Origin of the sequence: Phenylobacterium deserti, from assembly GCF_003254705.1 — a bacterium.
Taxonomy (GTDB): domain Bacteria; phylum Pseudomonadota; class Alphaproteobacteria; order Caulobacterales; family Caulobacteraceae; genus Phenylobacterium; species Phenylobacterium deserti.
The window spans coordinates 112,465-165,733 of record NZ_QFYR01000005.1 but is presented as its reverse complement, the minus strand read 5'-3'; the positions used below and the strand labels follow the sequence as shown (position 1 = coordinate 165,733).

The 53,269-nt window shown below is 68.8% G+C and carries 60 protein-coding genes (2 of these 60 running past the window's edge); 38 read left to right on the top strand and 22 right to left on the bottom strand.

All coding sequences use genetic code 11. From position 1 onward, the window contains the following. Positions 1–2,108 carry the 3' portion of a glycoside hydrolase family 31 protein gene (locus tag DJ018_RS17505; protein ID WP_111516406.1) on the top strand. The gene continues 211 nt to the left of window position 1, outside the view, so 2,108 of the gene's 2,319 nt are visible here — the last part of the coding sequence; its start codon lies off the left edge, out of view; its stop codon occupies positions 2,106–2,108. Between the two features lie 62 nt (positions 2,109–2,170). Beyond that, a complete protein-coding gene (locus DJ018_RS17500; protein ID WP_111516267.1) occupies positions 2,171–2,722 on the top strand; it encodes a DUF1353 domain-containing protein in 552 nt (183 codons plus the stop codon). A 15-nt stretch (positions 2,723–2,737) separates the two neighbouring features. On the opposite strand, the gene DJ018_RS17495 is transcribed toward DJ018_RS17500, so the two are convergent. Next, entirely contained in the window at positions 2,738–3,457 is a 720-nt protein-coding gene (locus tag DJ018_RS17495) for a hypothetical protein (protein WP_111516266.1), read from the bottom strand. Positions 3,458–3,623: 166 nt separating this feature from the next. On the opposite strand from DJ018_RS17495, the gene rpoZ reads away from it, so the two are divergent. Both rpoZ and DJ018_RS17485 read left to right on the top strand, forming a co-directional pair. After that, entirely contained in the window at positions 3,624–3,983 is a 360-nt protein-coding gene (gene rpoZ, locus DJ018_RS17490) for a DNA-directed RNA polymerase subunit omega (RefSeq protein WP_111516265.1), read from the top strand. Positions 3,984–4,135: 152 nt separating this feature from the next. After that, positions 4,136–6,316, top strand: a complete 2,181-nt coding sequence (locus tag DJ018_RS17485) for a RelA/SpoT family protein (protein ID WP_111516264.1) — start codon at positions 4,136–4,138, stop codon at positions 6,314–6,316. Between the two features lie 7 nt (positions 6,317–6,323). Here DJ018_RS17485 and DJ018_RS17480 read toward each other — a convergent pair whose 3' ends face one another. After that, on the bottom strand, positions 6,324–6,761 hold the full coding sequence (locus DJ018_RS17480) for a hypothetical protein (RefSeq protein ID WP_133254325.1): 438 nt from the start codon (positions 6,759–6,761) through the stop codon (positions 6,324–6,326). 422 nt (positions 6,762–7,183) lie between these two features. On the opposite strand from DJ018_RS17480, the gene DJ018_RS19275 reads away from it, so the two are divergent. The 9 genes from DJ018_RS19275 to DJ018_RS17435 all read left to right on the top strand — a co-directional run bounded on the left by DJ018_RS19275 (position 7,184) and on the right by DJ018_RS17435 (position 13,542). Then, positions 7,184–7,519, top strand: coding sequence for a UrcA family protein (locus DJ018_RS19275; protein WP_165842964.1), 336 nt, complete (start codon positions 7,184–7,186; stop codon positions 7,517–7,519). A 195-nt stretch (positions 7,520–7,714) separates the two neighbouring features. Further along, positions 7,715–9,367, top strand: coding sequence for a carboxylesterase/lipase family protein (locus tag DJ018_RS17470; protein WP_111516261.1), 1,653 nt, complete (start codon positions 7,715–7,717; stop codon positions 9,365–9,367). Between the two features lie 56 nt (positions 9,368–9,423). Continuing rightward, positions 9,424–10,008: an orotate phosphoribosyltransferase gene (gene pyrE, locus DJ018_RS17465; RefSeq protein ID WP_111516260.1), complete on the top strand. Its 585-nt coding sequence runs from the start codon at positions 9,424–9,426 to the stop codon at positions 10,006–10,008. Between the two features lie 76 nt (positions 10,009–10,084). Continuing rightward, a complete protein-coding gene (locus tag DJ018_RS17460; protein WP_111516259.1) occupies positions 10,085–10,843 on the top strand; it encodes a pyridoxine 5'-phosphate synthase in 759 nt (252 codons plus the stop codon). Further along, entirely contained in the window at positions 10,840–11,250 is a 411-nt protein-coding gene (gene acpS, locus DJ018_RS17455) for a holo-ACP synthase (protein ID WP_111516258.1), read from the top strand. The genes DJ018_RS17460 and acpS overlap by 4 nt, the downstream gene beginning before the upstream one ends. A gap of 84 nt (positions 11,251–11,334) precedes the next feature. Beyond that, positions 11,335–11,730 carry a cupin domain-containing protein gene (locus tag DJ018_RS17450; protein WP_111516257.1) on the top strand — a complete coding sequence of 132 codons (396 nt, stop codon included), beginning with the start codon at positions 11,335–11,337 and terminating at the stop codon, positions 11,728–11,730. Positions 11,731–11,793: 63 nt separating this feature from the next. Then, positions 11,794–12,642: an oxygenase MpaB family protein gene (locus tag DJ018_RS17445; RefSeq protein ID WP_111516405.1), complete on the top strand. Its 849-nt coding sequence runs from the start codon at positions 11,794–11,796 to the stop codon at positions 12,640–12,642. After that, the gene (locus tag DJ018_RS17440) at positions 12,642–13,268 is read left to right on the top strand and encodes an SGNH/GDSL hydrolase family protein (protein WP_111516256.1); all 627 of its coding nucleotides are present in this window, start codon (positions 12,642–12,644) and stop codon (positions 13,266–13,268) included. The genes DJ018_RS17445 and DJ018_RS17440 overlap by 1 nt, the downstream gene beginning before the upstream one ends. A 55-nt stretch (positions 13,269–13,323) precedes the next feature. After that, on the top strand, positions 13,324–13,542 hold the full coding sequence (locus DJ018_RS17435; protein WP_111516255.1) for a hypothetical protein: 219 nt from the start codon (positions 13,324–13,326) through the stop codon (positions 13,540–13,542). Between the two features lie 9 nt (positions 13,543–13,551). On the opposite strand, the gene DJ018_RS17430 is transcribed toward DJ018_RS17435, so the two are convergent. Further along, positions 13,552–14,463 (bottom strand): EamA family transporter, encoded by a 912-nt coding sequence (locus tag DJ018_RS17430; protein ID WP_111516404.1) that lies wholly within the window; start codon positions 14,461–14,463, stop codon positions 13,552–13,554. Positions 14,464–14,600: 137 nt separating this feature from the next. On the opposite strand from DJ018_RS17430, the gene lepB (DJ018_RS17425) reads away from it, so the two are divergent. Continuing rightward, positions 14,601–15,353 (top strand): signal peptidase I, encoded by a 753-nt coding sequence (gene lepB, locus DJ018_RS17425; protein WP_111516254.1) that lies wholly within the window; start codon positions 14,601–14,603, stop codon positions 15,351–15,353. On the opposite strand, the gene DJ018_RS17420 is transcribed toward lepB (DJ018_RS17425), so the two are convergent. Beyond that, positions 15,350–17,311, bottom strand: coding sequence for a glycoside hydrolase family 97 protein (locus tag DJ018_RS17420; protein ID WP_111516253.1), 1,962 nt, complete (start codon positions 17,309–17,311; stop codon positions 15,350–15,352). The genes lepB (DJ018_RS17425) and DJ018_RS17420 overlap by 4 nt on opposite strands. On the opposite strand from DJ018_RS17420, the gene pqqA reads away from it, so the two are divergent. From pqqA to DJ018_RS17375, 9 genes are all read left to right on the top strand, one after another. Further along, positions 17,249–17,500 carry a pyrroloquinoline quinone precursor peptide PqqA gene (gene pqqA / locus DJ018_RS19685; protein WP_420849546.1) on the top strand — a complete coding sequence of 84 codons (252 nt, stop codon included), beginning with the start codon at positions 17,249–17,251 and terminating at the stop codon, positions 17,498–17,500. The genes DJ018_RS17420 and pqqA overlap by 63 nt on opposite strands. A gap of 4 nt (positions 17,501–17,504) precedes the next feature. Further along, positions 17,505–18,410: a pyrroloquinoline quinone biosynthesis protein PqqB gene (pqqB, locus tag DJ018_RS17410; protein WP_205853809.1), complete on the top strand. Its 906-nt coding sequence runs from the start codon at positions 17,505–17,507 to the stop codon at positions 18,408–18,410. Then, positions 18,407–19,165 carry a pyrroloquinoline-quinone synthase PqqC gene (gene pqqC, locus DJ018_RS17405; RefSeq protein ID WP_111516251.1) on the top strand — a complete coding sequence of 253 codons (759 nt, stop codon included), beginning with the start codon at positions 18,407–18,409 and terminating at the stop codon, positions 19,163–19,165. The genes pqqB and pqqC overlap by 4 nt, the downstream gene beginning before the upstream one ends. Next, positions 19,162–19,434, top strand: coding sequence for a pyrroloquinoline quinone biosynthesis peptide chaperone PqqD (pqqD, locus tag DJ018_RS17400; RefSeq protein WP_111516250.1), 273 nt, complete (start codon positions 19,162–19,164; stop codon positions 19,432–19,434). Before pqqC ends, pqqD begins: the two co-directional genes overlap by 4 nt. Continuing rightward, positions 19,431–20,516, top strand: a complete 1,086-nt coding sequence (gene pqqE / locus DJ018_RS17395; protein WP_205853808.1) for a pyrroloquinoline quinone biosynthesis protein PqqE — start codon at positions 19,431–19,433, stop codon at positions 20,514–20,516. The genes pqqD and pqqE overlap by 4 nt, the downstream gene beginning before the upstream one ends. Before the next feature lie 65 nt (positions 20,517–20,581). Next, on the top strand, positions 20,582–21,556 hold the full coding sequence (locus DJ018_RS17390; RefSeq protein WP_111516249.1) for a S1C family serine protease: 975 nt from the start codon (positions 20,582–20,584) through the stop codon (positions 21,554–21,556). Positions 21,557–21,668: 112 nt separating this feature from the next. Further along, positions 21,669–21,908, top strand: coding sequence for a hypothetical protein (locus tag DJ018_RS17385; RefSeq protein WP_111516248.1), 240 nt, complete (start codon positions 21,669–21,671; stop codon positions 21,906–21,908). Positions 21,909–22,010: 102 nt separating this feature from the next. Next, complete coding sequence (locus DJ018_RS17380; protein WP_111516247.1) at positions 22,011–22,730, top strand: hypothetical protein; 720 nt, start codon at positions 22,011–22,013, stop codon at positions 22,728–22,730. Between the two features lie 4 nt (positions 22,731–22,734). After that, positions 22,735–23,544: a metallophosphoesterase family protein gene (locus tag DJ018_RS17375; RefSeq protein ID WP_111516246.1), complete on the top strand. Its 810-nt coding sequence runs from the start codon at positions 22,735–22,737 to the stop codon at positions 23,542–23,544. Here DJ018_RS17375 and DJ018_RS17370 read toward each other — a convergent pair. The 3 genes from DJ018_RS17370 to DJ018_RS17360 form a co-directional block, all read right to left on the bottom strand. After that, entirely contained in the window at positions 23,541–23,753 is a 213-nt protein-coding gene (locus tag DJ018_RS17370; protein ID WP_111516245.1) for a hypothetical protein, read from the bottom strand. The two genes, DJ018_RS17375 and DJ018_RS17370, sit on opposite strands and share 4 nt — an antisense overlap. Positions 23,754–23,851: 98 nt before the next feature. Then, entirely contained in the window at positions 23,852–24,415 is a 564-nt protein-coding gene (locus DJ018_RS17365) for a hypothetical protein (protein ID WP_111516244.1), read from the bottom strand. Position 24,416: 1 nt separating this feature from the next. Then, positions 24,417–24,635, bottom strand: a complete 219-nt coding sequence (locus DJ018_RS17360) for a hypothetical protein (protein WP_111516243.1) — start codon at positions 24,633–24,635, stop codon at positions 24,417–24,419. 128 nt (positions 24,636–24,763) lie between these two features. Here DJ018_RS17360 and DJ018_RS17355 point away from each other — a divergent pair, with 128 nt between their 5' ends. Further along, complete coding sequence (locus DJ018_RS17355; protein ID WP_111516242.1) at positions 24,764–25,492, top strand: DUF6624 domain-containing protein; 729 nt, start codon at positions 24,764–24,766, stop codon at positions 25,490–25,492. Between the two features lie 25 nt (positions 25,493–25,517). Here DJ018_RS17355 and DJ018_RS17350 read toward each other — a convergent pair whose 3' ends face one another. Beyond that, entirely contained in the window at positions 25,518–25,922 is a 405-nt protein-coding gene (locus DJ018_RS17350) for a helix-turn-helix domain-containing protein (RefSeq protein WP_111516241.1), read from the bottom strand. A 353-nt stretch (positions 25,923–26,275) separates the two neighbouring features. On the opposite strand from DJ018_RS17350, the gene lepB (DJ018_RS17345) reads away from it, so the two are divergent. From lepB (DJ018_RS17345) to recO, 4 genes are read left to right on the top strand one after another with little or no spacing between them, the layout of a single operon-like run. Further along, a complete protein-coding gene (gene lepB / locus DJ018_RS17345) occupies positions 26,276–27,058 on the top strand; it encodes a signal peptidase I (protein WP_111516240.1) in 783 nt (260 codons plus the stop codon). Further along, a complete protein-coding gene (gene rnc, locus DJ018_RS17340; RefSeq protein ID WP_111516239.1) occupies positions 27,055–27,756 on the top strand; it encodes a ribonuclease III in 702 nt (233 codons plus the stop codon). Before lepB (DJ018_RS17345) ends, rnc begins: the two co-directional genes overlap by 4 nt. Next, on the top strand, positions 27,753–28,688 hold the full coding sequence (gene era / locus DJ018_RS17335; RefSeq protein WP_111516238.1) for a GTPase Era: 936 nt from the start codon (positions 27,753–27,755) through the stop codon (positions 28,686–28,688). Before rnc ends, era begins: the two co-directional genes overlap by 4 nt. 15 nt (positions 28,689–28,703) lie before the next feature. Next, on the top strand, positions 28,704–29,435 hold the full coding sequence (gene recO / locus DJ018_RS17330) for a DNA repair protein RecO (protein WP_111516237.1): 732 nt from the start codon (positions 28,704–28,706) through the stop codon (positions 29,433–29,435). Here recO and DJ018_RS17325 read toward each other — a convergent pair. After that, a complete protein-coding gene (locus tag DJ018_RS17325) occupies positions 29,432–30,127 on the bottom strand; it encodes a hypothetical protein (RefSeq protein WP_133254324.1) in 696 nt (231 codons plus the stop codon). The genes recO and DJ018_RS17325 overlap by 4 nt on opposite strands. 233 nt (positions 30,128–30,360) lie before the next feature. On the opposite strand from DJ018_RS17325, the gene parC reads away from it, so the two are divergent. Continuing rightward, the gene (parC, locus tag DJ018_RS17320) at positions 30,361–32,592 is read left to right on the top strand and encodes a DNA topoisomerase IV subunit A (protein ID WP_111516235.1); all 2,232 of its coding nucleotides are present in this window, start codon (positions 30,361–30,363) and stop codon (positions 32,590–32,592) included. Positions 32,593–32,618: 26 nt separating this feature from the next. On the opposite strand, the gene DJ018_RS17315 is transcribed toward parC, so the two are convergent. Next, positions 32,619–33,845, bottom strand: coding sequence for an alpha/beta fold hydrolase (locus DJ018_RS17315; RefSeq protein WP_111516234.1), 1,227 nt, complete (start codon positions 33,843–33,845; stop codon positions 32,619–32,621). Positions 33,846–34,070: 225 nt separating this feature from the next. Between DJ018_RS17315 and DJ018_RS17310 the strand changes: the two genes are divergently transcribed. Next, the gene (locus DJ018_RS17310) at positions 34,071–34,325 is read left to right on the top strand and encodes a DUF378 domain-containing protein (protein WP_111516233.1); all 255 of its coding nucleotides are present in this window, start codon (positions 34,071–34,073) and stop codon (positions 34,323–34,325) included. 161 nt (positions 34,326–34,486) lie between these two features. Next, entirely contained in the window at positions 34,487–35,506 is a 1,020-nt protein-coding gene (locus tag DJ018_RS17305; RefSeq protein WP_111516232.1) for an SDR family oxidoreductase, read from the top strand. Between the two features lie 6 nt (positions 35,507–35,512). On the opposite strand, the gene DJ018_RS17300 is transcribed toward DJ018_RS17305, so the two are convergent. Continuing rightward, positions 35,513–36,811 (bottom strand): serine hydrolase domain-containing protein, encoded by a 1,299-nt coding sequence (locus tag DJ018_RS17300; protein ID WP_205853807.1) that lies wholly within the window; start codon positions 36,809–36,811, stop codon positions 35,513–35,515. Between the two features lie 119 nt (positions 36,812–36,930). Between DJ018_RS17300 and DJ018_RS17295 the strand changes: the two genes are divergently transcribed. Next, a complete protein-coding gene (locus DJ018_RS17295; protein ID WP_111516231.1) occupies positions 36,931–37,161 on the top strand; it encodes a hypothetical protein in 231 nt (76 codons plus the stop codon). Here the strand turns inward: DJ018_RS17295 and DJ018_RS17290 are convergent. Both DJ018_RS17290 and DJ018_RS17285 read right to left on the bottom strand, forming a co-directional pair. Continuing rightward, complete coding sequence (locus tag DJ018_RS17290) at positions 37,131–37,418, bottom strand: DUF6894 family protein (RefSeq protein ID WP_111516230.1); 288 nt, start codon at positions 37,416–37,418, stop codon at positions 37,131–37,133. The two genes, DJ018_RS17295 and DJ018_RS17290, sit on opposite strands and share 31 nt — an antisense overlap. Positions 37,419–37,536: 118 nt before the next feature. After that, complete coding sequence (locus DJ018_RS17285; RefSeq protein ID WP_205853806.1) at positions 37,537–40,188, bottom strand: PAS domain S-box protein; 2,652 nt, start codon at positions 40,186–40,188, stop codon at positions 37,537–37,539. A 342-nt stretch (positions 40,189–40,530) separates the two neighbouring features. Here DJ018_RS17285 and DJ018_RS17280 point away from each other — a divergent pair, with 342 nt between their 5' ends. Next, positions 40,531–41,145 carry a hypothetical protein gene (locus DJ018_RS17280; RefSeq protein ID WP_133254323.1) on the top strand — a complete coding sequence of 205 codons (615 nt, stop codon included), beginning with the start codon at positions 40,531–40,533 and terminating at the stop codon, positions 41,143–41,145. Positions 41,146–41,202: 57 nt separating this feature from the next. Here the strand turns inward: DJ018_RS17280 and DJ018_RS17275 are convergent, their stop codons facing one another. Then, the gene (locus DJ018_RS17275) at positions 41,203–41,478 is read right to left on the bottom strand and encodes a hypothetical protein (protein WP_111516228.1); all 276 of its coding nucleotides are present in this window, start codon (positions 41,476–41,478) and stop codon (positions 41,203–41,205) included. Positions 41,479–41,572: 94 nt separating this feature from the next. Between DJ018_RS17275 and aspS the strand changes: the two genes are divergently transcribed. After that, positions 41,573–43,360: an aspartate--tRNA ligase gene (gene aspS, locus DJ018_RS17270; protein WP_165842972.1), complete on the top strand. Its 1,788-nt coding sequence runs from the start codon at positions 41,573–41,575 to the stop codon at positions 43,358–43,360. A 31-nt stretch (positions 43,361–43,391) separates the two neighbouring features. Here the strand turns inward: aspS and DJ018_RS17265 are convergent, their stop codons facing one another. Together DJ018_RS17265 and DJ018_RS17260 are read right to left on the bottom strand one after the other, a co-directional pair. Beyond that, on the bottom strand, positions 43,392–44,264 hold the full coding sequence (locus tag DJ018_RS17265) for a pentapeptide repeat-containing protein (RefSeq protein WP_111516399.1): 873 nt from the start codon (positions 44,262–44,264) through the stop codon (positions 43,392–43,394). Positions 44,265–44,344: 80 nt separating this feature from the next. Continuing rightward, positions 44,345–46,693: a TSCPD domain-containing protein gene (locus tag DJ018_RS17260; protein WP_240609598.1), complete on the bottom strand. Its 2,349-nt coding sequence runs from the start codon at positions 46,691–46,693 to the stop codon at positions 44,345–44,347. A 331-nt stretch (positions 46,694–47,024) separates the two neighbouring features. Here DJ018_RS17260 and DJ018_RS17255 point away from each other — a divergent pair, with 331 nt between their 5' ends. Together DJ018_RS17255 and DJ018_RS17250 are read left to right on the top strand one after the other, a co-directional pair. Continuing rightward, the gene (locus DJ018_RS17255; RefSeq protein ID WP_111516225.1) at positions 47,025–47,426 is read left to right on the top strand and encodes an NADH:ubiquinone oxidoreductase subunit NDUFA12; all 402 of its coding nucleotides are present in this window, start codon (positions 47,025–47,027) and stop codon (positions 47,424–47,426) included. A gap of 11 nt (positions 47,427–47,437) precedes the next feature. Continuing rightward, positions 47,438–48,130, top strand: a complete 693-nt coding sequence (locus tag DJ018_RS17250) for a DUF2155 domain-containing protein (protein WP_240609597.1) — start codon at positions 47,438–47,440, stop codon at positions 48,128–48,130. Here DJ018_RS17250 and aat read toward each other — a convergent pair. From aat to aroQ, 4 genes are read right to left on the bottom strand one after another with little or no spacing between them, the layout of a single operon-like run. Continuing rightward, complete coding sequence (gene aat / locus DJ018_RS17245) at positions 48,049–48,720, bottom strand: leucyl/phenylalanyl-tRNA--protein transferase (RefSeq protein WP_111516224.1); 672 nt, start codon at positions 48,718–48,720, stop codon at positions 48,049–48,051. The genes DJ018_RS17250 and aat overlap by 82 nt on opposite strands. Positions 48,721–48,733: 13 nt before the next feature. Further along, positions 48,734–50,092 carry an acetyl-CoA carboxylase biotin carboxylase subunit gene (gene accC / locus DJ018_RS17240; protein WP_111516223.1) on the bottom strand — a complete coding sequence of 453 codons (1,359 nt, stop codon included), beginning with the start codon at positions 50,090–50,092 and terminating at the stop codon, positions 48,734–48,736. An 8-nt stretch (positions 50,093–50,100) separates the two neighbouring features. Further along, positions 50,101–50,589: an acetyl-CoA carboxylase biotin carboxyl carrier protein gene (gene accB / locus DJ018_RS17235; protein WP_111516222.1), complete on the bottom strand. Its 489-nt coding sequence runs from the start codon at positions 50,587–50,589 to the stop codon at positions 50,101–50,103. Between the two features lie 27 nt (positions 50,590–50,616). Further along, entirely contained in the window at positions 50,617–51,054 is a 438-nt protein-coding gene (aroQ, locus tag DJ018_RS17230) for a type II 3-dehydroquinate dehydratase (RefSeq protein ID WP_111516221.1), read from the bottom strand. An 80-nt stretch (positions 51,055–51,134) separates the two neighbouring features. Here aroQ and thiS point away from each other — a divergent pair, with 80 nt between their 5' ends. Beyond that, on the top strand, positions 51,135–51,335 hold the full coding sequence (thiS, locus tag DJ018_RS17225; protein WP_111516220.1) for a sulfur carrier protein ThiS: 201 nt from the start codon (positions 51,135–51,137) through the stop codon (positions 51,333–51,335). Between the two features lie 2 nt (positions 51,336–51,337). Further along, positions 51,338–52,126 (top strand): thiazole synthase, encoded by a 789-nt coding sequence (locus tag DJ018_RS17220; RefSeq protein ID WP_111516219.1) that lies wholly within the window; start codon positions 51,338–51,340, stop codon positions 52,124–52,126. A 44-nt stretch (positions 52,127–52,170) separates the two neighbouring features. Here DJ018_RS17220 and DJ018_RS17215 read toward each other — a convergent pair whose 3' ends face one another. Beyond that, complete coding sequence (locus tag DJ018_RS17215; protein ID WP_111516218.1) at positions 52,171–52,458, bottom strand: DUF2061 domain-containing protein; 288 nt, start codon at positions 52,456–52,458, stop codon at positions 52,171–52,173. Positions 52,459–52,471: 13 nt separating this feature from the next. Then, positions 52,472–53,269 carry the 3' portion of a manganese catalase family protein gene (locus DJ018_RS17210; RefSeq protein ID WP_111516217.1) on the bottom strand. 72 nt of this gene lie beyond the right edge of the window, so only the last 798 of its 870 coding nucleotides appear in the window; its start codon lies off the right edge, out of view; it ends in the stop codon at positions 52,472–52,474.

Below are 53,269 nucleotides of genomic sequence, written 5' to 3'. Positions count from 1 at the left end.
GGACGCACCAGGCCGGCGCCTCTGGCGACGTGTTCCGCTCAGGCGCCCTTTCAGTGGAAGTCTCGCCCCAGCCCCGCCGCGGCCCGCCGAGCCAGATGGAGCGCTACTTCGCCTCCGCCCTGCCGCCGGTGTCGGTCACCTTCCGGCGAGGCGACGGTGAAGTGCTGACCCGCATGAACGGCTGGGATCTCGCGCCCCACACCGTCAACGGCGAAAAGACCTTCAAGGCCGGCGCCAGCTTCAGCGTTGCCCCGAACGAGCACTTCTACGGCCTGGGTCAGAACCAGGAAGGCATCCTCGACCACCGCGGCCGGACCATCGACTGCCGGCACAACTACGACGCCCCTGCGGGCGAGACCGTCTGCGTGCCCTTCCTGGTGACCAATCGCGGCTATGGCGTGCTTTGGGACAACCCGTCCCAGACCACCATCTCGGCGGCGGTGAACGGCTCCACTCGTTGGACCTCGAACGTGGGCGAGCGGGTCTCCTTCTTCGTGATCGCCGGCGCCACCTCGGACGAGATCTACGCCGGCTACCGCAAGCTGACGGGCGTCACGCCCCTGCCGCCCAAGGCCGCCTTCGGCCTGATCCAGAGCCGGGCCCGCTACGAGAACCAGCAACAGGTGCTCGACGTGGCCGAAGGCTACCGCAGCCGCGGCTACCCCCTCGATGTGATGGTGGTGGACTGGTTCCACTGGACCCGCATGGGCCAGATGGACATCAACCCGGTGGACTGGCCCGACCCGGCCGGCATGAACCGCCAGCTGCACGCCAACGGCCTGCACAGCATCATCAGCGTCTGGCCGCGGTATGAGCCGGAAGGCCGCTACTTCAACTATCTCGCTTCCAAGGGCTGGTTCCTGAAGGACGCCGACGGCAAGCCGGTGGATGGCCTGCCGGTGCGCAACGATCGCGCCGGCGCGCTGCTCGACACTACCAACCCTGAGGCCCGCGCCTGGTTCTGGGAAAAGATCCGCGACAACATTGCGTCCCAGGGCTTCGACTGGTTCTGGCTGGACGAGACCGAACCGGACCTGGTGCCCTCCGGCTACTTCTACAGCGTCGGCTCGGGCGACCGGTTCTACAACCTCTATCCCCTGGTCCATCCGCAAAGCGTGGCTGAAGGCTCGCGCCGCGACCGGCCGAACTTCCGCAACCTGATCCTGGCCCGCGCCGCCTACACCGGCGCCCAGCGCCACGGCTCGCTGTTCTGGTCCTCGGACATTCAGTCCACTTGGGAAGCCCTTCGCCGGCAGGTGCCCACCGGCCTCAACTTCACCGCCTCGGGCTTCGCCTACTGGGGCAACGACATCGGCGGCTGGCAAAGCCTGCCCGCCGAACACAAGGCCGAGCGTCCGCTGCTGGTCGACCCGTCCGACGCCCGCGAGTCGGTCGGCGGCTACGAGGACTATCCCGAGCTGTTCGTCCGCTGGTTCCAGTACGGGACTTTCACGCCCACCCTGCGCATCCACGGCCTGCGCAAGCACTCGGAGGTTTGGTCCTACGGCAAGGACGCCGAGGCCCATCTCGCGCGCTTCCTGAAGCTCCGCTACGAGCTGATCCCCTACCTCTATTCCCTCGGCAAGCAGACCTACGACACCGGCGCGCCCTTCATGCGCGCGCTTTGGATGGACTTCCCCAACGATCCGACGGTGGCGAACATCGGCGACGCCTACATGCTGGGCCCGGCCTTTCTGGTGGCGCCGGTGACGGAGCAGGGGGTCACCAGCCGCAAGGTCTATCTGCCCGCCGGAACCGACTGGTACGACTTCTGGACCGGGACCAAGGCGGCCGGCGGCCAGTGGATCGACGCCGCCGCGCCCATCGACCGGATTCCGGTCTTCGTACGCGCCGGCTCGATCCTGCCGATCGGCGCGCCCGTGCCCAACACCATGACCCCGCAGAAGATCGCGGCGATCCGCGTCTACCCGGGCCGGAACGCCCGGTTCGCGCTCTACGACGATGACGGCGTGACCAACGACTACGAGAAGGGCCGTGGCCGCACCGCCGTCCTGTCCTGGGACGACGCCGCCGGCCGGCTCAGCGTGTCCGGCGACAAGGCGCTCGCCGGCGATCCCGCCCGGCTGCTTCAGGTCGTCGGCAGGTAGTCCGCGCCCCAAGCGCAACCAGAGGACGTCGCCGCGCGCTTCCATTTCAGGAGGCCGCGGCGATGGCGGTGAGACCAGCAAAGACGACGGCCCGCGCGCTTGACGGGCGGCTGGCCGGCGCTCCGCCCGGATGGGTGAACCGCTTCGGCGGCAAGCTCGTGCTCGTCCTGCTCGATAACAAATACACCCCCTCCATCAAGAAGGGCCGCAGCCTCTGGGGACTGCACGACCCGCTGACCTATCGGCCGAGCGACGCCGAGCACACCATCACCGTGCCCAAAGGTTTCGTCACCGACCTGGCTTCGATCCCACGCTGGGCCTGGACGCTGGTGCCGCCGGACGGGCCCTGGGTGAAAGGCGCCGTGATCCACGACTTCCTCTACGCCACCCGCGGGACCGGAGCCTGGAAGCGCCAGCCGGCCGGCAACACACGCGAGGCGCCCTACACCCGCGCGGAAGCCGACTGGATCTTGCGCGACGCGCTGGAGAACCGTGGCGTCGACGTCCTGCGCCGCAACGTCATCTGGCTCGCCGTGCGCCTCGGCGGCGGCCGCGGCTGGGGCCACGACGACAGCCGTCAGCCTCGACAGAAACCCGCCGCCGGGCGAGCCTGAGCACCGTCCTGTTGATCAGCTTTCGGGCGACTGCAGCCCGCGCAGGTCGAAGCTGTCGACGAACGCCGCCAACGCCACGGCGCTCGGCCCGCACTGGGCGTCCACGCAGCGCCGACTGAACCTGACGAAGCTTGCGCCGCGGCCATAGGCGACCGTGGCCGCGCCGTAGCTGCGGTGCGCCGGATCGCGCGGATCATCCCAGCGGATGCCGCATTGCGTCGCGGTCAGGCCGGCCTGCATCGGGTTCGGACTTGTGAAGGCCGGCACGCACTGGCTTCGGTCCACCTGCGCCAGGCTCTGGTTGATCTGGCTGGCGATGCGGGTGAGCGCCTGGGGATCCTTCTTGCGGAGCTGCGGCGCGTTCACCTCCAGCGAGATCTCCACCTGCGTCAGGTCGGCTGATGGCGTGCAGTCGTATTCCGCCATCAGCCCCCGGGCGAAGCTGTCCGGCCGGCCCGACTTGTCCGTGAGCGGTGCAACGAAGCTGAGGCGGCAGCCCTTGTGGACGCGAGGCAGGCGGACGCCGCTTCGCGGGTGGAAGACGGCGTCCGGCTCTTCCAGGATCTGGGTCTCGCTGGACCCCTTGCCGGCGACCACCGCCTTGCCGCCTTCCGGCAAGCTGAAGGTGGGCGCGGTCACCAGCGCTCCACCGGGGCCCTGCACGGTCGGAAAGGGCGCCGGCTTGGGCTGCGACGACGCGGCAAGCATCAGCATCAGGGCGAGGGCGGCAGGCATCACATCAACTCGGGGCAGGGGAGGCAGCCCGGTCCATGACAGGCTTTTTGAGCGCCCGCTCGACGACACAACGCCGCAAACGGAAGGCGCCTCAAGCGTTTGCGGCGTTGCACAAAGAGGGCCGAACCTCTATTTTCCCCGGTTCTATCTCCCGTCCGAGGACTCCATGGCTCGCGTCACCGTCGAAGATTGCATCGAAAAAGTCCCCAACCGCTTCGGCCTCGTGCTGCTGGCGGCGCATCGCGCTCGCGCGATTTCGGCGGGCTCCGCGCTCCTCGTCGACCGTGACAACGACAAGAACCCCGTCGTCTCCCTGCGCGAAATCGCCGACGACGTGGTGGATCCGGAAGAACTGCGCGAGAACCTGATCGGCACCCTGCAGCGCGTCGACGAGCGCTCGGAAGCCGAGGAAGAGGCCGAGACCCTGGCCCTGCTGGCCGACCCGACTCACATGCAGATGAGCGAGCTCGAGCTGGTTCGCGCGCTGCAAAGCGACCGCGATGGCGGTCAGGAGGAGCGGTACTGAGCCCGGAAGGCGCAGAACCCCTCACGATCCCGGCGCCGTCCGAACCCGTCGCCGCCCCGCAGGACGCCTCGAATCCGGCGGCCCCCGAGACCTCGGGGGCGCAGCCGCCTCCAGCCCCTTCGCCGCCCGTTTCCGCCCAAAGCGCAGCGGCGGTGAAGCGGCCGCGCTTCCTGCGCCAGTTCGAACTCATCGACAAAGTCCGGTCGTACGATCCGACCGCGGACGAGGCGTTGCTGAACCGCGCCTACGTCTACGCCATGCGCATGCACGGGGCCCAGAAGCGGGCCTCCGGCGACCCATACTTCGCCCACCCCATCGAGGTGGCGGGCATCCTCACCGACTACCGCCTCGACACGGCCACCATCGTCACCGCGCTGCTGCATGACGTCATCGAGGACACGCCGGTCAGCCGCGCCGACATCGACGAGCTGTTCGGCCCCGAGATCGGCGAACTCGTCGAGGGCGTCACCAAGCTCTCCAAACTCGAGCTTTCCTCCGAGCACCTCCGCCAGGCCGAAAACCTGCGTAAGTTCATCCTGGCGATCTCCAAGGATGTGCGGGTGCTGATGGTCAAGCTGGCCGACCGCCTGCACAACATGCGGACGCTCCACTTCATCAAGAGCCCCGCCAAGCGCGAGCGCATCGCCCGCGAAACTCTCGACATCTACGCGCCGCTGGCCCGCAACATCGGCATGCAGCGCATCTGCGCCGAGCTGGAGGAGATCGCTTTCGAGCATCTCAATCCGGTCGCCCGCGACGCCATCATTCGCAGGCTGGAAGTGCTGCGCGAGAAGCAAGGTCCGGCGGTCAGCCTCGTCTCCAGTGAAGTCGCCAACCGGCTGGACGCCTCCGGCATTCCGGCCCGCGTCTTCGGGCGTGAGAAGCATCCCTTCTCGATCTGGCGCAAGCTCCAGCGCAAGTCGATCGGCTTTTCCCAACTGTCCGACATCTACGCCTTCCGGGTGATCGTCGACAGCGACGACGACTGCTACCGCGCCCTGGGCGTGGTCCACCGCGCCTGGCCCAGCGTGCCTGAACGGTTCAAGGACTTCATCTCCACGCCCAAGCGGAACAACTACCGCTCGCTGCACACCACGGTGGTGGGGCCGAAAGGCATGCGGATCGAGATGCAGATCCGCACCGAATACATGGACCGGGTGGCCGAGGAGGGCGTCGCCGCCCACTGGCGCTACAAGAACGAGTCCTACGGCTTCGACGCCGAACACCAGAAGGAAGCCGGCGGCCGCGATCCGCTGGTCAATCTGCGCCACCTCGTCCAGGTGCTGGAGCACGGCGGCGATGTCGAAGAGCTGGTCGAGCACGCCAAGCTCGAGATGTACCTGGACCAGGTGTTCGTCTTCACGCCCAAGGGCCAGCTGGTCAGCTTGCCCCGGGGCGGCATGCCGCTCGACTTCGCCTACGCCCTGCACACCGACATCGGCGACACCTGCATCGGGGTGAAGATCAACGGCGAGCTGAAGCCGCTGCGCACGCCCCTGCAGAACGGCGACGTGGTGGAGGTCATCCGTGGCGGCAAGCCGGTGGTGCCGCCCGACTGGCGCTCGCTCACCGTCACCGGCCGCGCCCGGTCGGCCATTCGCCGGCACATCCGCCAGACGGAGAAGGAAGAGTTCACTCGCCTGGGCCGCGCCGCCATCGACCAGATCTTTGCGGCGGCCGAGAAGTCCCGCAAGGACGTCTCCCTTCGGCCGGCCCTGGATCGGTTCGCCACGCCCGGCGAGGACGACCTCTACGAAGCCGTCGGCCGTGGTCGCGTCTCGCCCGCCCAGGTGCTGGACGCCATCTTCCCGGGCCTCAAGGCGGTGGAGCGTGATGTCGCCGCTCGCCATCGGATCGAAGGCGGGGAGGGCGCCCGCCTCTATGTGCGCGGCAGCGGCCTGACGCCGGGCGTGTCCATCCACTTCGGCCAGTGCTGCTCGCCGGTGCCGGGCGACCGCATCGTCGGCATCCTGGAAAGCGACGGCCGCGGCCTGACGGTCCACACCATCGACTGCGAGCGGCTCGAGGCCTTCGAGGAGAACGAGGAGCTCTGGCGCGACCTGCAGTGGACGCCGGACGCTGAACGCAACTCCATCGCCCGCGCCAGGCTTCGCGCCACCATTCGCAATGCGGTGGGCGTCCTGGGACAGGTCTGCACCATCATCGGCGAGGCGGGCGGCAACATCGTCGGCCTTCGCATGCACCACCGGCAAAGCGACTTCTTCGACGTCGACTTCGACGTGGACGTCAACGACGCCCGCCACCTGACCCACATCGCGGCGGCTTTGCGAGCCAACCCCAGCGTCGAGACGGTTGACCGGGCCAAGGCCTGAGCGGTGGTCAGCCGGGCCGCAGCGGCCCCAAATCCTGCAACTCGAGCAACTCGTCGACCACAACCAGCCCGGGCCACAGGCCCATGTGGCCGTAGCCCTGAAGCGGCGGGCGGTTCATGTCCTCCGCGCTCCGGCCAATCAGCACCACGCGATAGGCGTGCTCCTCTTTGGGCGGCGCGCCTTTCCAGGCGATCAGTGGCTCCTCGTGGCGGAACCAGACGCGAGCCTCGCCCCGTGCGTCGGCGAGAGAGGTTGCGCCCTCATAGAAGGCCGATCCTTCAAAGGTGTTCAGCCAAACGCCTTCCATCCGGCGCGGCGGTGCAAGCCGCCGGCATCGCCGGTCGCCGATAAACTCGACGCCGCCATCTGGCGTAGGCTGGAAGCACGAGCGCCCATCTGGGGTCTGTGGATCCAGAAGCAGTTGCAGCAACAAAAGGCTGAGCATGACCGGCTCCGTCAGCGTCTGATCCCATCAAGCCCCGGCTACAGCATGATCCTAGCCGCACTAGCCGCAGAACAACGTTCATCGAGCGAGAATCGGCGCCTGATCAGCTTTTAAGCAGATGCGTATTCCGCATGCAGTTGCCCACGTCGGCTTCTGTGCGTCCACGTCAAATTGACTGAGCCGTGTGCAGTGGGCCTGAAATCATCTGCATTGAATTCATGCAATCCAGCGCCTTCATCTGCTTAAGTGCGGAAAAGAACGAAGTGCCGAATTCTGCATCGAAAAGCTGGCGGAACCAGCAGCGTGCGCCTATACTTTCCTCAAGCATCGGTTTCCCGTCGATCGCGCGTACATTTGATTTGACGGGACCGGGTCAAGCATTCGGCGCCGCAGCAAGGCGCCCAAACTTAGGGAAGCACGCCATGAAGATCCTCGGTCTCATCGCCGCCGCCGCCGTCATCGCCGCCCCCGCCGCGGCGTTCGCAGACGAGCCGGTCGTCACCACCAGCATCGCCGTCAGCAAGGCCGGCCTGGACCTGTCCAGCGAGCGCGACGCCGCCCGTCTGCTGGTCCGGCTCGACCGCGCGGCCCTCAGCGCCTGCGGCGCCTCGACCTTCAGCGTCCGTGAAGTGCAGGCCGCCACCCGCGGCTCCGAGTGCTACCAGCAGAGCATGGATCAGGCCGTGGCCAGCCTGAACTCGCCGACCGTGAACGCCGTCTATCGTGAGCGTGCGCCCATGCGCATGGCTTCCAACTAACCACTGCCGCCAGCGGGAGCGCGGCCATCAGAAGCCGCGCCCCGCTTCCGCGCCCATCGCAAGTCCCAGCGCCAGCCCATCGGCTGGCGTTTCCGATTCCGGCCGCCGGGTGATGCGGCCCGCAGGCGCTCTCTGGCGAGCCGCAAAGAACCGTGGTCAGTTAGCGCTAACAAGAAGATCGGGAGGACTTCCGCCATGACCCAGCCGCTCCGTTTCGGCGTGAACCGCCGCGTCCTCATGCTGGCCGCCGGCGCGACCTTGGCCGCGCCCGCCGTGCTGCGCGCGCAAGGGGCGGCGGAAGACGTGGTCGTGACCACCGACCTGGGGCGGCTGCGCGGGCAGCGGCAGAACGGCGTCGATGTCTTCAAGGGCGTGCCCTACGGCGCGCCCGTCTCGGGCGAGGGCCGCTTCAAGCCGGCCCGGCCCGCCGAGCCGTGGACGGGCGTGCGCGACGCCCTGCGGCTGGGCACGCCGGCCATGCAGGACGCCAGCACCGTCTACGGCTTGAACGAGCCCGCGCCGGGCGAAGACTGCCTCTACCTCAACGTCTGGGCGCCCGCTGGCGGCGGGCGCGGCAAGCCGGTGATGTTCTACTGCCACGGCGGCGGCTACACGACCGGCTCGGGCGGCAGCACCAGCCAGGACGGCGCCAACATCGCCCGTCAGTACGACGTGGTGGTGGTCTCCACCAATCACCGCCTGGGCCTTCTGGGCTACATCGACCTGTCGGAACTGGGCGGCCCCGCCTACCAGGGCAACCAGGGCCTGTCGGACATCGCCCTTGGCCTGCAGTGGGTGAAGCGCAACATCGCCGCCTTCGGGGGCGACCCGAACAACGTCCTGCTGTTCGGCGAGAGCGGCGGCGGGGCCAAGACCTCCTGCCTCTACGCCATGCCCACGGTCGCGCCCTTGTTCCACAAGGCGGCGATCCAGAGCGGGCCCACCCTGCGCGTTCAGACCCGCCAGCAGGCCGCCGCCACCACCCGCAAGCTGCTGGAGGTGCTGAACATCGCCCCGGCCGACTGGCGTCGCCTCCACGAGATCCCCGCCGCCGACTTCCTGAAGGCCCAGCAGCTGCTCCAGCAGCGCAACGGCCCGGACCCCGCGCCCGGCTGGTCCGGCATCACCGACGTGCGGCCCGGCGTCTGGGGCCCGGTGGTGGACGGCAAGCTCCTGCCGCGCCAGCCGTTCCAGCCCGACGCGCCGGCCACCGCCCGCGACAAGCCGCTGATGGTCGGCTTCCTCGACGAAGAAGCCTCGTTCTTCGCTTGGGCCGGCAAGGATGTGGCCGCCTACAGCCTGACCGAAGCGGGCCTGCGCCAGCGGCTCGCCGACCTCGGGCCCGATCTCGACGAGGTGCTGCGCACCTATCGCGCCGACCGGCCGGGCGCCACGCCCACCGACCTCTTCTTCGCCATCCAGACCGCCCGCAGCTTCGGCCTGGGCTCCATCCGGATCGCCGAGCTGAAAGCCTCGCAGGGCGCAGCGCCGGTGTTCTTCTACAACCTGGCCTACCGCTCCAACCGCCGGCTGGAGGGCGCGGCGCGCGACGTGGGCGCCATGCACGCCATCGACATCCCGATCGTCTTCGATAACGTGGCCAGCGGCGACACCCTGGCCGGCAACCGTCCGGACGTCGGCGCCGTCGCCGACAACATGAGCGAGATGTTCGCCACCTTCGCGCGCACCGGGCAGCCGTCCGCCAAGGGGCAGCCGGCCTGGCCGGCCTACGATCTGAAGACCCGCGCCACCATGGTCATTGACGCCCAGTGCCAGGTGGTCCCCGACCGTTTCGGCGCTGAGCGCAAGCTCTGGGGCCGCGTGGATCCGCTCGGCCGGCGCGCCTGACGCGGCTTGAGCCGGCGCCTTCCGCGCCGGCTCGAACGGCGCTATTCGCTCAGGCCATGAACACCGAAGACGTCCTCAACGAGTTTCGCGGCGCCGGCGCCCTGCGCGAAGGCCACTTCGTCCTGTCCTCCGGCCTCCATTCGCCGGTGTTCCTGCAGAAGAACCTGGTCTTCCAGTACCCGGAACGCTGCGAGCGCCTGTGCAAGGCGCTGGCCGAGAAGATCCGCGCCGAAGTCGGCGAGGTCGACATCTGCGTCTCCCCCGCCGTCGGCGGCATCATTCCTGGCTACGAGACCGCCCGGCACCTGGGCGTGCCCTCGGTCTACGTCGAGCGGGAAGGGGGCGAGTTCAAGCTGCGGCGCGCGTTCGAAATCCCGCCGGGCGCCCGCGTCGCCATGGTCGAGGACATCGTCACCACCGGCCTGTCCTCCCGCGAATGCGTCGAGGCGATCCGCAAGGCCGGCGGCGATGTCGTGGTCGCCGCCTGCATCGTCGATCGCTCCAATGGCCGTGCCGACCCCGGCGCGCCCTTTGTCGCCCTGGCCCGCCTGGACGTCCCTGCCTATCCCGCCGACCAGCTTCCGCCCGAGCTGGCGGCCATCCCCACGGAAGATCCGGGCAGCCGCCGCCTTTCCAAGTAGCCGACGGCCTTCCGCGCTCCTATGTGTCTCGCAGCCTGAAGCGGCGCTTCAGGCGCGCACTTCGAGGACCCGCGGAATGAGCAAGCTTCGGCTAGGCGTGAACATCGACCACGTGGCGACCGTACGGAACGCCCGCGGTGAGACCTATCCCGACCCGGTCCGGGCGGCCGAGACGGCCCTGGCGGCCGGCGCCGACGGCATCACCGCTCACTTGCGCGAAGACCGCCGCCACATCTCCGACGCCGACATCGACGCGCTCAGCGAGGTCCTCAAGGCTCGCGGCCGCCCCCTGAATCTCGAGATGGCCGTCACCGCGGAGATGGAGGCCATCGCCCTGCGCCACCTGCCGCACGCCGCCTGCCTGGTGCCGGAGCGGCGGGAGGAGGTGACCACTGAGGGCGGCCTGGACGTGGCCGGCGGCCGCGCCCGCATCGAGCCGGTGATCCGCCGCCTGGCCGCCGCCGGAATTCGCGTGTCCTGCTTCATCGACGCCGATCCGGCCCAGGTCGCCGCCGCCCATGCCTCCGGCGCCCAGGTGGTGGAGTTCCACACCGGCGCCTACTGCGAAGCGGTGCGCCATCGTTCGCCAGACGCCGATCGCCTGCTGGAGCAGCTGCGCGCAGCCGCCGCCGAGGCCGATCGCCTGGGGCTGGAGGTCCACGCCGGCCACGGCATCGACTTCGACACCGTGAAGCCGATCGCCGCCATTCCTCAGGTGATGGAGCTCAACATCGGCCACTTCCTGATCGGCGAGGCGATCTTTATCGGCCTGGGCCCCGCCATCCAGCGGATGCGAGCCCTGATGGACGAAAGCCGGCAGGAGAAGGCCGCGTGATCATCGGCATCGGCTCGGACCTTTCCGACATCCGCCGCATCGAGGCCAGCCTCCAGCGGTTCGGCGATCGCTTCACCCATCGGGTCTTCACCGACATCGAGCGCGCGCGCTCGGAGCGCAAGCCCGGCCCGGCCGCCTCCTACGCCAAGCGGTTCGCCGCCAAGGAGGCCTGCGCCAAGGCCCTGGGCACCGGCATGCGCGACGGCGTCTTCTGGCGCGACATGGGGGTGGTCAACATGCGCTCCGGCCAGCCGACCATGGCCCTGACCGGCGGCGCGCTGGTGCGCCTGCACGAGATCACGCCCCCAGGCATGAAGCCCGTCATCCACCTGTCGCTCACCGATGATCATCCCTACGCCCAGGCGTTCGTGATCATCGAAGCCCTGCCGGCCGACGCGCCGGCTTGAGCGGAACCGTCGCCCAACCCGGCTCATTGGGCCGTGTGAAGCGTTTCGGGCTGCCGCAGCCCTGTTCAGAAGAAGGAGAGTCCCATGAAGGGCTACGTCGAGGACATCGAGAAGGCCACGGTCGAGAACGACGACTTCCGCCGCGTTCTCTACACCGGCAAGTTCCTCCAACTGGTGCTCATGACCCTGCAGCCGGGCGAGGAGATCGGCGAAGAGGTCCACGAGGACCACGACCAGTTCTTCCGCATCGAAGAGGGCAAGGGCGAGGTCCGGATCGACGGCGTGGCCACCCCCATCGAGGACGACTTCGCAGTGATCGTGCCGGCCGGCGCGCGCCACAACGTCGTCAACACCGGCGATCAGCCCCTGAAGCTCTACACCCTGTACGGCCCGCCCGAGCACAAGGACGGCGTCGTCCGCCACACCAAGAAGGAAGCGGACGAGCAGGAAGAGCACTTCGACGGCAAGACCACGGAGTAGGTCGCGGTGGCCAGGTTGCAGAGCGCCTCGCTCCTGGCTTTCCCGCAGCGCCGGATCGGTCGCATGATCCGGCGCCAGCTGTTCGGCGACGGCGCGCTGGACTACGCCCAGCCCGCCGGCGACCCGGGCCTCTTCGGGCCAGACAGCGTCACCTGGCGCGTTCACGCCAACCCGGTCATCCTCGCCATCGGCGGGGTGGCCGCGGTGATCCTGGAGCTGGCCGAGCCCCGCGTCCGCTCGGGCGTGTGGGAGCACTCCACCTTCCGCACCGATCCCCTCGGCCGCATGCAGCGCACGGCCGACGCAGCCATGATCACCACCTACGGCCCAACCGCTGCGGTCGAGCGGCGCATCGCCATGGTCAACCGCATGCACGAGCGGGTGCGCGGCTCCACGCCCGAGGGTCAGGCCTACCAGGCCATGGATCCGGAGCTTCTCACCTGGGTGCAGGTGACCGCCGGCTACGGCTTCCTGAACGCCTACCTCCGCTACGTCGAACCGGGCCTCTCGCCCGCCGACCAGGACCGCTACTTCGCCGAAGCCGCCGCCGTCGGCGAACGCTTCGGCACGGGCGCGCTGCCCCGCACCGTCGCTGAGGTCGAGCAGCTGTTCGCCGCCATGCGGCCCAAACTGAAGCCTCACCCGATCATCGGCGAGTTCCTGGGGCTGGTGGAACGCACCTCGCCCGTGGGCCTGGCGGGCCGCGCCGTCCAGCCGCTGCTGGTGGACGCCGCCGTCGACCTGCTGCCCGCCTGGGCGCCGCTCCACCTGCAGATCACGCGGCCAGCCATCCGCCTGCGCGCCGCCCAGCGCCTGATGCGCGCCCTGGCCGCCAGCGCCCGCTTCGCCCCCAACGAAATCGTCAGTCAGGCTCGCGCGCGGGTCGGGGCAGACGACCTGCGGGCGGCGTGATGAGCCACGTCGTCCTCCTCGGTGACTCCATCTTCGACAACGGCGCCTACGTCCAGCCGGGCCCGGATGTCATCGCTCAGCTTCGGCTAAAGCTCGGACCAGGGTGGAAAGCGACCCTGCTGGCCGTGGACGGCGATGTCACCGAAGGCGTGCGCCGCCAGCTCGCGCAGGCGCCCTCCGACGCCACCCACCTGATCATCTCCGTCGGCGGCAACGATGCGCTGCGCTCGTCCGGCCTGCTGCACGAGCCCGCCCGCTCCATGGCCGACGCCATGAGCCGCCTTGCCGACGCCAAGGACCGCTTCGCGTCCGAGTACAGTCAGATGGCGGAAGCCGTCGCCGCCCGCCGGCTGCCCACCGCCCTTTGCACCATTTACGACGCCAACTACCCGCCGCCGTACAGTCGGCTGGTGGTCACCGGCCTTGCCTTGTTCAACGACGTCATCACCCGCACCGCGGGCAGATTGGGCTTCGATCTGATCGATCTGCGCCTGATCTGCGACGAGCCCGGGGACTACGCGAACCCCATCGAGCCCTCCGTGCAGGGCGGCGCGAAGATCACCGCCGCCATCGCCGCCATGGTGCAGGGACGCGCTGCGGAGCGCACCTCACGCGTCTGGACTTGAGCGCGGGCGCAACATCGCGCAACGGCCGGCGTTCCTCCCGCTCAGGAGGACCATCATGAGCCAACAGCAAGATCCCGACGCCCTCGGCCCCGGTACGGGCGGCGAAACCGGTCCCGACGCCGGAACGGGCGCGCCCGGCCAGGAGCGGAAGGGCGGTCCCGACGCGGCCGCTGACGTGGGCGGCGCTGGCGCGGCGGACGCTCCGGTCGGCTCCAACGGTGCGGCCGGCAGCGGCATGGGCTCGTCCGGCGGGCCGATGAGCTCGGACGACTAAGGACGCGACCTATTCCGCGGCGGGCGGCGCGGGCGCGATCCTGCGCCGCCCGACCAGCGGCCACAGGGTGTTGATCGCCAGGCCCGCCAGCACCAGAACCGCGGCGGTCAGCTTCCAGCTCTGCAGCGGCTCGCCCAGGAACAGGGCCGAGGCCCCCATGCCGAACACCGGCACCAGCAGGGACAGCGGCGAGATGGTCGCCGCCGGATGCCGCGCCAGCAGCCAGCCCCAGGCCGCATAGCCGAACAGGGTGTTGCCCACCGACTGCCAGAGCACCGCCGCCCAGGTTTCCCAACCTGCCGTGGCCAGGCTGTGGGCCATCAGCGCGGGCCCTTCCATCACCAGCGCCAGGGCGAACAGGGGCGGGGCCGAGAACAGGCTCGCCCACACCACATAGCTCAGCATGTTCACCGGGCCGGAGCTGCGCGCCACCACATTGCCGCCGGCCCAGCTCAGCGCGGCGCCCAGCACCAGGACGAGCCCCAGCGGCGTCACCTCCGCACTGGTGTGGGCCATTAGCCAGGCCAAGCCCAAGGCCGCCACGATCAACGCCGCCACCTGGAAGCCCTGCAGCCGCTCGCCGGTCAGCCACATGGCCAGGGCGATGGTGAAGAACGCCTGCATCTGCACCACCAACGAGGCGAGGCCCGGCGAGATCAGGTGCGTCATGGCGATGTAGAGCAGGCCGAACTGCCCGACGCCGATCAGCAGGCCGTAGGCCGCAAGCTTGCCCCAGGCGACATCCGGCCGCTTCAGGAAGAACGCCGCCGGCAGCAGCGCGAAGGTGAAGCGCAGCGCCGCGAAGGTCAGCGGCGGCAGGTGGTCCAGCCCCACCTTGATGACCACGAAGTTGGTGCCCCACACCGCCACCACGGCCAGGGCCAGCAGAAAATGCAGCGGCGGCAGGGAAGGGCGGCTCATGCCGGCCATATGCGCTCGCGGCCCAGCTCGCGCCAGCCCACGGCGCCGCCTGAACACAAGTTCACGGGCGCGGCGCCTGCGCCTGTCCTATTTGAAGCTGAAGCCTGCTATTCGGGGGGCGGAAAGACGGAGTCGACATGGCGAAGACGGCGAAGCAGGCGAGCGGTCCCGCAAACGAAGCGTGGGAGACCATCAAGAGCGTGGGCAGCGTGCTGCTTATCGTGCTGGTCCTGCGGGTCTTCCTGTTCCAGCCCTTCACCATCCCGTCGGCCTCCATGGAGCCGGCGCTCTACGAGGGCGACTACATCTATGTGTCCAAGTACACCTACGGCTGGTCGCGCCATTCCATCCCCTTCAGCCCGCCGCTGTTCGACGGCCGGATCATGGGCAAGGCGCCCCAGCGCGGGGACGTGGTGGTGTTCAAGACGCCCCGGGACAACCGCACGGACCTGATCAAGCGCGTCATCGGCATGCCTGGCGACCGGCTGCAGATGCGCGATGGCCTGCTCTACATCAACGGCGTGGCCCTGCCGCGTCAGGCCGTCCCGCCCGCCGGCCGCATCGGCTACGGAAACGACCTGCGCTTCACCGAGACCCTGCCCAACGGCAAGCAGGTGCAGACCCAGGACTTCGGCCCCGACGGCCCCCTCGACGACACCGACACCTTCGTGGTGCCGGAAGGGCACTACTTCATGATGGGTGACAATCGGGACAACTCGGTCGACAGCCGCGTTCCGCCCGAGGCTGGCGGCGCAGGCTTCGTCCCGGCCGAGAACCTGGAAGGCAAGGCCGAGTTCGTCCTGCTGTCCTGGAAGCCCGGCTCCTCGCTGTTCAAGCCTTGGACGTGGCTGAACCTGCGCGGCGACAGGTTCTTCCACCGCCTCGACTAGGCCTGCGGCTCGAGGCGCACCAGCGCGCCGCCTGACGGCGCGAGCTTCAGGGACAACGACCCGCCGCGCACCGTCCGCCGGGTGCGCTGCGTCTGGCTGGGCGTTGCGCCGTCGGTCCAGAGCTCGGCGGCATAGGCGCCCCCGAGCTTCAGCCGCTCCAGCGGCACGCGAACCGTCCGGCCCGTCTCGTTGGTCATGGCGCCGATCCACCAGCTGTCGCCCTTGCGCCGGGCCACCACCACGTATTGGCCGATCTCGCCCGCCAGAACCCGCGTCTCGTCCCACGTCGTCGGCACGGCGCTGATCACCTCCAGCTCCGGCTGGCCGACATAGGCGTCCGGGCTGTCCGACACGCAGGCGAACGGGCTCTCGTAGACCACGTACATGGCCAGGGCCTGGCCCCGGCTGGTCTGCACGAAGGGCAGGGTGTTGCGCGGCTCGAACGCCGCCGGCGTCACGTTGCGAAAGCCGCCCGGCGTGTAGTCCATCGGCCCCAGCAGCATGCGCGTGAAGGGCAGGGTGACGTTGTGGCTCGCCGTCACCCGCCGGCTCCACTTGTTGTACTCGGCGCCCAGCACGCCTTCCTGGGTCAGGAAGTGGGGATAGGTGCGCGTCATGCCCGTGGGGTGGCTCATCCCATGCAGGTTCACCAGCAGGTGGTGCTCGGCGGCCTTGCGCAGAAGTCGGTGGAAGAAGGCCACCATCTCCTGGTCGTCCCGGTCCATGAAGTCGACCTTGATGCCCTTGACGCCCCAGCGCTCGTATAGCGCCAGCGCCTCGTCCATCTGGGCGTCCAGCGCCTGCCAGTTGGCCCACACCCACAGGCCCACGCCCTTGTCGCGCCCGTAGGCGACCAGGGCCGGCATGTCGATCTCTGGGATGGTGCGGGTCATGTCGACGCCCGGTCGCACCGTCCCACCGCCGCCGGCGCCCGCGTACCAGCCTTCGTCCACCAGCATGTACTCGAGCTTGGCTTCCGCGGCGAAGTCGATGAACTTGCGGATGGTCTCGTTGTTCATGCCGGGCTTGGGGACGCCGGACACCTGCGGGCCGTTCCACCAGTCCCAGGCGGCCTTGCCCGGCTTGACCCAGCTCGCGTCGAACGCCGGATCGGGGTTCAGGTTGGTGATCAGGGTGGACTCCACCAGCTGTCCGGCGTTCTCGCCCACCATCACCACGCGCCAGGGCGAGACCACGTCCGAGCCGATGCGCGTGCGCACCGCCACGCCGGGATCGTCCAGCCGCGGCGACAGCTTGGCTTCCACGCCAGGACCGCCATCGCCCCGACCGGACAGGTACATGGCCGACCAGTCCTTCAGGTCCGCTTCCGCCAGGGCGAACGCGGCGCCCTTCGTCTCGCAGACGAGCGGCGCGTCATAGAGCGCTGTCGCGCGCAGGCGCGTGGCGCTGACCTTGTCGAACTCGCCTTCGTGGCTGGTGCGCGCGTGACCAAGGTTCAGGCCCCAGCAGTCGAAGTCGCCTCCAAAGGCGAACTGCGTCGACTCCCACTGGACGTTGACCGCCTCCAGCCCGGCCTGCACCGGCAGCCGATAGCGGAAGGCGATCCCGTCGTCATAGGCCCGCAACACGATCTGCATGCGCCGCCCGCCGGCGCCCGTCTCCGCCAAGTCTACGGTCATCTCGTTGAAGTGGTCCCGCGCTTCCGAAACCTTGCCGGCCACCAGCCGATAGGTGCGGTCGACGCTTGTTCGCTGCGATCCGCCGATCCGCACCGCCCCGCCGATGCGCCCGCCCTTGTCGAGCTGCAGGCCCATGGCCGACGGGGAGATCAGCGTGCGGCCACGCAGGCTTACGGCGTAGCTGGCCGCGCCCGCGTCGTCGGAGAAGCTCACCGCCACCTGTCCATTGGGCGAGGTCAGCCGCAGGGTCTCCGCATGGGCGGCTCCGCCGCAGCCTACGGCCAAGGCTGCCATCCCGGCGCCCATCCAGCTCCGCATTCCGTCTCTCCTGCGCCTGCCGTTAGTCGGTTGAACTGCCCACGTGATGCTGCAACTATCTCGTCACGGCCGGCTTTAGACCGGCCCTTGTACTGGGAGAAGCTTATGGCCTGGACGTCACCGAAGGTGGTCGAGATTTCCCTCGGCTGCGAAATCAACTGCTACGCTTGCGCCGAGATCAAGGCTTAAGAGCGTGACACTGCGCGCGGTCGTGCTTGGCGCGGCCGCGGGCGGCGGCTTTCCGCAGTGGAACTCCAACGCCGAAGGCTGCCGCAGGGCGCGCTCCGGCGATCCCGCCGCCCCCGCCCGCACCCAGGCGAGCCTGGCCGTCAGCCTCGACGGCGATCGCTGGACCCTCATCAACGCCTCGCCCGATCTGCGTGAGCAGATCAACCGTTCGAGCTTCCTCCATCCTCGCGACGGCTTGCGCTCCACGCCCATCACCGACGTGGTGCTGACCGGCGGGGACGTGGACGTGGTGGCGGGCCTGCTCACCTTGCGCGAGCGCCAGCCTTTCAGCCTCTGGGCCACGCCGCGGATCTTGGGCGTGCTGGACGCCAACAGCATCTTCGAGGTTCTGGCGCGCGATGTCGTCGCCCGGCGCCCGCTGGCGGTGGGCGAGCCTGTGACGCTGGACAGCGGCCTGACCGTCGAGTTCTTCCCTGTGCCGGGCAAGACGCCGCTCTACCTTGAGGAAAGCGATGCGCCGGCTATCGAGACCAGCGATGTCACCGTCGGCGCCGCCATCTCGGACGGCCGCAACACCCTGTTCTTCATCCCCGGCTGCGCGGCCATGACGCCGGAGCTCGCGGCCCGGCTCTCGGGCGCCGACCTCGTCTTCTTCGATGGCACGCTCTGGCGCGACGACGAGATGGTGATCGCGGGCCTCGGCGCGAAGACCGGCCAGCGCATGGGCCACATGAGCATTTCTGGCCCCAACGGCGCCATCGCCGCCTTCGAATCCATCCCGGTGGCGCGCAAGGTGTTCATCCATCTCAACAATTCGAACCCGGCTCTGCTTGCCGACAGCGCGGAGCGGGCCCAGATCGAACAGGCCGGTTGGCTCGTCGCCTACGACGGCATGGAGTTCAGCCTGTGAGTGAGTTTCTGACGCCGGGCGGCCTCGAAGAGGCCCTGCGCGAGATCGGGCGCACCCGCTACCACAACCTCCACCCGTTCCACCGGCTGCTGCATGGCGGGAAGCTCGATCGCGGCCAGGTCCAGGCCTGGGCGCTGAATCGCTTCTATTACCAGAGCCGGATCCCGGCCAAGGACGCCGCCCTTCTTGCGCGCCTGCCCACCGCCGAGCTGCGCCGCGAGTGGCGCCGCCGGCTGGAAGACCACGACGGTCACGAGACCTCGCCCGGCGGGGTCGCTCGCTGGAAGGCGCTCGCCGTGGGGGTCGGCCTGGACCCTGAGGCGGTGGAGTCCACCCGCCTGATCCTGCCCGCCACCCGTTTCGCCGTGGATGCCTACGTCAACTTCGTGCGCGAGCGCTCCATCCTTGAAGCCATCGCATCGTCGCTGACCGAGATGTTCTCGCCCAACATCATCGCCGAGCGGGTCTCGGGCATGCTGGCCAACTACGACTGGATCACCCAGGACACCCTGGCCTACTTCACCCCGCGGCTGACCCAGGCGCCGCGCGACGTCGACTTCGCCCTGGCCTATGTGCAGCAGCACGCCGACACGCCCGAAAAGCAGCAGGCGGTCCTCGCGGCGCTGCGCTTCAAGTGCGACGTCCTCTGGTCCCAGCTCGACGCCCTCTACTTCGCCTATGTGGAGCCCGGTTTCGTGCCCCCCGGCGCCTTCACGCCGGCCCCGGAGCGCCAGGCGGCCGGGACCCTCGCATGATCACCGCCCAGTCCCAGCCGGCCCTGTCGCGCGGCGTGAAGCTGCGCTTCGACCAGGCGCGCGAGGCCTGGGTGCTGCTGGCCCCTGAGCGGATGTTCGCCCTCGACCAACCCTCCACGGAAATCCTGAAGCTCGTGGACGGCGAGCGCACGGTGGAAGCCATCAGCGACGACCTGGCCGCTCGCTTCAACGCGCCACGGGACGTGATCCTGGCCGACGTCGTGACCTTCCTTGAAGACCTGCGGCAGAAGGGAGCCGTCCGCTCGTGACGCCCGCGCCACCCCTGGCCCTGCTGGCGGAGCTGACCCACCGCTGCCCGCTCAAGTGCCCCTACTGCTCCAATCCCCTCGAGCTGGAGCGCGCCAGCGCCGAGCTCTCCACAGACGACTGGAAGCGGGTGCTGTCCGAGGCCGCCGAACTGGGCGTCCTGCAGGTGCACTTCTCCGGCGGCGAGCCCATGGCCCGGCGCGACCTCGTCCAGCTGGTCCGCCACGCCGCCAGCGTCGACCTCTATTCCAACCTGATCACCTCGGGTGTCATGCTCACCGAGGCGGCCCTGGCCGAGCTGGTGGAAGCCGGCGTCGACCACATCCAGCTCAGCTTCCAGGACGCCGAGGTCGAAAGCGCCGAGCGGCTTGGCGGCTTGCGCGGCGCCCAGCAGAAGAAGCTCGACGCCGCCCGCTTCATCCGCGCCGCCGGCCTGCCGCTGACCACCAACTTCGTGATCCACCGCCAGAACGTCGACCGGCTGGAGCAGATGATCGCCCTGGCCGAACAGCTCGGCTCTGCGCGGATGGAGGTGGCCCACACCCAGTATTACGGCTGGGGTCTGCTGAACCGCGACGCGCTGCTGCCCACCCGCGAACAGCTGGAGCGCTCCACCGCGGTGGTGGAGGCCGCCCGCGTCCGGCTCGGGGCCTCCATGGTCATCGACTATGTGGTGCCCGACTACTACGCCGCCCGGCCCAAGGCCTGCATGTCCGGTTGGGGTCGACGGTTCATGAACATCTCGCCCGCCGGCAAGGCCTTGCCCTGCCATGCGGCCGAGACCCTGCCGAACCTGACTTTCCCCTCAGTGCGCGAGCAGTCCCTGCGCCAGATCTGGAACAGCTCGGAGGCCTTCGAGACCTTCCGCGGCACATCCTGGATGCCCGATCCGTGCCGCACCTGCGACCTGCGGGAGGTCGACTGGGGCGGCTGCCGCTGCCAGGCCCTGGCGTTGACCGGCGACGCCCGGCGGGCCGACCCGGTCTGCGAGCGCTCCCCCGATCGCCACGCCATCACGGCCGCCCTTGGCTCCGCCCGCGATAACGCCGCCTGGGCGCCGCGCCAGCCTCGCACGCCTGCCTGAGCGCGCCCCCTTGCTGCGACGCGGCGCCCGCCCCAGATTCCGGGGCTGAGTTTCAGGAGATCAGCGTGGCGTCACCGTTCGACGGCTATGAGGTTGAAGCGGCCCATCGGCCCAAGGAGCAGGGCTACCGGTTCGAGCTGGACCGGGCGCTCTCATCCGTCGTGGCTCTGGAAGCCCGGGTGCCGGAGGAGGCCCACACGGCCACCATCCTGGGGACCCAGCGGCTCGGCAACGGCGTGGTGATCAGTCCCAACGGCCTGGTGCTGACCATCGGCTACTTGGTCACCGAGGCGGAGGAGGTGACCCTCACCCGCAACGACGGCACGCGCGTGCCGGCTCACGTCCTCGGCATCGACGCGGTCACCGGCTTCGGCCTGGTTCAGGCGCTCGAGCCGCTCGGGCTGCCGGCCCTGCCGCTTGGCCGCTCCCGCGACCTGGAGGCCGGCTCGCCGGTGGTGATCGCCGGCGCCGGCGGTCGCGCCCATGCGGCGGCGGGCCACCTGCTCACCGCAATGCCCTTCGCCGGCTACTGGGAGTACTTCCTGGACGAGGCGCTGATGACCGAGCCCGCCCACCCGCACTGGAGCGGCGCTGCCCTGATCAACAGCCGGGGCGAACTGGTGGGCGTGGGCTCCCTCAGCTTGGAGCGGCAGTCCCGCTCGGGGCCCAAGCCGATCAACATGTTTGTGCCGATCGACCTGTTGCCGCCGATCCTCGACGACCTGGCCCACGGCCGCCAGCCCCATCCGCCGCGCCCCTGGCTCGGCGTCTTCACCCAGGAGATGGGCGACCACGTGGTGGTCGTCGGCCTCCATCCCGGCGGGCCCGCCAGCCGGGCCGAGCTGCGCATGGGCGACATCATCCTGGCGGTGGAGGGGCAGGCGGTGTCCGATCTCGACGAGTTCTACAGCCGCCTGTGGGGCCGCGGCGGCGCAGGCGTCGTCGTGCCCCTGCGCATCCAGCGCGAGGACGACATCTTCGACGTGGAGATCCGCTCGATGGATCGCGCCGCCCTCCTGCGCAAGCCGCGCCTCAACTAGGGGCGCGGACCGCAAGGGGCGCCCCCTGGGCAGAATGCCGCGCGGCAGGTTGGGACATTCAAATCCGCCGGCCCGGACGCCATCTTCAGGGGGTCACCAACGAGGCGCCCCCATGTCGCTTTCCAGCTACTCCAACGTCTTCGGCCTCGACCACGAGCGCGGCTATGAGGAAGAGATCCTCGCCGGCGACATCGTGTGCACGGGCGCCAACCAGTTCCCGCGTTACGAAGTGATCGCCATCCGTGGCGACCGCGCCTGGCTGCGTGACCTGCAAAACGGCGCCGACCACCTCGGCTACACCAGCCGCTGCCGCAAATTGCAGCCGGAAGGCCTCGCCCTGGCCGCCGAATAGGCGAAAGCAAAGGGCAGGGGATCAAAGCGAGGCCTTGACCGTTCTTGCGGCTGAAGCCGGCGGCGCGTGCTGCCGTCGGCCCGTTTGCTTGAAGGTCAGCGCATGGCGTTTCACGGTCGCGACGAGCGCTCGCGTGCGGTCTCGGACGATCTTGAACAGATCTTCGGTCAGGTCGATCCCGCCGTACCTCCAGAAGCCGCCGGCCGCCCCAGCGCGGTCAAGGGCGTCCCCCTCGGCCAGCCGCGCCGCCGGCTGAGCGCGGGCGCGGCCGGCGCGCTCGGCGCGGTGGCCCTGGCCGCCGTTGCGGTCTGGGCGGTCGCCAATCGCGCGCCGCCCAAGGCCGCCGCCGCGCCGCCCGCCGCCACCCTTCCGGTGCAGGTCGCCCAGGCGGCCCCGCCGCCCGCGCCGTCCACCACTGCCTCCGCGCCGCTCAACACTCTGCCGCCCGCCGCGCCCGCCGCTTCGGTCGAGGCGCCCGCGGTGCAGTCCGCCGCCACGCCCAAGAAGCCCGCGGCCGCCCGTCCCAAGGTCACCCGCGCCAAGGCCTCCCGCGAAGGCGGCGGCCGCTGCGCCGGCCTGCATGGCGAGGCGAGGGCCCGCTGCCTTTACCCCGCGGTGATCTCCGCCGACCGCCGCCTGCGCACCGCCTACGCCTCCGCCGTCCGGGCCGGCGCGCCCCGCGGCGTGCTGGTGGAGTACCGCCGCGAGTGGGCCGGCCTTCGCCGCGTCGCCAACCGCGATCCACGCCGGGTCATCAACGGCTACCGCGCCATGGCCTCGGAGCTGGACCGCATCGCCGCCCGCGAGCGCGCCCGGAGCTGACCCCATGCTCAGCAGCCTCGACGTCAAGCCGCTGGACTACACCGCAAACCCCTTCGGCCAGGGCGAACAGCCCACCGGCCGCCAGGTGGATGGCGAACTGGTCTACGCCGTGGGCGACATCCACGGCCGCTATGATCTGCTGAAGGTCATGCTGGCCCAGCTGGCCCGCGACTACGCCCAGCGCACCGCTGGGCGTCGACCGGTGCTGGTCTTCCTGGGCGACTATGTGGATCGCGGCCCTCAGTCGCCGGAGGTGCTGGACGCCCTGATCTGGCTCGCCCGCCGGCCGGACCTGGAGGTGCGCCTGCTCAAGGGCAACCACGAACAGGCCATGCTCGACTTCATCGACGATCCGGTGCGCGCCGCCCCCTGGCTTGGCTTCGGCGGCGCTCAGACGCTCACCGCCTACGGGGTCGAGCCGCCGGGCGAGGAGTCAGGGCCGCAGGACCTGCGTCAGGCCCGAGACGCCCTTCTCGATCGCATGCCCGCCGCCCACCTGCGGCGGCTGCAGACCCTGGAGCTGATGGTGGCGGTGGGCGACTACGCCTTTGTCCATGCCGGCGTGCGGCCCGGCGCCGCCCTGGCCGCCCAGGACGAGCGCGATCTCCTGTGGATCCGCCGCAGCTTTCTGGAGTCCGAAGGCCCGCACGAGAAGGTCATCGTCCACGGCCACACCTGGATCGACGAGAAGCCCCAGATGCACGGTCATCGCCTGGGGCTCGACACCGGCGCCTACGCCACCGGCGTGCTCACCGCCGTGCGCCTTGAGGACAACCGCATGGCCATCCTCCAGGCCAGGGCCGAGGCCGCCTAGCGATCCTTGTAGTAGCCGCTCCAATCCGGCTCGCCGCGCAGGCGGCGCATCACCCGCAGCATCCGCGGCCGCGTCATGACGATCGCCAGCCACGCGCCCAGGATCGCCAGGCTCGCCAGATAATTCCTCAGCAGCACAAGGCTCAGGATCAGGACCAGCAGCGAGGTGGTCACGACGAACAGGATCGCTCGAGCGTCTCGAGGTCTCATGCGGCCTCCATGGATGACCCGACCGGGCGTCAATGCTCCCCGCCGCCTGAACGCCGGATGACCAAGTTCAGATCATCCGGAAAATCGCCAACTCGCTCTCAGCCCCCGAACTCCAGTCCAGGCAGCACATAGGGCGCGAAATTGCACGACGGACCGGCAGGCGCCTGGGTGGACGAGGGCGCCGAGCCGTCCTGCAGCCGCGCCACGACCAGGCTGCGCAGCTCTTCGAAGCTCGGCTCCTGGGCGAGCATGGTCAGAGTCACGTGCCGCTTGCAGGTGTAGAGGTCGAGGAACAGCGGCGGCGCGTCGCCATTTTGCCGAGCCAGTTTGTCCACCTGCAGGTTGCTGGTCAGCGTGATGGTGACGGGTCCATTGCTGATCTCGCGTGGGTGGATCAGCAGGACATAGCGGCGCCGGAACTGGTTCTGCAGGAAGTCGGTGCGGAACGCCTCGGCCTCGCCCAGCGGCGTGTCGAACCGGCCCAGCGCCTGCCCACGGATCTTGCCGGTGCGGTGGGTGATGGCTCGGGCCGACCGGGCGATCAGCCGTTCCACCTGCTCGGCGCTGAACAGGGGAGCAGGCGCCGCCTCCTGGCCCAGATCCTTTTCGGACAGCGCCGGCTGGGCGAACGCCAGCACAAGGGCGAGCAGGGGCGCCAGCATCTCAGACCTGTCCGATGCGCCGGCCGCGATAACGTGTCCACGCCAGCGCCACGCCAAGCGGGAAGGCGACGATCAGCAGGCCCGCAACGATCCCTGGCCAGCTTGCAGGCTCCCAGATCCGGAAGAACCAGGCGCCCCAGAATAGGAATGCCAATCGCAGCACGAACAGCGCCTGCTGCAGGCGCGGCATGATCGGGTGGTCTGAGAGCTTCGGCTTCATCTGAAGCTCCGCGTGGCTGGCAGGCAGAGCGTATGGCCTCTTGCAGCCCGCTGCAACGCAAAGGGGCGCGCGGATCTTCCGCCAACTTCCGGTGGAGCTTGCAGCCGTTTTGGGGTTAGCATTCCGCCATGCGCACCGGATCGTGGAGAGCGGCGCTGGCCGCCGCCTTGTTCGCCCTCGTCGCCGTCCCGTCAGCGGGCCTGCTGGCCCAGGCCGTTCCGTCCATGCTGCCTGAGCCGCAAAGCGCCGCCGGCAAGGCCCTGCTGGCGGACTGGCGGGCGGCTTTCGCCAAGGCGCGCGAGGCTCACGCCTCGGCGCCTCACGGCACGGTCGTGGAGGAACTGGCTCGCCGGGTCGAGTTGGAGCAGGCGGGTCGCCGTGCTTTCATGATCACGACGAAGGCCGACCTGCCGCGGGACGAACGCTCGCGGGTGAATGCGGGCATCTGGAGCGAGCTCAACGCCGTCGATGAAGACAATCTTCGTTGGCTCAAAACGGTGCTGCCGGCCGACGGCTGGTTTCGCAACAGCCGCGAGGGGAAGGCTGCCACGAAGCAGGCCTGGCTGATCGTTCAGCACGCCTCGGACCGCGCCTTCCAGAAGCAGGTGCTCGCGGCCATGGAGCCGCTGGTGGCGCAGGGCGAAGTGAACGGCGCGGACTACGCGCTGCTCTACGATCGGCTGGAAATGTACGAGGGCAGGCCGCAGCGTTACGGCAGCCAGGTGGGCTGCGAAAACGGCGTCTGGGCTGTCTACCGGCTCGAGGACCCTGGCCGTGTCAACGAACTGCGCCGGCAGGTCGGACTGTCGTCCTTGCAGGAGAACAACGAGCGACTGGGCGTGGGCCGCGCCTGCTGAGGCAAGGCGCGGCGCCCACGCCGGATCAGGCGGCTTCGCGCTCGGCTTCCCGCTCACGCGTCAGTTGGCCGGTGAACTGCACCACCGCGGCGCGCACGTGCGAGGGCAGGCGCTCATAGGCTTCCAGCAGTTCCATCGCGCCCGGCGTGCTCAGCCGCTGCACCAGGCTCGCGCCCACCGACGCCGCTTCGCCGCTCGGCTCCACCGCCGCCACCAGGTCGCTCACCCGGCACTTCAGCGCCTGGGCGATCTGCACCAGCCGCGAGAAGGAGATGCGGTTGCTGCCGTTCTCGTACTTCTGGATCTGCTGGAAGGAGACGTCGCAGTGCTCGGCCAGCACTTCTTGGCTCATGCCCATCATCCGACGACGGATGCGCACGGCGGCGCCCAGCGCCACGTCCATCTCCTCAGGCGTCTTGTTGCGTTCCATGTTCCGCTCCTTGCTAAGGTTCGCGAGGGAGTGGTGCTCCGAAAGGTCGCGCTCGGCTACGTCGTAAAACTACCTATGCTCGTGTCACGTCGCCGACATAGCCGGCAAAAAGTCGTGGAAAATCAGCGCTGATGTTGCTCGCGTCCGAATGGCGATCGAGCGTCTACCCGCAGAAATTACGCTTAAGCTCTCTTAAGGGTGCGCGCCGAGGCCTCTTCCGAAGTGGGAACGCGCCTCTCTGCGTCACGCCTGCCCGACGCCCAGCTTGCCGCTGGGCCTCCTGGCCTTGCTCCGCGCGGGCCCAGCGCGTAACGACAGCGGTCCGGCGCGGCCGGGCGAGTTGGGATAGCCTCATGAGCGAGAACGTGCAGGCCGCACACACCCCGGAGAAGTCCGGCGCCGTCAGCGAATTCATCGAGATCATCAAGACGGTGGTCTACGCCCTGCTGATCGCGCTCGTGCTGCGGGTGCTGTTCTTCCAGCCCTTCACGATCCCGTCGGCGTCGATGGAGCCGAACCTCTACGAGGGCGACTACATCATCGTCTCCAAGTTCTCCTACGGCTATTCGCGCCACTCCATCCCGTTCAGCCCGCCGATCTTCGAGGGTCGAGTGATGGACCGGCCGGCGCGCCGCGGCGACATGGTGGTGTTCAAGCTGCCCCGTGACGGCCGCACCGACTACGTGAAGCGCGTCATCGGCCTGCCGGGCGACAAGATCCAGATGCGGGGCGGCCTGCTCTACATCAACGACCAGCAGGTGAAGCGCGACTTTACCGGTACGGAGCGGGAGGACAGCGGCTACGGCTTCGTGCGCGACGTCCAGCACTATCGCGAAACCCTGCCGGACGGCCGGACCTTCGACACCTCCGACTTCGGCACCGACGGCGAACTCGACAACACCGACGCCTTCGTGGTGCCGCAGGGCCACTACTTCATGATGGGCGACAACCGCGACAACTCCATGGACAGCCGCGTCCCGCCCGAAGCCGGCGGCGTCGGCTTCGTGCCGGAGGCCAACCTCGTCGGCCGCGCCCAGATCATCCTGCTGTCCTGGAACCAGGGCGCTTCCATCCTTAAGCCCTGGACCTGGGTCATGCAGGCTCGTCCCAGCCGGTTCTTCCACGTCCTGAAATGAACGCACGCGTCGCTGCGGTCGCCGAGCTCGAACGGCGTATCGGCCACACCTTCCAAGACCGCGACCTCCTTGAGCGGGCCCTGACCCATTCCAGCGTCGGCAAGGGCGCCAAGGTCGTGCGCCACAACGAGCGCCTGGAGTTCCTGGGCGATCGGGTGCTGAATCTCTGCGTCGCCGAGCGCATCATGGAGCTGAAGCCCGACGTGCCGGAAGGCGAGCTGGCCAAGCTCATGAACCACCTGGTCAACTATCACGCCTGCGCCCGTGCGGCCCGCGACGCCGGGCTGCCCGCCGCCATGCGGGTGGACGCCAGCGCCACGCGGGTGGGCGCCCGCACCAACGACCGCGTGCTGGGCGATGCGTGCGAAGCGCTGATCGCCGCCCTATATCGCGAGGGCGGTCTGGAGCTGGCCCGCGCCTTTGTGCACCAGTTCTGGGCTGACGCCTTCGAGCACCTCGACGTGCCGCAGAAGGATCCCAAAACCGCGCTGCAGGAGTGGGCCATGGCCCGCAGCCTGCCGATCCCCGAATACGTCGTCGTCCATCAGGAAGGCGCCGCACATAATCCCCGTTTCACCATCGAGGTCCGGGTCCAGGGGCAGGAGCCCCAGGCCGCGGAAGCGGGCGCCAAGCGCGATGCCGAGAAGCTCGCCGCCGCCCGCCTCTTGGAACGGCTTGAGAAGGACGAGAAGAAATGAGCCGCGCTGGCTTTTGCGCCATCATCGGCGCGCCCAATGCGGGCAAGTCGACCCTGACCAACCGCCTGGTGGGCGCCAAGGTCTCCATCGTGACCCAGAAGGTCCAGACCACGCGCTTTCCCGTGCGCGGCGTCGCCATGGAGGGTGACGCCCAGGTCGTGCTGGTCGACACCCCAGGGATCTTCAAGCCCCGCCGCCGGCTTGACCGCGCCATGGTCCGCGCCGCCTGGGGCGGGGCCGAGGACGCCGACGCCGTGGTCCACCTGGTGGACGCCGCCGCCGAGCTGGCCGCCACGGGCGAGGGCGGCGGCAAGGCCGCCGATCGCCGCTCGGCCGAGGACGTGGAAAGCATCATCGAAGGCCTCAAGGCCTCCGGCAACAAGGCGATCCTGGCGCTCAACAAGGTCGACCTGGTGAAGCGCGAGACCCTGCTGCAGCTGTCCCAGCGCCTCTTCGAGACCGGCGTCTACACCGAGGTCTTCATGATCTCGGCCCAGACCGGCTCGGGCGTCGCCGACCTCAAGAAGCGCATGGCCGAACTGATGCCGGAGAACCCCTGGTTCTATCCGGAGGACCAGACCGCCGACCTGCCGGCCCGCCTCCTGGCCGCCGAAATCACCCGGGAGAAGATCTACCTGCGCGTCCACGAGGAGCTGCCCTACGCGGCCGCCGTGGAGACCACCAAGTTCGAGGAGCGCAAGGACGGCTCGGCCCGCATCGAGCAGACCATCTACGTCGAGCGCGAAAGCCAGAGGCCGATCGTGCTGGGCAAGAACGGCCAGACCCTGAAGTGGATCGGCCAGAAGTCCCGCGAGGAGCTCACCGAGCTGTTCGACCGCCCCGTCCACCTCTTCCTCCACGTCCAGGTGGACGAAAAGTGGGCCGACAAGCGCGAGTTCTACGGCGACATCGGCCTCGACTACGATGCCTGACGCCCTGAGGCGCTGATGGAGTTCGAGGACGACGCCTTCGTGCTCGCCGCCCGCGCCCATGGCGAGTCCGGGGCTATCGTCGAGCTTCTGACCGAGACCCACGGCAAGCAGGCGGCCCACATCGCCGGCGGCGCCTCGCGCAAGATGAAGCCGTTCCTCCAGCCGGGCGCGGCGGTGATCGCCCGCTACCGGGCCCGCACGGAAGGCCAGCTCGGCTCCGCCCAGCTGGAGCCGGTGGGGGAGGGCCCCTCAGCCCTGTTCGACGATCCCCTGGCGCTGGCGGGCCTGTCCGCCGCCGCCGCCGTGGCCGCCGGCGCGTTGCCCGAGCGCGAGCCGCACCCCGGCGCCTACTACGCCTTCCAGGCCCTGGCTCAGGCGCTGATGATCCCGGAGATCTGGCCGGCCGTATTCGTCCGCTTCGAAGCGGGCCTTCTGCAGGAGTTGGGCTTCGGCCTCGACCTGTCCAAGTGCGCCGCCACCGGAGAGGTGGACGATCTCGCCTACGTCAGCCCGCGCACCGGCCGGGCCGTCTCCCGCGCGGCGGGCGAGCCCTACAAGGACCGCCTGTTGACCCTGCCGCCCTTCCTGCTCTCGTCCCAGACCGGCCTTGCGCCCGGCGACGTGGCCCAGGGTCTCGAGATCACCGGCCACTTCCTCGAGACCTTCATCTTCAATCCCCTGAACCGCCCCCTGCCGCCCGCCAGAGTCTGGCTCGTCGAACGCCTCCAGGACGCCGGCCGGCTCTAAGGGTTGGGGCGCTGGCTGAGGCCGACATCCGCCAGCTGCTTGTCGATCGCATGGATGATGGTCCAGTGCAGCCGGAGCGGCATGAAGCTCGGCAATTGCAGCACCAGAACACCGTCCCTGCGGACCCGGCCCACCCCGTAGATCCGTGGGTCGTGCTTCAGACGGATCAACAGATCCTGAGTGAAGGGGTCCATCTTGAGGTTGGCGACCGCGTCCCAGGGTATGCTCACGCTATTCCCAACCTTCAGACCTTCGCCCCGAACCTGAACGGGCGGGGGAGGGCGACGCCAGCGCAGTGCGTTCGAGACGAACAGCCATGCGCCTGCAGGAAGCATGATCACAAGAGCGACTAGGCCGCTCGATCCATCCGGCGTGTATCGCTGTTCAATGTGAACTAGCACAAGGGCGGCGGCGATCAGGCTAAAGCCAAATTGCGCCCAAAGGGCATAGCTGCTCGCAGGCAGGGACGGGATGGCAACCTCCGGCTGCCCTGGTTCAAGTTCGTCGGCGAGCCGCCGATAACGCAAGTTCGGTCCAGCTAGCGCCAGCAGCGGCGTCGTAAGGAACAGGCCAGCCAACGCGAGTTCGCGCGCCATTCCGCGGCCGAATATCAAGATCGCCAATGACAGCATCGACAGCCCGAGGAGGGCGATGCCGCCGACGAGCACCCTTCGTGTTTCTTTGTCGCTCACGGCAATGATCCCCCCGCTCCTCACTGAACGCCTAAGCTGACCCTCAAGCTCCACAATGGCGCGGGCGGTAAGAGCGCTGAACGTCATGTTCAATCCATCGATCGGCGTCGATCCGGCGCCGTGTCGCTCAAGCGAGAAGGGCTTTGCCGCCGCCTGCCGAGAGGCTAGTCGTCACAGCGACGCGAGCCCCTCCGAACGGCTATGAAGGGCGGTCCTAGCTCTGTGATTCCCTCATGAACGACATCGCACTTCCGCCTGACGGCGACCGCATCATCGATGAGCCGCTGGCCGAGGCGCTGTCGCGCCGCTACCTGGCCTATGCGCTCAGCGTCATCACCGACCGGGCCCTGCCGGACGTGCGCGATGGCCTCAAGCCCGTGCAGCGGCGCGTGCTCTACGCCATGCGCGAGATGCGGCTGAACCCCGAGAACGCGGCCCGCAAGTGCGCCAAGGTCGTGGGCGAGGTGATGGGCGGCTATCACCCGCACGGCGACCAGTCGATCTACGACACCCTGGTGCGCATGGCGCAGGACTTCGCCCAGCGCTATCCGCTGGTCGACGGCCAGGGCAACTTCGGCAACATCGACGGCGATAACCCGGCGGCCATGCGCTACACCGAAGCGCGCCTGACCGCCGCCGCCATGCTGCTGCTGGACGGCATCGAAGAGGACGCGGTCGACTTCAAGCCGACCTATGACGGCGCCGACGACGAGCCGGTCGTCTTGCCCACGGGTTTCCCGAACCTCCTGGCCAACGGCACCACCGGCATCGCCGTGGGCATGGCGACCTCCATCCCGCCGCACAACGCCGCCGAGCTGGTCGACGCCTGCCTCATGCTGCTGGAGGAGCCCGACGCCTCCACCGAAGCCCTGATGACCCACGTGAAGGGCCCCGACTTCCCGACCGGCGGCGTGATTATCGAGAGCCAGGCCTCGCTGCTCGACATGTACGAGACGGGCAAGGGCGGCGTTCGCACCCGCGCCTTCTGGGAAAAGGAAGAGACGGGGCGGGGCACCTACCAAATCGTCGTCACCCAGATCCCGTACTACGTGAAGAAGTCGGACCTGGTGGAGCAGCTGGCCGAGCTGATCGAGACCAAGAAGGCCCCGCTGCTCGGCGACGTGCGCGACGAGTCCGCCGAGGACATCCGCCTCGTGCTGGAGCCCAAGAGCCGCAACGTCGAGCCGGAAGTCCTGATGGAGAGCCTGTTCAAGCTCTCCGCCCTCGAGACCCGCTTCTCGGTGAACATCAACGTCCTGGACGCCAAGGGCACGCCCGGCGTCATGGGCCTGAAGGGCGTCCTCAAGGCTTTCCTCGATCACCGTAGAGAGGTGCTGATCCGCCGGGCCCGGCACCGTCTGGCCAAGATCGAGGCGCGCCTGCACATCCTCGACGGCCTGATGATCGCCTTCCTCAATCTGGACGAGGTGATCCGCATCGTCCGCTACGAGGACAAGCCGAAGGAAAAGCTGATCGAGACCTTCGCGCTGACGGAGATCCAGGCCGACGCCATCCTCAACACCCGCCTGCGCCAGCTGGCCCGGCTCGAGGAAATGGAACTCCGCCGCGAGCACGCCGAGCTGTCTGAAGAGCGCGACGGCATCGTCTCGATGCTGAACTCCGAGGCCAAGCAGTGGAAGCTTGTCGGCGCCGGCCTGCGCCACGTGCGCGAGCAGCTGGGTCCCGACACCGACCTCGGCCGTCGCCGCTCGATCTTCGCCGAAGCGCCCGCCATCGACGCCGACGCCGCCATCGAGGCCATGATCGTGCGCGAGCCGATCACCGTGATCCTGTCGGAGCGCGGCTGGATCCGCGCCGCCAAGGGCCGCGTGGAAGACCCGTCCGAGCTGAAGTTCAAGGAAGGCGACAAGCTCCAGTTCCTGGTGCCCGCCGAGACCACCGACAAGCTGCTGATCTTCGCCTCCGACGGCCGCTTCTTCACCCTGGGCTGCGACAAGCTCCCGGGCGGCCGCGGCCATGGCGAGCCGCTGCGCCTGATGATCGACCTCGACGACAAGGTCGGCCTGGTGGACGTCTTCGTCCACAAGCCGGGCTCCAAGCGCATCCTGGCGTCCAAGGAGGGCTACGGCTTCATCCTGCCGGAGGACGAGGCCATCGCTTTCCGCCGGGCGGGCAAGCAGGTGCTGAACGGCGCGGCCGCCGTCGCCCTGCCGCTGAACGGCGACCATCTCGCGGTGGTCGGCGACAACGGCAAGATCCTGGTCTTCCCGACCGACGAGCTGCCCGAGATGCCGCGCGGCAAGGGGGTCAAGCTGCAGGCCTACCGCGAAGGCGGTCTGCGCGACGCCCTGGTCTTCAAGGCCGAAGAGGGCGCCGCCTGGACCACCTCCGACGGGCGCACCCGCGCCTGGCCGGAATGGCGCGAGTGGGTCGGCCGCCGGGCCGGCGCGGGCAAGCTCGCCCCCAAGGGCTTCCCGACTTCCAAGCGTTTCCGTCCGAAGTAGGCGGCAGCTTCCGCTCGGACTTGAGCTCAGAACGGGCGGCGGCTCGTCGGGCTCTGCGAGGGGCGTTCGTCGGCTTCGCGCGGCAGGGGTTCCGGCCGCGATGCGGCGGGGCTGGTCGGCATGTCGGCCGAAACCGCAGGCTGAGCGGCCAACGCGAAGTCGGCGATCATCTGGTTGTACAGGTCCGCACGCTCCATCGGTCCGAGGTGGTTCACGCCCTGGATGACCTTCAGTTCGCCCTGGGGTGCGCTCTCGGCGATCGTCCGGTTGGCCTCGAGCTTGGTCACGATGTCCTTGTCCCCGCCGATCACCAGCAGGGGACGATTGAAGTTGCGAACAGCGCCGGTGGCGTCCCAATGCAGCATCGCCAGGTCGCCCGCCGCCTCGACCTTCGGCGGGTTCCGCGTCGACAGAAGCGTTACGTGCTCCAGCTGGCTGCGGGTCACGAACTTCCCGAAGCCAAAGCGGTGGGCCAAGTGCGACGAGCCGCTGAGGTAGCTCTGCCACTTCGACAGCCAGACCACCGGGTGCAGGAGTTTCGTGAGCCGCATGGCCGGCTCGATCAGCGGCTTCTGGAGCGCGCTCAGCAAGCCGCTGAGGACCATGGTGCGGATCGGGTTTGTGTGCGTCGTGTTCAGCAACACCACGCCCGCGATACGGCTGGCCAGTTCCGGGCGGTCGCGCAGCAGCGTTTGGATGGTCATGCCGCCGATGCTGTGGCCCACCAGAACGACGGGGCGGCGGCCAGAAAGCTCGATCAGCGTCGCAAGGTCCGCGGCGAAAGCCGGCAGGCTGACCTCTGCCGCCCGGCTCTTGCCCAGGCCGGGCAGGTCCCAAAGCGTCAGGCTGAACCGGTCGCCCAGATCCTGTTTCGCATAGGACCAGAAGGTGCTGTCCATGCCCCAGCCGTGGGTGAAGATGATCGGCGGGCCGTCCGCCCGTCCATGCCGCTCCACGTAGAGCTTGGCGCCGCTGGCTCCCGCGATCTCGTGCCCGCCTGAACGCTCAGGCTTGGTGCGGCGCTCGTCCTTGCGAGCGAGCAACGGCGCCATCAGCCAACGTCCTAGGAACGACCAGGCGAGCAGTCCAAGGCCTGTCCATAGGCGCCAATCGTCCCGAACTCGGACCAGGTCGCCGGTCGCGTCCCGCACAAGCGCGCCGTCTTGCCAGCTCCAGAGGAGGTAGGCGGCTGTGCCCAGGATCGCGAGCGACAGTAAGGTCGTGAAGAAACGAATGATCGATAGAAGGGTCATCTGAGCGCCTGCGGGTGAATCCCGCACAACAACTCCGCCCGTCTATCGACGTTCCGATATTGGTTTCAGCTCAAGTGGAGCTGCGGCTCAAAGTTGTGGTCTGAACGGCAAGTGGTCGATATCAATCAAATGCTGTAATCGCGCTTCGTTGCGGCAAGCTCTGCGCTCGGAACAACGGTCGATGAGCTCCAATGATCGGGTACCAACAGCTTCAAGGACTTGTCTATGAAAGCTCTCAATCTCATCACGCTGGCGCTTTTGATCGTCGGCGGCGTCAACTGGGGTCTGGTGGCCATGGGCGGTCACGAGATGGATCTGGTCGCCAACATTTTCGGAGGCGACGAAAGCGCCGGCGCGCGGGTGATCTACGCCCTCGTCGGTCTCTCGGCGCTCTGGCAGATCCTCCCTTGGTCTAAGGCGCTTCGCATGGGCGAGGACCATGCAGAGGCGGGCCACACCCACTCGCACGTGGCGCGGTAACCTGAGGATCGGCGCGGTCGGCCAACCACTCCGACCGCGCCACTTCCTGACGGCGTCTCAATGCTCGACAGCCCCCTGAGCGGGAGCCGCTTGCGACCTGCACTGTTGGAACCGCCATAGGCAGTGGGAGCTTCGGTTGTCTATTCCGACCCGGAGGCAAAATGGACCGTTCGCAAGCCCGTCGTCCCGTGGCCGTGATCACCGGCGCATCCAGCGGCGCCGGCCGCGCCACCGCCCGCCTGTTCGCCAAGGAAGGCTACGACCTGGTGCTGGCGGCCCGCGGCGCTGACGCCCTCCAGGCCGCCGCCACCGAGTGCGAGAGCGCCGGCGCCCGCGCCATAGCCCAGCCCACCGACGTTTCCGATCCGGCTCAGGTGGAGGCGCTCGCCGCCCGGGCTCTGGCCGAGTTCGGCGGCTTCGAGGTCTGGATCAACAACGCCGGCGTCATGCAGTTCGGCCGTATCGACCAGACCACGCCCGAGGCCCTGTCGCGGGTGATCAACGTCAACGTCGGCGGCGCGATGTTCGGCTCGCGCGCCGCCATCACCCACTTCCGCCAGCAGGGCAAGGGCGTGCTGATCAACATCAGCTCGGTGCTGGGCGTGGTGGGTCAGCCCTACGCCTCGTCTTACGTGGCCAGCAAGTTCGCCGTCCGGGGCCTGTCCGAAGCCCTGCGCCAGGAGCTGCACGATGCGCCTGGCGTGAAGGTCTGCACCGTGCTGCCGGCCGCCATCGACACCCCCATCTACCAGCGCGCCGCCAATGAGACGGGCCAGGCGGTGCGGCCGATCTGGCTGCTCTACCCTCCGCGGGCCGTGGCCCGCGCCTGCCTGCGCATGGCCCGCAATCCGCGGCGCGAAACCGTCGCCGGCCGCGCCTTCGGCCTGGCCACCCTGGCGGGCGCACGCCTGGCCCCTGGCCTGTCGGAAGCGTTCACGGGCCTGGCCAGCCGGCTGATGGAGTTCCCCGGCCGGGCCGCCGACACCAGCCCCGGAAATCTCTGGCGCCCGACCCAGACAAAGGACGACGGCCTGGAAGTCTCCGGCCAGTGGCGGCGCCACGACGCTCGGCGCCTGGGCAAGGCCGCGGGCCTGGCGGGCCTCGCGGTGGCCGGCGGCGCGCTGATCGCCGCCCGCACCCTGCGCGCCGGCTTGCGCCGCGCCGCGCCCCTGGCCCGCTGACCGCCCCTAGTTTAGCGACTGATAGAGCAGCGCCCGCAGCTTGCCGACGTCGTCCAGGTCCCCCGCCGGGATCAGCTGGATCATGTAGGCCACCGTCAGCCGCTCCTTGGGATCGACCCAGTAGTTGCTGTGGTAGGCGCCGCCCCAGCTGAACTCGCCCACCGACCCCGGCCGCCCGTTCTTGCCCAGGTCCGTCAGGATGCGGAAGCCCAGCCCAAAGCCCGTGCCATCGGGGTAGGGCGCGCTCACCAGGTGGTTCACCGTCATCAGCTCGACGCTCTTGCGGCTGAGGTAGCGCCGCCCGTCCAGCTCGCCGCCCCGCCGCATCATCTCGAGGAACCGGCTGTAGTCGGCCGCCGTCGACAGCAGGCCCGCACCGCCCGAGAACGCCACCCGCGGCCCGTTCAGGTAATGCCCCTGACCCACGTGACCGCCGCCCATCCGCTGGCCCGGATCGGCGGCGCGCTGCAGGCCCTGCGGCCCGGCCGAATAGACCACCGCCAGCCGGCTCGCCTTTTCCGGCGGCAGGTAGAACGAGGTGTCCTTCATCCCGAGCGGCCGGATCAGCCGCTCGTTCAGGAAGGCTTCCAGCGTCTGGCCGCTGATCTTCTCGACCACTACGCCCAGGATGTCGGTGTTGTAGCCATAGACGAACTGTTCGCCGGGCTGGGCGGCCATGGGCAGGGACGCCATCTTGGCCACCTGCGCGGCCACCGGCGTCGTCTGGTCGGCGAAGTACCAGCCGGTGATCCCCGCCTCGCGCCACGCCCCTTCGGCCGGCCCGCTGCCATAGGAGATCCCGGCGGTGTGGGTCAGCAGGTCGCGAATGGTGATCGGCCGCTTGGCCGGCACGACGTCGTAGCCGCCCGCCGGCCGCGCCACCGCGACCGTGGTCTTCGACCATTCCGGCAGGTGCTTGCCGAGCGGATCGTCCAGCAGCAGCCTGCCGTCCTCCATCAGCATCATGATCGCCACGCTGGTCAGCGCCTTGGTCTGGGAGGCGATGCGGAAAATAGTGTCCTGGCGCATCGGATCGCGCGCCTCGCGGTCGCGCCAGCCCACCGCCTGCAAGTAGACCGGCCGGCCGTCCTGGCGGATTTCCACCACCGCGCCGGCGATCCGCCCCTCGTCCACATAGGACTGCAGCATGGCGCCGACCTTGGCGATCCGCTGCGGGTCGACCTTCATGCCGGCCGGTGCCGCCACCGCGGACGGAACCGGCTGCGCCATCGGAGCCGTGGCCCAACCCGCCAGCGCCGCGGCCATCGCCGCGCCCCCGAACACCCGCGCCAGCTTCCACGTCATCGGCTCGTCTCCCCCATGATTTCCGCCACGTTGGAAACGCGTCGTGGAACGGTCAAGGCCGCGGGCCGGTGAACTTTTGGGGCATCAAAAGTGTTAACTCTTCCACGGGAGATAGAGAAATGCCGATCTACAAGGTGAAGGCGTTCGACGAGCAGGGCGATTTCACCTGCGGATGCACCATCCGCGCCGCCGACCTGCAAACCGCTCAGCAGAAGTTTGGCGCCCTGCCGTTCCGGGCTGCGTCTCGTGCCGAGCTATGGTTCGGGAACACCAGGCTGGCCGCCCGCAATCTCATGCAGGCCACACGCAGCGAGGTGCGTCAGCGCCAGCCGGTTCCGTTGGCCCGCTGACAGGCGTCCCGCGTCAGCGCCAGCACCGTCCGCCCGCCGCTGGAGGTGATCTCCAGCGCAAACAGCGTCAGCCCGCGCTCATCCTCGACAGTCACCTTCAACTCCCCGCGGTCGAAGAAGGCGGCGCCTTCATCCATCAACATCGCCCCTAAGGTCGATGCCGCTTCGGCCTTCGCGGCGCGGATGTCGGGCAGATCGGTGCCATCGACATCACGACCATCTTCGCCGTCGTCGATGTGGAAGAAATAGCGCGGCATCCGCCCAGAACACTGCCGGCCGCATCCGGGTTCGCACGTCGCTGGTATTTATGACGCCGTGGGGGCCTAGAATGGGCGGGCGGGCCGTCAGCCAAGTCCATCGCCCCGACCGCTCCACCTATTTCGCCAGAGCGCCCAGGGTCACCAGGCTCGCCGTCAGTTCTGCGCTCCGGAACGGCTTGGTCAGCCGGGCAAGGTCCGTCGGCAGGCCCTCGGCGTCGGCGTATCCGGAGACGATCAGGATCGGCAGATCCGGCCGGTCCGCGCGAAGGCGCCGCGCCAGCTCCGCTCCGTTGATCCCCGGCATCAGGTGATCGGTCACCAGCAGGTCCGGGACCAACCCGCCGGCGATCAGCGACAAGGCGTGCTCCCCAGAGTTCGCCTCCACCACCTGAAAGCCCAGTTGGACCAGCATGTCGGCCGTCGTGGTGCGGACCAGGTCTTCATCGTCCACCAGCAAGGCCGCGCCGACAGGCCCTTCGCTCGGCGCCGGCATTTCCGCCCGCCCGCCGTCTTCCGGCTGTGACTGGCTGACCGGCAGCCAGAGGCTCACGGTGGCGCCCTCTCCAGGGGCGCTGTCGATGGTCAGTTCCCCGCCCAGTTGGGCGGCCAGGCCATGCACCATGGAAAGTCCCAGGCCCGTGCCCTTGCCCACGCCCTTGGTGGAAAAGAACGGCTCCACCGCGCGGGCCCGAGTCTCCTCGTCCATGCCCGCTCCGGTGTCGGCGATAGACAACCGCACATAGCCGTGTGGTCCGCCGGCCGCGCGGGCGGAGGAGGGCGGCGCTCCGCGCTCGGCGGAGATGGTCAGCGTCCCGCCGTCCGGCATGGCGTCGCGCGCATTCACCGCCAGATTGAGGATCGCCATTTCCAGCTGGTTCGGGTCCGCTTCCGCCGGAGGCAGATCGTCCTGCACCTCCAGGCGCACATCCACGTTCGGGCCCGTGGTGGCGTCCACCAGCTCGGCCATGTTGGCCACCAGTTGCTTGAGGTCCACGGATGTGGCCTGCAAGGGCTGGCGCCGGGCGAAAGCCAGCAGGCGCTGCACCAGCGTTTTGGCCCGCTCGGCGGACTGCAGGGCCCCATCGATCAGCCGCCGGTCGCGCTCGGTGCCGAAATCGCGCCGCTGCAGCATGTCCAGTCCGCCGATGATCGGCATCAGCAGGTTGTTGAAGTCATGCGCCACGCCGCCGGTCAGCTGGCCCATGGCCTCCATCTTCTGGCTCTGGCGCAGGGCGTCCTGCGCAGCCACCAGTTCGGCCTCACGCGCCCGGGCGGCGCTGATGTCGCGCCCGACGGCGATGAAGTTCGCCCCATCCGGCTCCGGGGCGACGGTCCACTCGATCGGCTTGTACCCGCCGTCGCGAGTGGCGATCCGGTTTTCGAAGCGGGTCGGTTTCCCGGTGACCGACATCCGCTGGATGGCTTCCAGGGTCGGCGGCATGTCCTCGGGGTGCATGAACGTCGCATAGCCGCGCGACAGCAGCTCCGTCTCGCTCCAGCCCAGCACATCGGCCCAGGCCGGGCTGACCGCCGACATCATGCCGGTGTAGTCGGCCCGGGCGAGCATGTCCTGCGACAGGTTCCACAGCCGGTCCCGCTCCGCCGAGCGCTCCGCGACCTGCGTCGCCAGCGTCTCGTTGAGATCGCGCAGGCGGGCCTCCGCCTCCCTGCGGTCGTGGATGTCCACCGATGCGCCGAACCAGCGCGTGATCTCGCCCGTTGCGGGATCGCGATAGGGTTCTGCTCGGACGAGAAACCAGCGGTAATCGCCCGACTTGCTGCGGATCCGGTGCTCCACCAGGAAGGCGCCGCCGGTCCGCCGCGCCTCTTCGAAGGCGGCCATGGTGGCGGCGCCGTCGTCCGGGTGGACGTACTTCTCCGACGTCTCCGCGGCCGTGTCCGGGTGATAGATCGCGCCCGTGTAGGCGGACCACTGCTTGTTGAAGAACTCGACTCGTCCTTCACCGTCGGTGATCCACACGATCTGCGGGACAGCGTCGGCCATCAGCCGGAAACGTGCCTCGCTCTCCCGCAGGCGCTCCTCGGCTTGCTTCTGCTCGGTGATGTCGCGCCAGAACACCGCCAGCCAGCCGTCCTGTGTCGGATAGGCCCGCATGTCGAGCCACTGCGGGCGCCCGTCTTCCCAGACGTAGCGGTGTTCCAGAGACGCCGGCTTCTGCTCCGCCATGGCCGATTTCAGCAAACGGCCCAACTCGGAGTCTTCGCTGCCCGGGTAGACGTCCCAGTGCGAGCGCCCGATAACCTCATCGTTCGGCCGTCCTCGGCGCGCGGCTTCCGGATTCTGCTCCAGGATCGTGAAGTCCGGGGCGATCAGGGTGAACCCCTCCGCCATGCCGTCCAGGACGTGACGCAGTCGCTCTTCTCGCTCCCGCAACGCCGCTTCGGCCTCGCGGCGGCGGCGTTCTCCCACCACCTGTTCGGTGATCTCCAGGCAGGCGCAGAAGATCCCCCGCACCACGCCCGCGTCATCGCGCACCGGCGTATAGGAGAAGGCGAAGTGGGTCTCTTCGAGAAAGCCCTTCCTCAGCATCCACAGCTCGATGTCCGCCATGTGGACCGGCTCGCCGCCGTAGGCCTGATCGACAATCGGGAGCAGGTCGGAGCGGATTTCTTCCCAAACCTCCAGGAGGTCGCGCCCCAGCGCAGCGGGGTGCTTGGCGGCCAGGATCTCCGCATAGCCTTCATTGTAGAGAAGCGTCCGGTCTTCGCCCCACGCGATGAACATCGGCTGCGTGGACGTCAGCATCAGCGCTGCGAGCGTCTTCAAGGGCTGCGGCCAGGTGCTGATCGGTCCAAGAGGCGTGGAGGCCCAGTCATGCGCGCGGATCAACGCACCGACTTCACCGCCGCCAGCCAGCGGGTGACGCTCAAACTCTTGCGCCTGATCGCGAGCCAAAGCCTGACCTTTCGATCGTTCGAAGGGAGCCGTCTGTAGGACATCAGGCGGCCAGCGTCACCCAGGGTGCTGGTGCTTTATTCCCAATGAAAGACAAATCGTAAGCTGAGCCGGAAGCCCAAACGGCGTCGCGAATTCTTGACTCCGTCGGCGCGGTGTGTTCTCGTTTTGTTCGTGGATGGTGCGGCGGAAATGGCGGAACGGCACGGGCGTGTGCTGGCGGAGGTCGCGGACCTTTGTCTTACCGCCGCGCGCGAGGCCCATGCCCGCCTGCTGGAGACGCCGGAGCCGGACGCCTTCGCGGACCTGGCCTCGGCCCTGCACAAGCTGACACGTTCGGTGCGGCAAAGCGTGGCCTTGGAAGCCAAGCTGGTCCGGGACGCCGCGCGCGAGGCTCGCGCGGCCGAGGCCGCCGCTCGCGAGACGGCGGAGGTTGAGCGGGAGGCTGGCGTCGAGCGCCGCAAGGACTTGCTGAACCTGGCGGTGGAGCGGGCCATCTGGCGCGAAACCGACGGCCTGGACGCCGAACGCCGTCTCGACGTGCTGGGCGACGCTATCGAGCAGCTGTCGCTGTGCGATGACTTTCTCAGCCGGGACGCCAAGCAGCAGATTGCGGATCTTTGCCACGAACTCGGCGTCTGGGACGGTGAGGGCGCCCTGCCAGCGCATCTGGCCGACCGCGCCGACCGCATCGCGGCTGATCACGAGCGGCAGAAGCAGTCGGGCCTCTCCGACGAGGACTTCGTACGCAGCTTCGGCCTCTGGGGCTCGAACCTGCGCCGGCCGTCGTGGCGCGACAGCAGCTAAGCTCGCCTTCGCTTCGGCCCCGCCCGCAATGTCTTCAGCTTCAAACCGTGCTCGCCCTCAGGCGCCCTCGGGTTCGTACCCGAGGACGAACGCGCGCACCTTGGCCTCCGGCATCTCGCAGGGCTTGAGCAAGGCTCGCCCGCCGTCCAGCACATAAAGATTGCCGCTGATCCGGTCCGGACCGCCCAGCTCCTCGCCCCAGATCCACCAGCGCCGCCCGTCGTCCGAGCCTTTCACCGTCACCCCCCAGCGGCGGCCTTCGAACATCCCCTCGCAATAGCCGCGGGGCAGGGTGGCCAGACGTGCGGCGACGGGATCTTCGAGGCGGGTCATGGGCTCTTCAACGCGCCCTTTGGCGCATCGGCCCCGCGCCTTGACATCCACGGCCCCGCATGCGCCCTTCCGCCCCTCCAAATCAGCCGATTTCCTGAAGAGAATGCACGCTTACCGCTCGCACACCTGCGGCCAACTTCGCGCCGCCGACACTGGCCAGACCGTTCGCCTGTCGGGCTGGATCCATCGCAAGCGCGACCACGGCGGGCTGATCTTCATCGACCTGCGCGACCACTATGGCCTCACCCAGCTGGTGCTCAGCCCCGGCACCCCGGGCTTCGCGATCGTCGAGCACCTGCGCGCTGAAAGCGTCATCCGCGTGGATGGCGAGGTCGTGGCCCGCACGGCCGAGACCGTGAACCCGAACCTGCCCACCGGCGAGATCGAAGTGAAGGTCGCCACGGTGGACGTGCTGTCGGAAGCCGGCGAGCTGGCTCTGCCGGTCTTCGGCGAGCCCGAGTATCCGGAAGAGATCCGGCTCAAGAACCGCTTCTTGGACCTGCGCCGCGAGACGCTGCACCGGAACATCGTCCTGCGCTCCAAGGTCATCCAGTCGATCCGCAACCGCATGATCGGCCAGGGCTTCCTGGAGTACCAGACGCCGATCCTGACGGCGTCCTCCCCCGAAGGCGCCCGCGACTTCCTGGTGCCCTCGCGTCTGCACCCGTCCAAGTTCTACGCCCTTCCGCAGGCGCCCCAGCAGTTCAAGCAGCTGCTGATGGTCGCGGGCTTCGACCGCTACTTCCAGATCGCGCCCTGCTTCCGCGACGAGGATCTGCGCGCTGACCGCTCGCTCGAGTTCTACCAGCTCGACGTGGAGATGAGCTTCGTCACCCAGGAAGACGTGTTTGCGGCCATCGAGCCTGTCATGCACGGCGTCTTCGAGGAGTTCGGCGGCGGCAAGCCGGTCACGCCCTATCCGTTCCCGCGCATCCCCTATCGGGAAGCCATCTCCAAGTACGGCTCGGACAAGCCGGACCTGCGCAATCCGATCCAGATGCAGGACGTCTCCGACCACTTCCGCGGCGGCGGCTTCGGCCTGTTCGCCCGGATCCTGGAGAACGCCGCCAACGCCGTGTGGGCCATCCCGGCCCCGACCGGCGGCTCGCGCGCCTTCTGCGACCGCATGAACTCCTGGGCGCAGGGCGAGGGCCAACCCGGCCTCGGCTACATCTTCTGGAGCGAGGACCAGGGCGGCTGGGGCGGCCCGATCGCCAAGAACCTCGGCGCCGAGAAGACCGACGCCCTGATGGCCTCCATCGGTATGAAGCAGGGCGACGCCGCCTTCTTCGTCGCCGGCGATCCGAAGGTCTTCTACAAGTTCGCCGGTTCGGCCCGCACCAAGGTCGGCACGGACCTGAAGCTCGTGGACGAGAACCGCTTCGAGTTCGTCTGGATCGTCGACTTCCCGATGTTCGAGTGGAACGAGGACGAGAAGAAGGTCGACTTCTCCCACAACCCGTTCTCCATGCCGCAAGGCGAGCTCGAGGCCCTGAACACCAAGGACCCGCTCGACATCCTGGCCTACCAGTACGACATCGTCTGCAACGGCTATGAGCTGTGCTCGGGCGCCATCCGGAACCACCTGCCCGAGATCATGGTCCGCGCCTTCGAGATCGCCGGCTACGGTCCGGAAGTGGTGGAGGAGCAGTTCGGCGGCATGCTCAACGCCTTCCGCCATGGCGCCCCGCCGCACGGCGGCCTGGCGCCCGGCATCGACCGCATCGTCATGCTGCTGGCTGGCGAGACGGCCATCCGCGAGGTGATCGCCTTCCCGCTGAACCAGCAGGGCGAGGACCTTCTGATGAAGGCCCCTTCGGAAGTCTCCGAGAAGCAGCTCAAGGAGCTGCACATCCGCCTGGCGCCCCCGATCAAGGCCTAAGGGCCTCGGGGGCGACCGCCTTCGCCCGTCCTTAGCGGCGGGCGACGGGCACGGGCGGCGCCGGCGGAGCCGGGATGGCGGGCGGCGCCGGGATCCGCGGGGCGCGGATCATCACCCGCACCGGGCCGCGGCACGACCGGACGGTCAGTCCGGGCGGCAGGCGGGTCGACTTGTCGCCGCAGGCCTCGTCCAGCTGGTCCTGCTGCAAGCCTCGGGCTTGCGACAGGTCCGCGCCGAACAGCGAGGCATGGTTGAGGTCGGCGTCGCGGAAATCAGCGCCGTCGAAGTCGCCGTGCGACAGCACCGCTGCGTTCAGGCTGGCGTCGCGGAACGAGGCGCGGTTGAACCGGCCGCCGGTCAGGTTGGCCCCGTTCAGGGCCGTGTCGCTGAAGTCGGAGCCTCGCGCTTCGGCTCCGGTCAGCACGACGCCGTTCAAGGCGGCGTTCTTCAGTCGGGCGTTCGTCAGGTTGGCGCCGGCGAAGTTGGCGCCCATGGCCTCGACGTCGCTGAGGTCGGCGTTGGCCAGGTTCGCGCCGGCGAACACCACGCCCTTGGCCTCGCCGCCCCGCAGGCGGGCTCCGGCCAAGTTGGCGCCAGCGAAGTTGGCTCCGACCATCTCGGCGTCCGACAGGTTCACCCGGGACAGGTCCGCGCCCGCGAAGTTCGAGGCCAGCACCCGCGCCTCGCGCATGTCGGCCCCGACCAGGGCCGAACCGGCGAAGTTCGCGCCCATGAACTCGGCGCCGCGCAGGTTGCGGCCGGACAGCTCGCACTTGGCGCAGGCGCCGCCAAAGGTGTTGCGCCGGACGACTTCCTTGTCGCCCGGGCCAGACATGGCCAGGGCCGGCGAGGCGATCGCCAGAGCGACAAGAGCGGCAGGCAGGACGCGGAACAGAGGGGACATGAACACGGCGCTTTCAGACGAACAGTCGTTCTCCATGTGCGCCCGGCACGTCGGCTTCGCCACTTAAATCGCGGTAACTCTTAGCTTCCGGGCTCTTCGCCGGTCCGTCCGGCCCGCGTGCCGCAGGTCTCGCAGATCAGCGCCTGGCCCTTGCGCACCACCGCGATGTCGCCGCATGCCGCGCAGACGTCCGCCGCGTCGAAGTTGGCCGCTCGGTTGACCGGCAGGAACACCAGGTTGTCGGGCGCCGCGCCGCGCGAGAAGCCCTTGGAGATGAACCTGGAGGCCGGCTGCGGCTCGTCCATCACAGCCGCGCCGTCGTCCGCTTTGCCGCGCCCGAGCCCGTCGGCGTTCAGCTCGCCCGGGTCAGCGCTCGCCAGGTCGTTGCGCCCCAGGTAGCTGATCCCCAGCTCCCGGAAGATGTAGTCGAGGATGGAGGTGGCCGACTTCACCTGGTCGTTGCCCGTGACCGGCCCGGCCGGATCGAACCGGGTGAACACGAACGCGTCCACGAACTCGTCCAACGGCACGCCGTATTGCAGGCCGATGGAGATCGCGATCGCGAAGTTGTTCATCAGGCTGCGGAAGGCGGCGCCTTCCTTGTGCATGTCGATGAAGATCTCGCCCAGCTCGCCGTCGTCGTACTCGCCGGTGTGGATGTAGACCTTGTGGCCGCCCACCGCGGCCTTCTGGATGTACCCCTTCCGGCGGTCGGGCAGCTTGCGACGGGTGCGCTCGCGCTCGACGATCCGCTCGACGATACGTTCCTGGGGCTCCGGCGGCGGCGAGGCGCTTTCCCGCTGCATCCGCGGCGCTTCGGCGGCGGCGGGTAGGTCGAGCTTCAGGTCGGCAGGCGCTTCGGCCCGACGCACGCGCACAGCAACGGGCGCGGCCAGCCGGGCGGCGACCTCGACCGGCGCCGCGTCCCACGGGAGAATGACGTTGGCCATCGGCGGGACCGCCAGAACCGGCGCCAGGGCCGCCAGCATAGCCAGCCGCGCCGGCTCGCCAACGGCGTCGGCCGTGCGGAACACCCGCCGCTGCTCTGAGGTCAGCACCTCGTCCAGACCGCTTTCGCCACCGAGGGCATAAGCCTCGGCCGCCGCAATCTCAGCCGCTGAGAAGCCGGCCAACGCCAGCACGTCCAGCGCCGGATCAGCCATCTGAGCCGGCGATGCCCCGAGCACGTCGCCGACGAACCCTTCGCCAACGACCGCCGGCGCAAAGGCGTCACGCAGCCGGCTGACAAAGGGCAGGGCCGCCTCCACCGCGGCGATCTCGTGGTCCGTGAAGCCTCGGGCCAGCAGCGCTCGGTGGTCGATGCCCGGCGCCTCCGACAGCTCGCGCTGTCCTAGCAGACGGCCGCTCATCTCCGCGGCGTCGAGCCCGAGGATCGCAAAGCCTCGCAGCGCCGCCTCGGAAAGCACTCGCACGCTTTCGCCGTCCGCCGTCTCGGCCAGGGTCAGGGCGCCGGAGAACGGCGCCGCGGCCAGGCTGCCGGCGCCCAGCCGCAACGCCAGTTCGGGATCCTCGAACACCGCAAGACCGCCTGCCAACGGAGCTCCCGAGGCGGTCACAGCGTCGACCGCTGCCTTGTAGAGCTCCCGCGCCGTTTCCCGGCCCGCCTCGCTGTCGTAGTCGAGGCCATGGGCGGCCAGCCAGTCGCCCAGCCCGGCGAGGCCTAGCCGCACGGGGCCGTCTGCAGCCGCCGCTAAGGCGCGAGCCAGGAGCTGAACGGCGGTTTCGAAAGCGGCGATGTCGAACGCTTCGTCGGACCAGAAGGCCATCAGGTCGACGCCGCCGTGCAAGGCGCCTTCGGCCGCCGCAAGTTGCTGCGCTTCGACAGGGCTCGGCGCAACGGCCACGGCGCCTGTCGCCCAGGCGGCGAGCGCCGCCTCCTGCGCGACCGGACCGGTCAGACCCTTTGCGGCGCCCACGATCAGACGCAAGCGATCGGCGACGGTGGGCGGCTCGGCGCGCCAGAGGCTCTCGCCGGCGCGGGCCAGCGCCACGGCGTCCAGCACGGCGCTGGGAGGTGCGCCTGCAAGCCGAGCCGCCTCCGCCGCCCGGGCCAGACTTAGGTTCCGAGTTGGGTCCGCGCAGGCGTCCGCGTCGCCTTCGCAGCGAAGCACGGCATCCATAACGGCCTGCAGCCGCAGCGCGACCTCGCCAGCGGCCGCAGCGGCGGCTCGCTGTCCGCGCAGCACCGCAGTCAGTTCCTGCAGAGTCTGCGGCGCGGCTGGATCGGCGGCGTCGATCACGAGCGGCGGCACGGCTGGGCGCGGCGCGGCGACCGCGATGCGACCGGCGAGCAAGGCCTCCGTGAGCTGGTCACGGAATCGACTGCGGGACCTCAGGTCCTTCACCAGCCCCTTGGCCTGCGCGGCCTGGGTTAGGGCCTCGACGTAGTCGGCGACGGCTTGCGGCAAGTCCGGCTCTCCCCTTGCCCAATCTATCCAGGCTTCGGCGCGCGCGTTGGTCCAGTGAGCAGGGACAAGGGCCTCCACGAGCCGGTCGGGCAGCTCCAGCAACCGGCCTTCGAATCCCACCTCCGCCGCGTCCTTTCCCGTGCGCCGACTCCTGAGAGGGGAGGGTAGGCGTCGGATTGCACGTGGAGCAATAGATGTTGTGATGCTGCGGCGGATCGTCCCCAACATCTTGGCTCTTCAAGCTTGCGCCTGCGCGGCTGGACGCTCCTCCGACGCCCGCCTATAGTCCGCCCGCGTTCGCAGCCCTCTTTCCAAGAGAACAGCCAGTCCCGTGTCGGTCCTCAAGAAAATCTTCACCTGGTGGAACGGCGCCACCATCGGCATCCACTTCACCATCGCCAAGCGCGGCGTGTTCGTGGGTACGGATGAGTTCGGCAACAAGTACTACGAGGCCAAGGACACCAAGGACAGCTACGACGGCCGCAAGCGTCGCTGGGTGATCTTCAACGGCTACGCCGACGCCTCCAAGGTCGGGCCAGACTGGCATGGCTGGCTGCACCACACCTTCGACGAGCCGCCGACCATCGCGCCGCTGCCGCGCAAGAAGTTCGAGAAGGACTACGTGCCGAACCTGTCCGGTACGATCCATGCCTACCGGCCGAAGGGGTCGCTAGCCCGCGGCGGCGAGCGCCAACGCGCCACCGGCGACTACGAAGCCTGGACCCCGGAGTAAGGGCGACCGCCGTGCAGCTTCGGTCTTGCTCCGCTCAGCTGATCCGTCGGGCGGCGTGGCTCGCCCCGATCGCGGGCGCCGCCGCTGCCGGGTTGGTCTGGGCGCAAGCAGCGCCCAAGGCCGCCCCGCCAAGGGCGACCCCCGCTCCAGAAGCGCCGCCGGCCAACACCACCGCCGCGCCCGCCACCATCCCGCCGGACGCCGAAGAGGCGCCGCCGGTCAGCGTACCCACGCCGGAGCCGATCGCCGTTCCGCCGATCACCGAAAAGGAAGTGGCCCCGGCGCCGCCGCCTAAGGCGGCCGAAGTGAAACCTGCGCCCGAGGCCCCGCGCCGGCCGCGATACGACGTCGCCGTGCTGCAAGCCTTGGACAAGGTCACCGCGCAGACGCTCCGGTTCGAAGCCGCGGTGGGCAAGCCGGTGCGCTACAAGACCCTGGTCTTCACCGTGCGTGCCTGCGAACGCTCCGCGAGCGACGAGGGGATGCAGGACTCCATCGCCTATCTGACCGTCGACTCACAGCCGCGGCCCGCCCCCGGCAAGCCGGCTCCGCCGGCGCGGCAGGTGTTCAAAGGCTGGATGTACGCGTCGTCTCCCAGCCTTCACCCGCTGGAGCACCCGGTCTACGACGCGTGGGTGATCAACTGCAGGGCTTCGGCCCCGGTGACGGCGGCCGCGGCTCCCGCGGCGCCTGTCAGCCGCTGAAACTTGCCGTCCACCGCCAGCGCACGTTTCAGGCGGCGCTGGTACTCGGGGCGGCTGATCTCCTCGGCTCCGAACTGCGACAGGTGCTCGGTCATAAACTGGGCGTCCAGCAGCACGTAGCCGCCCGCGATCAGCCGTGCGACGAGATGGATGAGCGCGACCTTCGAGGCGTCCGTCGCGCGTGAAAACATGCTTTCGCCGAAGAAGGCGCCCTTCAAAGACACGCCATAAAGACCGCCCAGCAGCTCGTCGCCCCGCCAGCATTCGACGGAGTGAGCGAAGCCCAGCTCATGGAGCTGCCCGTAGAGCCGCTCGATCGGGTGATTGATCCAGGTTTCCGTTCGGCCGGGCGCAGCCTCTGCGCAGAGCTCCACGACCTGAGCAAAGGCCGTGTCGACGCGCACTTCGAATGGATCCTTGCGGACGGTGCGCGCCATGCGACGCGAGATATGGAAGGTTCGCAGCGGGATCACGCCGCGGCGCTCCGGATCTATCAGGAAGACCCGGTTGTCCTTCCGCGCGTCCGCCATGGGGAAGACGCCGCGGGCGTAGCAGGCGAGGAGATCGCGGGCCGTGAAGCTGTCGTTCATGCCCGCGTCACCGTCAGGCGGCCGCGGTGGCCGCCTGCTGCTTCATCCAGTTCTCGAGCCAATGGATGTTGTAGTCGCCCCGCGCGATGTCGGGGTTGCTCAGCAGTTCCTGGAAGAGCGGGATGTTGGTGTCGATGCCGGACACCACCATCTCGCTCAGGCACCGCGCGGCGCGGGCGAGGGCTTCCTCGCGGTCGCGGCCGTGCACGATGAGCTTGCCGACCAGGCTGTCGTAGTAGGGCGGGATCGAGTAGCCGGCGTAGAGCGCGCTATCGAGGCGCACGCCCAAGCCGCCGGGCGCGTGGAAGTCCGTGACCAGGCCCGGAGAGGGCGCGAAGGTCTTCGGGTTCTCGGCATTGATCCGGCACTCGATGGCGTGGCCTTCGAAGACCACGTCTTCCTGACGGAAAGACAGCGGCTCGCCGGCGGCGATGCGGATCTGCTCGCGAACCAGATCGATGCCGGTGATGGCTTCGGTGACCGGGTGCTCCACCTGAAGGCGGGTGTTCATCTCGATGAAGAAGAACTCGCCGTTCTCGTACAGGAACTCGATGGTGCCGACCCCGAGGTAGCCGATGGCGCGAACCGCATCGACCACCACCTTACCGATCTTGGCGCGAGCCTCGGCGTCGATCACCGGGGAGGGCGCTTCTTCGAGCACCTTCTGGTGACGGCGCTGCAAGGAGCAGTCGCGCTCGCCCAGGTGCACCACGTTGCCGAAGCTGTCGGCGATGACCTGCAACTCGATGTGGCGCGGCGTCTGGAGGTAGCGCTCCATGTAGACCGCGTCGTCGCCGAAGGCGGCCTTGGCTTCGGAACGGGCGGTGGCCACGGCCTCGGCCAGGTCTTCTTCGGTCTTGGCGACCTTCATGCCACGCCCGCCGCCGCCAGCGGCGGCCTTGATGAGCACGGGGAAGCCGATCTCCTTCGCCGCGGCGAAAGCCTCTTCTTCGGTGCGGACGGCGCCATCGGAGCCGGGGACCACCGGGATCCCGGCGTCCTTCACCGCCTGCTTGGCGGTAATCTTGTCGCCCATCATCTTGATGTGCTCGGGCTTGGGCCCGATGAAGGTGAAGCCGTGCGCGCCGACGATCTCGGCGAAACGGGCGTTCTCCGACAGGAAGCCGTAGCCCGGGTGGATCGCCTGCGCGCCGGTGATCTCGGCCGCTGCGATGATCGACGGGATGTTGAGGTAGCTCTTGGCGGCGGGCGCCGGCCCGATGCAGACGCTCTCGTCGGCCAGCCGCACCCACATGGCCCCGCTGTCAGCCTCGGAGTGCACCGCCACCGTGGAGATCCCCATCTCCTTGCAGGCGCGGTGGACGCGAAGGGCGATCTCGCCGCGGTTCGCGATGAGGATCTTCTCGAACATGGTACGCGCTACTCGATGACGGCGAGCGGCTCGCCGAACTCGACCGGCTGGCCGTCGGCCACGATGATCTCGACGATCCGGCCGCCCTTGGGAGCGGGGATCGGGTTCATGGTCTTCATCGCTTCGACGATGAACAGGGTCTGGCCCGCGGTGACCGTGTCACCGACCTTCACGAACGGGTCCGAGCCCGGGTTGGGCTGCAGATAGACCGTGCCGACCATCGGCGACTTGACCGCGTCGCCACGGGTCTGCGGGGCGGCAGGCGCAGCTTCCGCGGCTGGCGCGGCGGCGGCCGGCGCAGCCATCGGAGCCGGTGCAGCGACTGGCGCAGCCACTTGCACCGCTGCGGTGAGGGTCTTCGCAACCCGGATCTTCAGGCCCGCCTGTTCGACCTCGACTTCGATTTCGGACAGGCCGGTCTCGGTCAGGATGTCGGCCAGTTGGCGCACCAGGCGCGCGTCGATCGGATCGGCGGGGGCCTTGGGAGTGCTAGCCATGAAAAATACCCTTGTGTTCCTGGAGGCTCAGCGGGCCAGGCCCGCTGCGGCCTCGATAGCCAGTTCATAGCTCGCCGCGCCGAACCCGGTGACGGCTCCTGCGGCGACCAGCGAAACGTAGGTGTGACGGCGGAAGTCCTCGCGGGCCGCCGGGTTGGACAGGTGGCATTCGACCACCGGCAGGTCCGACGCCTTCAGCGCATCAAGGATGGCGATGGAGGTATGCCCGTAGGCCGCCGGGTTGATCACGATGGCGCAGCCCTTCTCGCGGGCCTCCTGGATCCAGTCGACCAGTTCGCCTTCGTGGTTCGATTGACGGAACACGATTTCGCGGCCCAGGGACTTCGCCCGCGCCTCACAGAGGGCGCGCACGTCGTCCAGGGTCTGATGTCCGTAAATCTCGGGCTCGCGGACGCCCAGGAGGTTGAGGTTGGGCCCGCTAAGCACATAGATCGGTTTCGGCATTCGGCTCCGCCGTCGATTCCGGCGTCTTGTAACGGGCGGGGCTGCGGGTCACAAGCTTGCCGACCGGAGTTGAGCGTCCCATGAACCTGACTGTGAACGGAGAGAGCCGCGGTTTCGACGGCGCGCCCAACGTGGCGGCGCTGGTGGAGGCGCTCGGGCTGGACGTGCGCAAGGTCGCTGTGGAGCGCAATCTAGAGATCGTCCCCAGATCGGCCTATGCCGCCACCAACCTCTCGGACGGCGACCGTATCGAGATCGTGCATTTCATCGGAGGCGGCTGACCATGGATGGGTCCGTCCACACTGAAGATACCTGGACCGTCGCGGGGCGCACCTTCCGCTCGCGCCTGATCGTCGGCACCGGCAAGTACAAGGACTACGCCGAGAACGCAGCGGCCGCAGAAGCGGCGGGGGCCGAGATCGTCACGGTGGCCCTGCGCCGGGTAAACCTGTCCGATCCGAACCAGCCGATGCTGGTCGACTATGTGAAGCCCGATCGGTTCACGTTCCTGCCGAACACCGCTGGCTGCTACACCGGCGAGGACGCCGTGCGCCTGCTGCGCCTGGCGCGCGAGGCTGGCGGCTGGGACCTCGTGAAACTGGAGGTGCTGTCCAACACCAAGCACCTGCTGCCCGACATGGAAGAGACCCTGCGGGCTCTGAAGCTGCTGGTGGCCGACGGCTTCCAGGTGATGGTCTACTGCTCGGATGACCCGGTCTACGCCAAGAAGCTCGAGGATGCGGGCGCGGTGGCGATCATGCCGCTGGGCGCGCCGATCGGATCGGGCCGAGGCATCCAAAACCTGCTGAACCTGGGGCTTATTGTCGAGCAGTCCACGGTGCCGGTGCTGGTGGACGCCGGCGTGGGCACCGCTTCCGACGCGGCGGTGGCCATGGAGATCGGCTGCGACGCGGTGCTGATGAACACGGCGATCGCCGAAGCGCGCGACCCGATCCGCATGGCGCGAGCCATGAAGCACGCGGTGATCGCCGGACGCGAAGCGTTCCTGGCGGGGCGCATGCCCAAGCGCATGTACGCCGACCCGTCTTCGCCGCTGACCGGGCTGATCTGAGCCGGCGCCTCCCTCCGCTTAAGGAGGGAGGCTTCCGAGCTCCGTCAGGCGGTCGCCTGGACCGCCGCAGCTTCGGCCTCGGCGGCCTTGGGCTGCGACTTCGGCCAGAGCCGGATGTGCGAGCATCCGCCGCTGGTCTTCTCCGTCTGCGGCACGCCCCGCTTGGCCCAGAACTTCTCGTGCAGGGCGAAGGCGAAGGTCTGGACGAAGGGCTCGACGAGCCCGATGGCCAGGGCCGCATGCCAGTTCCGCGTCAGGGCGAAGGCGACAGCCACGGCCACCACCAGGTGCATGACGCAGTAGGTGCTGGTCTTCAGGAGCACTCGGTTCACGTGGCGGCTCCCGTCAGCTCAGCATGTCCTTCACAGCCGCGACGCCGCGGCCGAGGAAGTCCATCTGTTCTTTCTGGGCGCCGGAATTCGGCGGCGGCGGGGCGAGCTTCGGCTCCTGACCGTCCGGGCGAATCTGTTCGGGGGTGAACTGACCCTTGCCGTCGATTGACGGGCCCTCGTTCCAACGGCCCGGTTCCGGTGGCGAGCCGTCGGCGTTGGTGGTGACGAACTTGTAGCTGAACTCTTCCTGCTCCTTGCCTTGCGGGAAGCTGTTCGGGATCGGCATCGCCGCGGCGACCCCGCCCATGTCCTCAAGAGCCGCCATCCACTGGTTCTGGTGCATGGAGTCCCGAGCGATCAGGAACGAGAGCATCTCCTTCATGCCGGGGTCGTTGGTCATGTTGTAGAGCCGCACGGCGAGCACGCGACCAGTAGCTTCCGCCGTGATGTTCGAGAACATGTCGGCCGCGCTGTTGCCGCTGGCGTAGACGTGGCTGGTGTCGAAGGGCACGCCGTTGGCGTCCGTCGGCAAGGCTGCGAGGCCGGCCGACAGCACGTGGCGCATGTCCATGCCGTTGAGCACCGAGCCGTTCACCGGATCAGCGGCCACGTCCTCCTGCTCGGAGAGCGGCGCCCCCTCGAGGTTCAGAGCGACGGCGGTGGCCAGCATCTCGATGTGACCGATCTCCTCGGTCGCGGTCTGAAGCAGCAGGTCACGATACTTGGACGGGCCGCGCTGGCCCCAAGCCTGGAAGAAGTACTGCAGACAAACCCGGATTTCGCCTTCCACGCCGCCGATGGCTTGCTGCAA

Bases quoted from the DNA above. Each gene is read 5' to 3' on its own strand.
- DJ018_RS17470 (WP_111516261.1), top strand. From the start codon at position 7,715: ATGACCCAGCCGCTCCGTTTCGGCGTGAACCGCCGCGTCCTCATGCTG.
- aat (WP_111516224.1), bottom strand. From the start codon at position 48,720: ATGAACGACAGCTTCACGGCCCGCGATCTCCTCGCCTGCTACGCCCGC.
- DJ018_RS17300 (WP_205853807.1), bottom strand. From the start codon at position 36,811: ATGACGTGGAAGCTGGCGCGGGTGTTCGGGGGCGCGGCGATGGCCGCG.
- aroQ (WP_111516221.1), bottom strand. From the start codon at position 51,054: ATGCCGAAACCGATCTATGTGCTTAGCGGGCCCAACCTCAACCTCCTG.
- DJ018_RS17265 (WP_111516399.1), bottom strand. From the start codon at position 44,264: ATGTCCCCTCTGTTCCGCGTCCTGCCTGCCGCTCTTGTCGCTCTGGCG.
- DJ018_RS17460 (WP_111516259.1), top strand. From the start codon at position 10,085: ATGAGCAAGCTTCGGCTAGGCGTGAACATCGACCACGTGGCGACCGTA.
- DJ018_RS17355 (WP_111516242.1), top strand. From the start codon at position 24,764: ATGCGCACCGGATCGTGGAGAGCGGCGCTGGCCGCCGCCTTGTTCGCC.
- DJ018_RS17500 (WP_111516267.1), top strand. From the start codon at position 2,171: ATGGCGGTGAGACCAGCAAAGACGACGGCCCGCGCGCTTGACGGGCGG.
- pyrE (WP_111516260.1), top strand. From the start codon at position 9,424: ATGAACACCGAAGACGTCCTCAACGAGTTTCGCGGCGCCGGCGCCCTG.
- DJ018_RS17495 (WP_111516266.1), bottom strand. From the start codon at position 3,457: ATGCCTGCCGCCCTCGCCCTGATGCTGATGCTTGCCGCGTCGTCGCAG.
- rnc (WP_111516239.1), top strand. From the start codon at position 27,055: ATGAACGCACGCGTCGCTGCGGTCGCCGAGCTCGAACGGCGTATCGGC.
- DJ018_RS17430 (WP_111516404.1), bottom strand. From the start codon at position 14,463: ATGAGCCGCCCTTCCCTGCCGCCGCTGCATTTTCTGCTGGCCCTGGCC.
- DJ018_RS17295 (WP_111516231.1), top strand. From the start codon at position 36,931: ATGCCGATCTACAAGGTGAAGGCGTTCGACGAGCAGGGCGATTTCACC.
- DJ018_RS17280 (WP_133254323.1), top strand. From the start codon at position 40,531: ATGGCGGAACGGCACGGGCGTGTGCTGGCGGAGGTCGCGGACCTTTGT.
- DJ018_RS17365 (WP_111516244.1), bottom strand. From the start codon at position 24,415: ATGCTGGCGCCCCTGCTCGCCCTTGTGCTGGCGTTCGCCCAGCCGGCG.
- parC (WP_111516235.1), top strand. From the start codon at position 30,361: ATGAACGACATCGCACTTCCGCCTGACGGCGACCGCATCATCGATGAG.
- DJ018_RS17435 (WP_111516255.1), top strand. From the start codon at position 13,324: ATGAGCCAACAGCAAGATCCCGACGCCCTCGGCCCCGGTACGGGCGGC.
- DJ018_RS17385 (WP_111516248.1), top strand. From the start codon at position 21,669: ATGTCGCTTTCCAGCTACTCCAACGTCTTCGGCCTCGACCACGAGCGC.
- pqqA (WP_420849546.1), top strand. From the start codon at position 17,249: ATGGGCGGCTCCGCCGCAGCCTACGGCCAAGGCTGCCATCCCGGCGCC.
- DJ018_RS17290 (WP_111516230.1), bottom strand. From the start codon at position 37,418: ATGCCGCGCTATTTCTTCCACATCGACGACGGCGAAGATGGTCGTGAT.
- DJ018_RS17310 (WP_111516233.1), top strand. From the start codon at position 34,071: ATGAAAGCTCTCAATCTCATCACGCTGGCGCTTTTGATCGTCGGCGGC.
- DJ018_RS17445 (WP_111516405.1), top strand. From the start codon at position 11,794: ATGATCCGGCGCCAGCTGTTCGGCGACGGCGCGCTGGACTACGCCCAG.
- DJ018_RS17305 (WP_111516232.1), top strand. From the start codon at position 34,487: ATGGACCGTTCGCAAGCCCGTCGTCCCGTGGCCGTGATCACCGGCGCA.
- rpoZ (WP_111516265.1), top strand. From the start codon at position 3,624: ATGGCTCGCGTCACCGTCGAAGATTGCATCGAAAAAGTCCCCAACCGC.
- accB (WP_111516222.1), bottom strand. From the start codon at position 50,589: ATGGCTAGCACTCCCAAGGCCCCCGCCGATCCGATCGACGCGCGCCTG.
- era (WP_111516238.1), top strand. From the start codon at position 27,753: ATGAGCCGCGCTGGCTTTTGCGCCATCATCGGCGCGCCCAATGCGGGC.
- DJ018_RS17350 (WP_111516241.1), bottom strand. From the start codon at position 25,922: ATGGAACGCAACAAGACGCCTGAGGAGATGGACGTGGCGCTGGGCGCC.
- DJ018_RS17315 (WP_111516234.1), bottom strand. From the start codon at position 33,845: ATGACCCTTCTATCGATCATTCGTTTCTTCACGACCTTACTGTCGCTC.
- DJ018_RS17220 (WP_111516219.1), top strand. From the start codon at position 51,338: ATGGATGGGTCCGTCCACACTGAAGATACCTGGACCGTCGCGGGGCGC.
- DJ018_RS19275 (WP_165842964.1), top strand. From the start codon at position 7,184: ATGAAGATCCTCGGTCTCATCGCCGCCGCCGCCGTCATCGCCGCCCCC.
- DJ018_RS17380 (WP_111516247.1), top strand. From the start codon at position 22,011: ATGGCGTTTCACGGTCGCGACGAGCGCTCGCGTGCGGTCTCGGACGAT.
- DJ018_RS17440 (WP_111516256.1), top strand. From the start codon at position 12,642: ATGAGCCACGTCGTCCTCCTCGGTGACTCCATCTTCGACAACGGCGCC.
- thiS (WP_111516220.1), top strand. From the start codon at position 51,135: ATGAACCTGACTGTGAACGGAGAGAGCCGCGGTTTCGACGGCGCGCCC.
- DJ018_RS17370 (WP_111516245.1), bottom strand. From the start codon at position 23,753: ATGAGACCTCGAGACGCTCGAGCGATCCTGTTCGTCGTGACCACCTCG.
- DJ018_RS17375 (WP_111516246.1), top strand. From the start codon at position 22,735: ATGCTCAGCAGCCTCGACGTCAAGCCGCTGGACTACACCGCAAACCCC.
- pqqD (WP_111516250.1), top strand. From the start codon at position 19,162: ATGATCACCGCCCAGTCCCAGCCGGCCCTGTCGCGCGGCGTGAAGCTG.
- DJ018_RS17285 (WP_205853806.1), bottom strand. From the start codon at position 40,188: ATGCTGACGTCCACGCAGCCGATGTTCATCGCGTGGGGCGAAGACCGG.
- DJ018_RS17450 (WP_111516257.1), top strand. From the start codon at position 11,335: ATGAAGGGCTACGTCGAGGACATCGAGAAGGCCACGGTCGAGAACGAC.
- lepB (WP_111516240.1), top strand. From the start codon at position 26,276: ATGAGCGAGAACGTGCAGGCCGCACACACCCCGGAGAAGTCCGGCGCC.
- DJ018_RS17480 (WP_133254325.1), bottom strand. From the start codon at position 6,761: ATGCTCAGCCTTTTGTTGCTGCAACTGCTTCTGGATCCACAGACCCCA.
- DJ018_RS17275 (WP_111516228.1), bottom strand. From the start codon at position 41,478: ATGACCCGCCTCGAAGATCCCGTCGCCGCACGTCTGGCCACCCTGCCC.
- DJ018_RS17420 (WP_111516253.1), bottom strand. From the start codon at position 17,311: ATGCGGAGCTGGATGGGCGCCGGGATGGCAGCCTTGGCCGTAGGCTGC.
- lepB (WP_111516254.1), top strand. From the start codon at position 14,601: ATGGCGAAGACGGCGAAGCAGGCGAGCGGTCCCGCAAACGAAGCGTGG.
- accC (WP_111516223.1), bottom strand. From the start codon at position 50,092: ATGTTCGAGAAGATCCTCATCGCGAACCGCGGCGAGATCGCCCTTCGC.
- DJ018_RS17360 (WP_111516243.1), bottom strand. From the start codon at position 24,635: ATGAAGCCGAAGCTCTCAGACCACCCGATCATGCCGCGCCTGCAGCAG.
- recO (WP_111516237.1), top strand. From the start codon at position 28,704: ATGGAGTTCGAGGACGACGCCTTCGTGCTCGCCGCCCGCGCCCATGGC.